Genomic DNA, 57,671 nt, shown 5'->3' on the forward strand with positions numbered 1-57,671 from the left:
CGGTCACGTTCAGGTCGTAGCCCACCTCGGTCATGCGGCTGCGGAAGGCGGGGTCTTCGCCCACGGTCTGCTGCGCCTTGACGAGCTGGTTGGTGATATCGGCAGGCATTCCCGGCGGCCCGACCAGGCCATACCAGCCGGTCAGGTCGTATTGCTTGAGGCCGGATTCCACAAGCGTGGGCACGCTGGGCAAGGCGGGGTTGCGTGTCTTCGACGTGACCGCCAGTGCGCGGACCTTGCCGCCCTGGATATGGCCGATGGCCGTGCCAGTGATGTCGAACATGAACGTCACCTTGCCGCTCATGACATCGGCCATGGCCGGCGAATTGCCCTTGTATGGCACATGCAGCATCTTCACGCCGGTCATCTGCGCGAGCAGTTCGGCGGACAAATGGTTCGATGCCCCCACGCCAGCCGAGCCGAAGCTCACGTCGCCGGGATGCTTGCGCGCGTACGACACCAGTTCCTCGACGTTCTTTGCGGGGAAATCCTTGTTGATCAGCAGGACGTTGGTGTAGTCCGTGATGAGCCCGACGTAGGTGAAGTCCTTCTCGGGCTTGAAGCTGACCGATTTCTGGATCAGCGGCGTCATCGTCATCGTGGGGCTGGCCACGAAGTAGAGCGTGTATCCGTCAGGCTTGGCGCCGACCGTCATGCCTGCGGCAATCGCACCGCTGGCGCCCGCGCGGTTGTCCACAACCACCGGCTGCTTCAGCACGCGGCCCATTTCGGCGGCGTAGATGCGCGCGGCGGTATCCACCGGGCCGCCCGGCGCGTAGCCAACCAGCAGCCGGATGGGCCGCGAGGGATAGGTTTCGGCCACGGCTGCACCGTGAGCCAGCGCCAGCAGCACGCCGGCGAGCATGATTCGCACCATGATTGTCTCCTCCTGTTCTTGTCAGGTTTTTGTCGGAGACCACTGTGCGTCACGTCCGCCAGTCAGGCAATTTGCATTTGTTTAAGGTGGGCTTCGAGGATGCAATACCTGCTGCATCCTCCCGGTTCAATACAGCTGCTCAGTCCAGTTGAATACGCGCCGTGCGGACGATTTCCGCCCATTTCGGCGTGTCGTTGCTGACCACGCTGGCCAGTTCGGTTGGCGTCGATGCCACAGGCTGCAGTCCCATGGCGCTCAGGCGCTGCGAGATATCCGGACGTTTGGCAATGCGTGCCACTTCGGCGGCCAGGCGATCGGCGACATCGCGCGGCGTGCCTGCAGGCAGGAAAAACCCGAACCAGCCGTTGGGCTCGAAACCAGTCAATCCGGCTTCCGCAAAGGTCGGCACGGCCGGCAGCGCGGTATGGCGCTGCGTACCCGTGATGCCGAGCACGCGGAACTTTCCGCTTTGGAGGTACGCATTGGCCGAGGTGACGTCGACAAATGCGGAATCGACCTGTCCGCCCAATACATCGCTGACCAGTGGCGCGGCGCCCTTGTACGGCACATGGACGAGATCGATCCCCGCGCGAATCTTGAACTGCTCGCCATGCAGGTGCGACGAGGTGCCATTGCCATACGAGCCGTAGCTCAACTTGCCGGGGCTGGCCTTGGCCAGTGCGATGAATTCCGCGAGCGTGCGCGCCGGCACACGATTCGGCACGACGAAAAGATCCGACGACCGCGCGACCAGCGAGACCGGCATGAAGTCGCGTTCCACGTTGTACGGCATCTTTCGGTAGAGGCTGGGCGACTGGATCATGGCGGTGATGGCCAGCAGCATCGTGTACCCATCGGGCGTGGCCTTCGCCACGATGTCGTTGCCGAGAATGCCACTGGCGCCGGGCTTGTTGTCCACTACGACCGGTTGCTGCCACGCCTGCGACAACTGCTGGCCGATCAACCGCGCGATGGTGTCTGCGCCGCCGCCTGCCGGATAGGGCACGACGAGCCGCAGTGGCTTGTTCGGATAGGCAGTGTCGGCGCTTGCATGCCAACTTGCGAACGCCATGCCGCCGCCGATGGCTGCTGCCTGGCCGAGCCAGCGTCTCCGTTCATGATCCATGTCTGTCTCCTTGTGATAGGTGTCAGGCTTCCGTCAGCGTTGTGACGCCTGCGTCGGCAAGTTTCTGCACCTGCGTATCGTCGTAGCCAAGCGAAGCGAGGATGTCGCGGCTCTGCTGGCCGAGTGCTTCCCCTGTGTGCCGGTACTGGGGTGGTGTGGCGGAATAGCGCACCGGATGGGCGATCTGCGGCAACGAGCCCGCCATGCCAGCCACCGGTACATCAACCACCAGTCCGCGCGCGCGCATGTGCGGATGCGTGGCCGCTTCTTCCAGCGTCAGCACGGGTTCCACGCAGCAATCCACCTTGGCGAAGACGTCGCACCACTCCGCGAATGTGCGCCTCACAAAGGCCGCGCCGATCTGCTGCTTCAGTGCGGTCATATCCGTGACGGCCAGCGTTACCCACTCGGGATGGCCCATCGCGCTGCAGAACGCTTGCAGGAACTGCGGCTCCAGGCTGCCGACCGAAAAGTGCCTGCCGTCGGATGTCGCGTAGTAGTCATAGAAGCTGCCGCCATTGAGCCGCTCCGATTCCGGACGTGGCGCGCGCGCACCAGCGAGATAGGCCGCACCGGACAGCGCATTCAGGCTGAATGCGGCATCGGTCATGCTGACGTCGATGGACTGGCCTGCGCCAGTGCGATAGCGATGTGCGACGGCCGCAAGCATCGCAAGCGCGGCATGCAGGCTGCCGCCCGCGATATCGGCCACCTGGATGCTCGACGGTGCCGGCGCGCCGCGTCCGCAGTAGCTGGCTGTGCCGGCAATCGAGAGATAGTTGATGTCATGCCCGGCGCGGTCGCGATAGGGGCCGTCCTGACCGTAGCCCGTGATCGAGCAATAGATCAGGGCGGGGTGGATCTCGCGAAGCTGTTCATAGCCAAGGCCGAGCCGTGCCATGACGCCGGGGCGGAACTGTTCCACCACGATGTCGTGCGTCGCAATCAGCTTCCTGACAATGTCGATCGATTCGGGTTGCTTGAGGTCCAGCGCCAGCGACCGCTTGTTGCGGTTGATCCACGCATGCGCCGCCGAGACCCCATGGCGTTGCGGTGACAGGCGCCTGACCGGATCTGGCCGGTTCGGCGCTTCGATGCGAATTACGTCCGCGCCCAGGTCGGCCAGCGCCAGGGTGGCGAACGGCCCCGGCAACAGCGTGGAAAAGTCGAGGATCTTCAGTCCAGCCAGCGGTCCGCTCATGCTCGTAGGGGAAAGAGTGGGGATGCCGCCGATTCTTCCATCGCGTCCGGGCACTGTCGTGGTCCGTTCGGACCAATCGCACTGCAACATGCAAATTGGTTCCTTTGGCGCACGACACGGCTCGCGCGGCTCCGTAGAGTCTGGTTCCAGAAGGCGGCCCAACATGGCGGCCCCCATATGCAAGGGCTGACGCTTGCATCACATGAAGGAGACGAGGAATGTATCTGACGCAAGGGCTGCATCGTTGCATGCAGCAGACGCCGGACAGCCGCGCCACCGTGTTTCGCGGCCGGACCCGCACGTTCCGGGAACTGCATGGACGCGTGGCGCGACTCGCTGGCGCGTTGCAGGCAATCGGTATGGCGCCGGGCGACCGGGTCAGCATGCTGGCGCTGAATTCGGATCGCTATATCGAATACATGCTAGGGGTCTGGTGGGGCGGCGGCGTGCTGAATCCGGTGAACATTCGCTGGAGCGTGCCCGAAATCGTCTATTCGCTCGACGACTGCGACACCGGCATCCTGATCGTGGACGATCAGTTCCTGCCGATGGTGCCCGGCATCCTTGCGGCCGCAAAGCGGTTGCCGCATGTGATCTATGCGGGTGAAGGGCGTGCACCCGATGGCATGCTCGATTACGAGGCCATGATCGATGCGGCCACGCCAGTGGCGGACATGTTCCGTGGCGGTCAGGATCTGGCATCGATCATGTACACGGGTGGCACCACGGGCAAGCCCAAGGGCGTGATGCAGACGCATCTGAACCTGTGGGCATCGGCGGTCTCGCGCATGGCCGAGTATCGCGAAGGACAACGCGTATTCGTATCGCTGCACGTGGCACCGCTATTCCACACTGCCGCCATGGCGCGCGCCGTCGGCCACATCGTGGCGGGCGACACGCAGGTGATCGAGCCGGGCTTCGTACCGGCCGAGGTGCTAAAGACAGTAGAGCGCGAGCAGATCGAAGAACTGCTGCTGGTGCCCACGATGCTGCAGGCACTGCTGGCGGACCCCACGTTTGGCCAGCATGACCTGTCGAGCCTGCAGCGCATCTACTACGGCGCGTCACCCATTTCCGCGGGCCTGCTGGATCGCGCGCTGGCAGCGCTGCCCGACATCGATTTCTTCCATGCGTATGGCATGACGGAAGCCTCGCCGCTTATCACGGTCAATCCGCCGGCGAATCACAGCCACGAGGCACGTGCCAGCGGTCTGTACCGCTCGGCAGGCCGCGCGAGCCTGGGCGTGACCATGCGCATCGTCGATCCGGATGGCAATGAAGTGCCGCGCAACACTGTGGGCGAGATCGTGGTGCTCGGCGCCAATATCACCAGCGGCTACTGGAACCGGCCCAAGGAAACCGCCGAAGCCTTGCGCAACGGCTGGCTGCATACCGGCGATGGTGGCTACATGGACGACGACGGCTATCTGTTCATCGTCGACCGGCTCAAGGACATGATTGTCACGGGAGGCGAGAACGTCTACTCGGCCGAAGTCGAGAGCGTGCTGTCGCTGCATCCCGAGGTGGCGACGTGCGCGGTCATCGGCATCCCCGATACCAACTGGGGCGAGGCGGTGCATGCCGTGGTGGTGCCGCATGCAGGCAAGACGCCATCCGAGACTTCGCTGCGCGAGCACTGCCGTGCGGCACTCGCCAACTACAAGTGCCCCAAGAGCTTTGAATTCCGCACGGAAATGCCGCTGTCGGCGGCGGGCAAGATCCTGAAACGCGACCTGCGCGACCAGCACTGGCAGGGCCAGACGCGCCAGGTGAGCTGATTCCCTTCCATTGATCGAGGACACGAACATGAGCAGAAGCGTATTGGTTGCCGGTGTCGGCATGATTCCGTTCACCAAGGCCGGAGCCAGCGAGGATTATCCGGTCATGGGCGCCAACGCCGCGCGGGCTGCACTGGCCGACGCCGGTGTGGACTACGCGCTGGTGGAGCAGGCGTATGTGGGTTACGTCTACGGCGACTCCACGGCAGGGCAAGCGGCCATCTATGGCGTGGGCCTGACCGGCATTCCCGTCATCAACGTCAACAATAACTGCGCCACGGGATCGACTGCCCTGTTTCTGGCACGGCAGGCCGTAGAAAGCGGCGCGGTGGAATGTGCCATCGCAGTGGGCTTCGAGCAGATGGTGCCCGGCGCGTTGAAGGGTGCTTACACCGACCGTCCGGCCCCGATGGCACGCTTTGTCGACGTGATGCGCGACATCCAGGGCATCGACGAAGCCGCGCCGCGTGCCGCGCAATTCTTCGGCGGTGCGGCGCGCGATTATCTGAAGGAATACGACATTCGTCCGGATACGTTTGGCCGCATCTCGGTCAAGGCACGACAACACGCGGCGCGCAATCCGTTTGCGGTGTTCCGCAATACGGTGTCGCTGGAAGAAGTCATGGCATCGCCCACGGTGTTCGATCCGCTGACGCGCTTGCAGTGCTGCCCGCCTACTTGCGGTGCGGCGGCTGCGATCCTGTGCTCCGAAGCGTTCGCGAAGAAATATGGACTCGATACGCGCGTTGCCATCCGTGCGCAATCGATGACCACGGACCGCAACAGCACGTTCGACGAAGGCGATATGCGCAAGGTGGTGGGCTACGACATGACGCATGCCGCCGCGCAGGCCGTGTACGAGGCCGCTGGCGTGGGACCGGAGGATATCGGCGTGGTGGAGCTGCACGACTGCTTCACCGCCAACGAGCTGATTACGTACGAAGCATTGGGTCTCACGCCGGAAGGCACTGCCGAGAAGTTCATCATCGACGGCGACAACACCTACGGCGGACGCGTGGTGACGAATCCGTCTGGCGGCCTGCTGTCGAAGGGCCATCCGTTGGGTGCCACCGGACTCGCGCAATGTGCGGAGCTGGTGTGGCAACTGCGCGGACAGGCACAGGACCGTCAGGTGCCGGGCGTGCGCATGGCGCTGCAACACAACCTCGGACTCGGCGGCGCCTGCGTGGTGACGCTGTACGAGCGCCAGTAAGCGGAGGTGCCCATGCTCGATACCCGACACATCGGCACGGTGCTGTCCCGGCATAGCGCGGAAGTGGAGGCAGGCCGCCTGCGCTTCTTCGCCAAGGCCACGGGACAGACCGATGCGCGCTATACCGACAAGGCTGCCGCCACGGCTGCGGGTTATCCCGCGCTGCCCGTGCCGCCGACTTTCCTGTTCTGCCTGGAGATGGAAGCGCCGAACCCGCGCGCCACGATCGACCTGCTGGGCATCGATATCGGCAGCATCCTGCACGGCGAGCAGAGCTTTCAATATCACCGCATGGCGTTCGCTGGGGAGCGCCTGCATTTCGAGGTGCGCATTGCGGACATCTACGAGAAGAAGGGCGGCGCGCTGGGCTTTGTGGTGCGCGAGACCAGGGTGACCGATGGCGACGGCGGTGCAGTAGCCGATCTGCGCAGCGTAATCGTGGTACGTGGCAAGGCCAGGGAGAGCAAATGAGCGCAGTTCGATTCGATCAATTGGAAGTTGGCAGCAAGCTGCCCGCCTTCGATGCCGAGCCGTTGAGCCGGCTCACGCTGGCGCTCTATGCGGGTGCCTCCGGTGACCACAATCCGATTCACGTCGATCTGGATTTTGCGAAACGTGCGGGCATGCCCGACGTGTTCGCGCACGGCATGTTGTCGATGGCCTACCTGGGGCGCTTGCTGACCAACTGGGTGCCGCAGGAAGCGATTCGCGAGTTCTCGGTGCGCTTTGCAGCCATCACGCATGTGGGCGATGTGGTGTCGTGCAGCGGCGTGGTGACGGAGAAAGATGCAGCGGCGGGGACGGTGCGCATTGCACTGTCCACGTGCAATCAGCAGGGCGAAATCAAACTGGCTGGCGAGGCGCTGATTGCGCCCGCCGCCTGAACCACACACTCGAACAAGACAGAGGGAGACACGCAATGAGCAAGCTGAATGGCAAGGTAGCGATCGTATCGGGATCGGGCCGCGGTATCGGCCGTGAAATCGCACTGAAGCTGGCGAGCGAGGGCGCCGCCGTGGTGGTCAACGACCTCGACGCGGAACCGGCGAATGCCGTGGTCAAGGAGATCCAGGCAGCAGGTGGCCGTGCCGTGGCTTGCACCGGCAGCGTGACCGATGCAGATTTCGGCCAGCGCTTTGTGCAAACCGCGCTGCAGGAGTTCGGCGGACTCGACATCATCATCAACAACGCGGGCTACACCTGGGACAACGTGATCCAGAAGATGTCCGATGAACAATGGTCGACGATCATGGACGTGCACGTGACCGCGCCGTTCCGCATCCTGCGTGCCGCTGCCGATCATTTCCGTGAAACCGCCAAGGCAGATGCCGCTGCGGGACAGGAAATTTTCCGCAAGGTGGTCAATATCTCGTCGGTATCGGGTGTGATGGGCAATGCGGGCCAAGCCAACTACTCGGCCGCCAAGGCGGCGATCAACGGCCTGACGCGTGCGCTGGCCAAGGAGTGGGGTCGCTACAAAGTCAACGTCAACAGCGTGGCATTCGGGCTGATCAAGACGCGCCTGACCGAAGCCGTAGCTGGAGACAGTGCCACCATCGACATCGCGGGCCGCGAGATCAAGGTGGGAGTCAACGCGCAGTTGATGAAGAACGTGGAAGCCATGATTCCGGTGGGTCGTGGTGGTACGCCGACAGAAGCGGCTGGCGCGGTGTACCTGATGTGCATTCCAGAGTCGAACTACATCAGCGGGCAAGTGCTGGTGGTAGGCGGCGGCCGTCCCTGATTGACCACTTCACAGGACAGGTCATGTCGAACCAGAGCCCATGGATCACCGAGGATCTTTCGATCTTCCAGGACGCTATCCGCAAGTTCATCGAGCGCGAGCTCGTGCCGAACGAGGAGCGGTGGTGGAAGCAGCAGCATGTGGACCGCGAAACGTGGCGCAAGGCGGGCGAGATGGGCATGCTCTGCGCGAGCATCCCTGAAGCCTACGGCGGTGGCGGTGGCACGTTTGCGCATGAAGCGATCATCGCCTACGAGCAGGCGCGTGCGATGGCGACGAGCCTCGGCACCGGCGTTCACAGTGCCATCGTGGCGCACTACATCCTGCGCTACGGCACCGAGGCACAGAAGCGGCACTGGCTGCCGAAGATGGCATCCGGCGAAATGGTCGCAGCTATCGCGATGTCGGAGCCGGGTGCAGGCTCCGACCTCAAGAGCGTAAAGACGCGTGCGGTGCGCGACGGTGACCACTACGTGATCAACGGCTCCAAGACGTTCATCTCGAATGGACTGCTGGCCGATCTGATCTGCGTAGTGGTCAAGACGGACCCGGACAAGGGCGTGAAGGGTGTCTCGATTGTCGTCGTGGAAACGGCGGGCCTGGAGGGCTTCCGCCGGGGCCGCGTGCTGGAGAAGATCGGCCAGAAGGGGCAGGACACGGCCGAACTGTTCTTCGACAACGTGCGCGTGCCGTGCAGCAATCTGCTGGGCGACGAGGAAGGGCGCGGCTTCTACCAGTTGATGCAGCAGTTGCCGCAGGAACGTATGACGATTGCGGTAGGCGCGCTCGGCTCGATGGAGCGCGCGATGGCCGAAACCGTTGCCTACGTGCGTGACCGGCAGGTCTTCGGCACGTCGCTGCTGGAACTGCAGAACACGCGCTTCAAGCTGGCCGAGTGCAAGACCAACGTCACCATCGCCCGCGCCTTTGTGGACGATTGCATGGCAAAGGTGCTGCGTGGCGAACTGGACGGCGAGACGGCAGCGATGGCCAAATGGTGGTGCACGCAGAAGAGCTGCGAGATCATCGACGAATGCCTGCAACTGCACGGCGGCTACGGCTATATGGTCGAGTATCCGATTGCGCGGCTGTACGTCAACGCACGGGTTGGCAAGATCTACGGCGGATCGAACGAGATCATGAAGGAACTGATCGCGCGCACGCTGTAGGAGAACGAGGACAGCGGGGCCTTCTCAGTCGAGCAGGCCCCGCTGTCTTGCGATGGCCACCACCTCCGTGCGGCTCTGCGCGCCGAGCTTGGCGCTGATGCGGCGCAGATGGGATTTCACGGTCAGCTCGGAGACAAACAGCTTCTCCGCGATGGCGCGATTGCGGTGGCCGTGCGAGAGCATGTGCAGCACATCGAGTTCTCGCGTGGTCAGGGCATCGAGACCCATGTCGCGCGTGGGTGTCGAGATGTCTGGCGCAGCGGTAGCTTCGGCAGGTTCCGCATCGGATACGCCCATGCGCGCGAGCAAATCAGGCACGAACCCAGCGGCTACGCCAGGCATCGTGCCTTGCATACGATGAGCAGCGTTCCAGCGCTGCAGCAATGCCACCAGTGGAGCGCCTTCATCGATAAAGCTGCGGCGCAAGCCTTCATGGCTGGCTATCCGCAGCGCTTCGGTCAGCGCATCGAACGCATGTTCGTGTTCTCCTGCGCTTTCCAGTGCCATCGCGTGCAGCAGGCGGAGCTTCAGGAGTCGCCAGTGGCGTTGCTGTGCGGTGGCCGTGGCAACGGCGTGAGCCAGCGCATCGCATAGCGACGCATCCGCCCCGCGCGCAATCTGCAGGCGCCAACGCGCTACGGCGGGCACATCGACTTCATTGGCATACCCTGCGTCATCGAGTGTCTCCCACGCGCCGTGTTGTCCCGCGGCATGCAAGGCCTGCGCGGCGGCATCGAGTGCACCGTCGAGTGTGGCCACGCGTGTGCGCTCCAGCCACGTGGAGCAGATTGCGCGCTCCGACGGCACCCGGCCACCGAGTTCTTCCAGTTCCAGCAGCCTGCGCTGCCACAGGTCACGGTCGCCGCGCGCCAACGCGATGCGCGCACTCAGGATATGGCAGGTGATCATCGAATCTACCGGGCCAGTCATCTTGGCGAAGGGCAGCGTGTCATTGACGAGCCGCGCGGCTTCGTCGATCTGGTCCGCTTCATAGCAGAGCAGGGCCAGGATCACGCCGGCTGCGGCGCGGCCTCCCGTCACTTCATCGGTGCGGTCATGCCACGTTTGCTGGGCACCGCGCAGGCGCGCCATCGAACGCCCCAGCCTGCCGTGGAACAGATCGATGATGCTCTCCAGGCAATCCGCCACGCTGCGCAGTAACGGCATCTGCTGGTGCCGTCCGCCTGCGCAGGCATTGGCCAGCACTTGCCGCGCCTCGTCGTGGCGTCGCACGGAAACCAGCCCATATGCCACGGAATTCGCAAGCAGCCAGTACTGGAAGGAATCGTCCGGCGGCACATGCTGGAGCAGCGGCAGGCCGATCTCGCGGCAGGCTTCGGTGCGGTCCGTCATCGCGAACAACACGCAGCGCAACGTCTCGGCCTGACGCTGCACGGATTCGTGTGCGGCGCTAGTGCGGGTATCGTCAACGATGCATTGCACGGCCTGCAACGCTTCCGCAAAGCGGCGATTGAGCAGCAGCACCCATGCCGCAGTAATGCGCACCCGTGGATCGGCTTCGGAAAGGCGGTCGCGCACGAGATCGAACCAGCGCGACAGCAGCCTGACGCGGCCGTTGTTGAGCAGCGTGTCGGCGTGAAGCGCCATCTCGGCGGTGGCCGCTTCGAGCATGCCGGCGCGCAGCAGATGGTCGATGGCAGGAATCGGTCGCCGCGCCTGCAGATACCATCGCGCGGCGGCAGCATGCAATGCGGTCTCCCGTTCGGGATTCAGGCTGCGCAGCCGATGCTGCAGGAAACTGGCGAACAGGCTGTGGTAGCGATACTCGTCCTGTTCGCCATTGAGCGGAAAGAGAAAGAGATTGTCATGCTCCAGCGCGGCCAGCATCGCGTGACTGTCGTTGCGATCGAGGATGGCATCGCAAAGCGGTGCGGAAAGATGGCTCAGTACACTGGTTTCGAGCAGGAAGCGGCGCACGGGCTCGGACTGCCGCCCGAGGATGTCCTGCGCGAGATACTCGGCCAGATCCGTATTGGTGCCCGAAAACGATGCGACAAAGCGGCTATGGTCGGGATGCTGCCGCAGTGAGAGCGTGGCCAGGTAGATGGCCGTGGCCCAGCCTTCGGTGCAGCGATGGAGCCGGGCGACATCCACATCGGACAGGGTTATCCCGCACTTCTCGCGAATAAACGCGGCGGCTTCTGGCAGCGTGAACCGCAAGGCGCCAGGCTGGAGTTCCAGCAGATGACCACGTGCCCTGACGCGGCCCAGCCCGAGCGATGGCGTGGTGCGCGATGCCACCACGAGCGTACCGTTGGGGGGGAGAGATTCCAGCAGCAACTGCACGAAGTTCAGCACCGCCTCGCTCTGGATGACTTCGAAATCGTCGAGCAGGATGGCGAACGGCTGGCTGACGGCCGCAACGGTAGCGATGACGCCCGCGCCCATGCGCTCTGCGGAGGCGGGCAGCGTTTGCCGCGAGGGGTGCAATACCTGCAATCCTGCGGCGAGGTGGCCGAGGAAACGCGGCAAGTCGTTATCGGCCGCATCGAGCCGCACCCACGCGATGGCGTCGCCTTTTGCCTGACACGCCGCTGCGTACTGCTGCATCAGCGTGGTCTTGCCGAATCCGGCTGGCGCGCGTATCAGCAGCAGTCGGGCACTGTGCGCCGCCAGCATGGCCGCGACCAGATGCGACCGTGCCAGATGCGACGCGGCACAGGCCGGCGGCACAAGCTTGGACGCAATGATCGTCGGCATGTCCTCCGAAACGCCGGGAATCGGCGTTCCGTTCGGACCGTGCGGGCTGGGCTGCATGGGCCGATGTCTCCTGGTTGGAATGTTTTGTGGAGACGATTGTTACACGGCTTGCGCGTTCGGGGAAACCGGATTGCTACGGCTTCGGCGGGGCCAAAGGCGGGGTTCGGGAATCGCAAATGCCGCTATGCCACGGCACTGCCTGCGCGCATTTGCTTTCGGTATCGCTCCACGTCTATCTTGTCGATCTGGGCGGGCTGCATATATTGCTGGGCATAGGCCAGGTAGGCGCCCGATGTCAGGAACAGTTCGAAAATCTCGGGGTCGATATGCCCATCCGCAGCGGCCCGGTACATGATGTCGATGGATTCGGACAGGGTCTTGGCGTTCTTGTAGGGGCGGTCCGCCGCAGTCAGCGCCTCGAAGATATCGGCAACCGCCATCATCCGGGAGAGTGTGCTCATGTCCTCGCGCCGCAGGCGTCGCGGATAGCCTGTGCCGTCCATCTTCTCGTGATGGTTGCCAGCCACTTCGGGCACTTGCCGAAGATGACGGGGGAACGGTAGCCGCGAGAGCATGATTTGCGTCTGCACGATGTGATCTTCGATCTTGTAGCGCTCTTCCGCGGTCAGTGTGCCCCGGCCAATCAGCAGGTTGTGCAGTTCGCCGCGATCATGGAGATACGGCGGGGCGTCGCGCCGGAAGCCCCACGGATTGTCGGGGGCGATGGTGTCATGCGGGCCACGCGGCACCCGGTGTTCCGGCTTGTCCGCGAGCAACGGCTCGCGCACGGGCAATGACGGGGCGGGGCTTGCGGACAGATGCGCCGTGGCTTCGCGGGACAGGCCGATGCGGTCGTCGAGCGTCCGGGTCCACGTGCGCGAAGCAATCTGCAGCAGCCGTGCCTTGCGGTGCGCGTCCATGGCTTCGGTCCCCTGGTTGCATGCGGCGACGAATGCGAAATCGTCGTCCAGTTCTCGCAAGGTCTGCTGGAGCCGCGTCCGCGCGTCAGCAGGATCGTCGCCCGCAGCGATGCCTTCGAGGCAGCCGATCTCGGCCTCGCGCTTCATGACCTCGAATCGCATGCGAACCTCGTGCAGGCGATCGTGGAGAGTTTCGAGCTTGGTCGCCTTGTCGATGATGTATTCAGGCGTGGTGATCTTGCCGCAGTCGTGCAGCCATGCGGCCACATGTAGCGTTTCCCACTCGGTGCCTGTCATCTGGAATGACCGGAAGGGGCCATCGGTGGCATCGCACGCGGCTTGTGCCAGCAGCTTGGCCAGCGCCGGCACGCGAGAGCAATGGCCGCCGGTGTGCGGACTCTTGGCGTCGATTGCATCGGCCAGCAGACGGATGAATGCGTCGAACAGCTTGCGCTGGGCGTCGGCCAACTCGCGGACTTCAATGGAGCCGGCATACAGCGCGGATAGCGTTTCCACATAGGCGAGCTGTGCCGCGTTCATCGGCGTGTCGCGGATCACAAGGATCACGCCACGTGCCTCCGACTTTCGATTCACCACCGGGATGGCTACCGCGCACGTGGCACCGCCATGCGTCATATCGCCCGCTGTGATCGCGGCGAGAGCCGTGCGGTCCAGGCCAGCGTTTTGCGAACGATGTTGCCGGACGGCGTCGCGCACCAGTGATGGCGCTTCATCGAGCGCATAGGATGGCTTCGTCGCTGCGGCATCGTTGCCATGACGGTCCTGGATTGCCGCGGCGCGGATGTCGTTCTCGTCGACCAGGAAGAAAATGCCGGCTGTGCCGCCAGCTTCGGCAAGTGTTTTCCCCAGCAGCACTGGCAACAAGCGCTCCAGACGATCTTCGGCGGCAACCGCCTGCACGATGGCAAGAAAACGCCGTATGGTCTGGCGCATCTGTTCGGCGGCGGCGCCGAGCGCGCCCACTTCGCGGATGGTCGATTGCACGGGCAGTGCCTTGTCGAAATCGAAGCTGCGGATGGCTTGCATGCCATCGGCCAACTGGCTGAGCGGCTTGGCGAGGCGATGGGCCACCAGCCATGTCAGCGGAATGGACAGCAGCACGATGGCGAGCGTGAACAGGATGCCCGTCCATGCCTGTTGTTTGGCGTTCGCCAACAGTTCGTATTGAGGCACGGCCATCAGCAGGTAGAGCGGCTTGCCGGTGGTGGCAGGAATCACGTCGGTGGTGGTGTACCACGTCATGCCGTCTACCGTTATCGACTTGCGCCCCGTCTGCCGGGCGCCGCCCTGGAATGCGGTGGCCATGGCCGTGAGCACCGGAATGTTGTAGTCGGCGGGCGCGGCGAGCAAGTCTGCCTGGATAGCGTCTGGCGCGGCGGACGATTCGGGCAGGCGGCTGTCGATGCCAAGCACCTTGCCGTTGCTGTCGAGCAGCGCCAGCATGGTGCCGGGCGTCGCCTTCTTCTTCGCGAGCATCGTGCCCAGCCAGTCGAGACGGAAGTCGCCGCCTACCACGGCATTGCGATGCGGTGTTCGGAATGCAAACGTGGTGCCGACTTCCTGGTCGGAGAAGAACAGATAGGGGTCCGTGCGCACGGGCGCATCGGAGCCAATTGCGGCCTGATACCAGACCCGTTTGCGCGGATCGAAGCGTTCCGCGTATTCCTGATCCCGGAGGGTGGCCACCGTGCGCAGGTCGCGATCGAGGAAATCGACTTGTCCGATCAGCGCGGGCGCCGTGCCGAGGACACTGCGCAGCACGAAGTACGCCGTGTCGGGCGCCTTGAAGATCGCGCGGTCCGCATCGGACCTCAGCGGCCTGAGATAGAGGAAGGTTCCGTCTGCGTAGCCGATGTAGACCGCCTGCAGCACTGGCGCGCTCTCCAGCGCTTCGCGCGCCAGCGATAGCCACGCATCGCGCTGGTGCGGCGTGCCATCGTTGGCGATGGCGCTGTATCGAATCAGCGTGATGGCCGTCTGTGCCGGTGCCAGCAAGTCCTCCACCTCGTCGCGCATCGTGCCGGCCATTTGCTGGCTGGCATCCGCAGTGGCGGCCTGCAGCGCGGCGCGGGTCACCCAGTAGTTGAGGCCGCTCGCCAGCAGGCCAACGAGCAGGATGATCGCGCCGAACAGCATCCACAGATGCGCGTGCAGCGGCATTCCCTTGCGTGACGACGGCATATGACCTCTCCCTTGTTCTTCTTCGACGATGCTTGCGATGGATGGCAGCGTGCAGCCTTCCAAGCTTCGGTGGGAGTGCGGGATCGGTCAAGCAAAGTATTGGGTACACGCGGGTACACGCCGGACCGTCCGTGCGGCACGGCGTGCACTTTCAGCGGCGGGCGTCGTGCTTCCCGCTCAGGGTGGCACCGGGCTCATCCATCTGCACAGTCAGAATCTCACCTGTCGTGGAGTTGGTGATGTAGAGCGTCTTGCGATCGGAGCCGCCGAAAGCGAGGTTGGTCAGCGAGTGCCCCGGCGTGCCGCGAATCACCTCCACGGGTTCGGCGCGATGGTTGAGCACCCAGACGTAGGCCAGCCCGGGGTTGGCGACGAGCAGGCGGCCGGTCTGATCCATCGCCAATCCATCGGGACCGCTGGGCCCGTAGGACGTGAAGAATTGCCCCGTCTTGGAGACGCTGCCATCGGCCTGCAATGGCATCCGCCATACGCAATTGCCCCGCGTGACGGCCACGAACAGGAAGCGTTCGTCCGGCGAGAGCACGACGCCGTTGGGACTCGGCACATTCGATAGCAGCAGGTCGAGCCGGCCCTCCGGCGAGAGTCGATACACGCGCCCCGTCGGATCGTGCAGGCCAGTCTGGCCCTGATCCGTGAAATACACATTGCCGCGCGCATCGAGCGTCAGGTCGTTCACGCCCTTGAAGCTCTCGGTGTTGCGCCGGCCCAGGTGCGGACGCACGTTGCCTGTCTTGATATCGACGAGAACCAGTCCGTTGCGATAGTCCGTGACCAGCAGTTCATCGGCAGTGAAGAACTTCATGCCGTTGGGCTGGCCGTCCCATTCGGCGATTGTCTCCCAAGCCCCATTGGTATCGATCCGGAAGATGCGACCGTTGGGGATATCCGTCACATAGAGGTTGCCTGCATCGTCCACGACCGGGCCTTCGAGGAAGGAGTCGATGGCGCGTCCGCCCTGATTGGCATCGGACCATGCGGTGTGGCGCTGTTGGCGATAGCGCTCCGGCAGGCTGCTGAACAGCGTGGCTTCGCGGACGACTGGCGGATTCAAGAGAAACATGTGGTGTCCTGACGGAGCGTGACAGATAGGGGTTGGCTACGAATTACTGCTTTTCAAAGCCAGTGCCACTGGCGACCTTACCCCAGAATGCCGTGCGCTCGCCCATTTCCTTGCGGAATGCGTTGGTGTCCCAGTAGCCGGCATCGGCGCCGATACCCTGCGCGTAGGCGCGCATATCGGGCGTGGCCATGGCTGCGGACACTTCCTTCTGCAGGCGGGCCAGCACCTCCGGCGGCGTGCCCTTGGGTGCCCAGAGACCGGTGAAGTTCGTGACGCCGAAACCGCGCACGCCCGCTTCTGCAAAAGTCGGTACGCCCGGCAACGCGGGCAGGCGCTTGTCGCCACTCACGGCCAGCACGCGCAGCTTGTTGCCTTGCACCTGGCCGATCACGCCCGAGATGGACGCCATCTGGAAATCCACGGTGCCGCCGAGCAGCGCGACGGTTGCCTCGCCCGCGCCCTTGAAGGGCACATGCATGAAGTGCGCACCGGCCGCCATCCCCAGCGCTTCGCTGGCGAAGTGGGGTGTCGATCCCGGGCCGCCCGAGCCATACGAGACCTTGTTGTCCCCGGCCTTGGCGGCGGTGAGCAGTTCGGCCAGCGTCTTGTACTTGCCGTCGGCCTTGACGACCAGTCCCATCGGCGCGAACACATACGCGCAAACCGGCTGCAAATCCTGCGCATAGTCGAACGGCAGTTTGCGGAAGATATGCGGCAGCAACGCGTAGGTGGTGTCGTTGGCCAGCAGCGTGTAGCCATCTGGCGCCGAGCGGGCAACCTGTACGGCGCCGATGGTGCCCGTGGCACCGGGCTTGTTCTCGACGAAGAAACTCTGGCCGGTCTGCTCGGTCAGGCGCTGCGCCATCTTGCGTGTGACCGCATCGACGGCGCCGCCCGGCGGATAGGGCACCACGATCTTGACGGGACGGGCGGGCCAGGTCTCCGCGTGAACGCCGATCGAGAGAAACGAGAGGGCGGCCAGGGCCCCCAATGCGAATCGCGGAAGCCACGGGGCGCTGTGTTTTGTTGCGTGCATGTCTGTCTCCAACTTATTGCTTCTTGTCGGGTCCGGCTCTTTCTTTTTCCGGACGCCGTGTTGCCTGATCTCGTATCGCTCAGTCTTTCGTGAGTGCGGGTTCGCGGCTCACGACGCCGAGTACATTGCGCGCTGCGGCAACGCCCATGTTCACGTAGGCCGCGCTGGTCACGCCGCCAATATGCGGACTCAGGATAATCCCGGGCTGGCCGTGAAAGATATGGGGCACAGCCATCGGTTCGACGGCAAAGCTGTCGAGGCCCGCACCGGCAACGTGTCCGGAGCGGATCGCGTTCAACAGCGCGGGTTCGTCGATCAGGCCGCCGCGCGCCGTGTTGACGAGGATGACGCCCGGTTTGCAGCGTGCCAGCACATCGGCATCGAGCATGTTGCGGTTGTCGTCGGTGAGCGGGCAATGCAGCGAGATCACATCGGCCTCGGACCAGATCGTTTCCAGCGGCACGGCTTTCACGTAGTCGGGCAGGTTGCGGGCGTAGGGATCGAAGCCGATCACGCGCATGTCCATGGCGTGGCACATGCGGGCGAGGCGCAGGCCAATCGTGCCGAGGCCCACCAGCCCCACGGTACGGCCGCTCAGTTCGATGCTCTTGTGCGTGGCCTTGTCCCAGTGGCCGGCGTGCATGCGCGCATCGAGCGGCACGATGGATTTTGCGCAGGCCAGCATCAGTGCCAACGCGTGCTCGGCAACGGCTGCGGCATTGGCGCCCACTGCGGCCAGTACTTCGATGCCTCGCGCCGCCGCGGCGGTCTTGTCGATGGTGTCGGTGCCACTGCCATGCTTGGCGATGACACGCAGCGATGGCGCGGCATCCATGACTTCGGCGCCTACGCTGCCATAGCGGACGATGATGCCGACCGGGTCGTGTTGTCTGGCGAGCGACACGAGGTCTGCGGTTTGCGGGGTCTTTCCCGCGAATACGATGGAGAAATCAGCGAGGACCGCGAGGGCTTCTGGCGCGAGGTCCGCACCGGTCACGATGATGGCAGGGCGCGTCGTCACAGCGTTTCTCCCTGCTTCAGCACGCCAGCGGTGACCAGCGAGGCCAGCAGCCACGGGGCAGCGGTGTTGCCTTCCTTGATCTGTGCGATGCGTTTGGCTTCGGCGGCTTCCTTGTGTTCGGCGGCAGCAAGCAGCGATTCGATCTTCTCGCGTTCCACCACGACGACGCCATCGGCATCACCGCAGACATAGTCACCGGGATGCACCGTTACGCCGCCCACGCTGACCGGATGACCGATACGCCCCGCCACTTCCTTGGTGGGTCCGTTTGGATTGGTGCCGACGGAGAAGACAGGGAACTTCATCTCTTCCAATTCGAGGCTGTCGCGCACGGCGCCGTCGATGACGACACCGGCCAGCCCGCGCTGGCGCGCTGCACTCATCATGATCGTTCCCATCAGCGCGGAGGTCTGGTCACCCTTGCCGTCGATGACGAGCACGTCGCCGGGTTGCGCCAGTGCCAGTGCGGCATGGATCATCAGGTTGTCGCCGGGGCGGACTTCCACGGTGAAGGCCGGGCCAGCCAGCTTCATGCTGGGGCGAAGTGCCTTGATACGGCCATGCAGCGCACCGCGACGACCGGCCACATCGGCCAAGATCGCCGGCTGGAACTTTGCGGCCTGGGCGACCACGGTGGCCGATACACGTTCGAAGGTTTGATTGAGGTTGGGCAGCGACATGACTTGACTCCGGAAAGGACGGATACAGGCGGAAATAGCGGGAAGGCTCGGGGAATTCGGGAAACGTTCAGGAACAGGCGGTCAATCCAGCCGGGTGCCGGATGCCTTGATGATCGAAGCCCAGCGCGTGATGTCCTGGCGGATCTGCGTGCCAAATGCCTCGGGCGTGCCGCCCAGGACCAGCGCACCCTGATCGCTCAGCTTCTTCGCCAGTTCGGGCGATTGCAGCGCCTTGTTGAATGCGGCATTGAGCTTGACGACGATGTCCTTCGGTGTGGCCGCCGGGGCGGCGAAGCCGAACCATGTGGAGGCTTCGAAGTTCGGATAGCCCGACTCGGCAATGGTGGGAACCTGCGGCAGGTCGGTCACGCGCTTGAGCGATGTCACGGCCAGCGGACGCAGCTTGCCGTTACGGATATGGGACAGCAGCGTGGGAACCGACGAGAGATAGAGATCGACTTGTCCGCCGATCAGGTCGTTGACTGCCTGCGCCACGCCTTTGTACGGCACGTGGGTCAGCTTGATGCCTGCGGTCTTCTGCAGCAGTTCGCCCGAGAGATGGGCGACAGTGCCATTGCCGGGCGAGGCGATGTTCAACGTGCCGGGCTTGGCCTTGCTGGCCTGGATGACATCGTCCAGTGTCTTGTAGGGCGACCCGACCGGCGTCACCAGTACCAGCGGTGCGCTGGCCACGAGGCTGATCGGCGCCAGATCCTTGAGCGGGTCATAGGGCAGGTGGCTGAACAGCGTGGGGTTGATCGCGAGGTTGCTGGTCTGGCCGAGAACGATCGTATAGCCATCGGCGGACGCCTTCGCCGCGGCGTCCACCCCCAGGTTGCCACCCGAACCCGGCTTGTTGTCCACGACGAAGGTCCAACCGGTTGACTTCGCCACGTTGCTGGTGACTTCGCGCGCAATGATGTCGGTGCCGCCGCCTGCCGGGAAGGGCACGATCACGCGGATCGGCTTGGAAGGATAGGCCGGGGCCGCGTTGGCGGATGGGGTGAACTGGGCGAGGCCAGCGGCGGCAAGGCCGAGGCCAAGGGTAACGGCAGTGACTGCGGTGATGGTGAGCGTGCGTGTGACGCGCATTGTCTGTCTCCGGATCTCGTTTTATATGTGGCGGTGCTGTGAGATGGATTGTTGTCGACCGTTTCATTGCCTACAATGCCGTTTCGCACGACGAAACATGTTGCACGCCATGAACCGGAAAAGTATTGAATCAGGCGCCCCGGAGGCCGACCAAGGGGCAAGCGGCGTGACTGCCGTGACGCGGGCGCTGCGGGTGCTGGAGGCATTCGGGGTCAACGATCCGCAGCTTTCGCTGGCGGAGTTGAGCCGTCGCACAGGCATCCACAAGACCACGGTGCTGCGTCTGGCGCGCACGCTGGCGGCGGACAACTACCTCGTGCAGAAAGAGGATGGAACCTGGCGGCTGGGCCGCGCCGCTGGCTGGCTGGGCGCGTGCTATCAGGCGACGTTCAACGTGCAGGAGGTGGTGGAGCCGGTGCTGCGCGAGTTGACGATCAAGACCGGGGAGAGCGCGTCGTTCTATATCCGCGAAGGGCAGCAGCGGACCTGCGTGGTGCGCGTGGAAGGGCCGCAGGCGATTCGGCACCACGTGCGGATCGGCGCGGCCCTGCCGCTCGACAGCGGTTCTCCGGGACGCGTGATCCTCGCGTTCTCAGGGGAATCGGGCGAACTCTATGAAACGATCCGGCGGCGCGGGTTTCACCTGTCGTTGGGCGAGCGCGAAGCGGAGGTGTCGAGCGTGTCAGCGCCCGTGTTCGGCCTGCACTGGCGATTGCTGGGCTCGATGTGCATTTCGGGGCCGACCGCGCGTCTCGGGGAAGAACGCCTGCTGGAACTGGCGCAGACGGTGGTGGATGCCGCCAACAAGCTCTCGTATGCGATGGCGGGCAGCCAGCGGCCCGCGATGCAGGTGGAAAGGCCCTCGACGTGGCACCCGTGAGGCGTGTGGACGATGGTCAGCGGGCAGTGTCCGCCGGAGGACGGCTGGGGATGGAAAAGCAGAATACGGCGCCGGTGGACGTGTCATTGCACACCTCGATTTCGCCGCCGTGGGCTTCCAGGATCGATTTGCAGATGGATAGCCCCATGCCCATGCCGTAGCCCTTGGTGGTGGCAAGCGAGTCGAAAAGCTGCCCCGCGATGTCCGCGGCGATACCGGGTCCGGTATCGCTGACCGACACCCAGACCATGCCGTGCTCGTCGATTTGTGTCTGGACCGAAATGGATTTTTCGCGGACCTCCACGTCGTTCATTGCTTCGAGCGCATTGGTGACAAGGTTCATGATCACTTGTTGCAGCAGCACGCGATCACCGAACACGATCTCGACGTCCGGCGCAAAGCTTGTGGAGATCCCCACGTTTCCGGCGGCGATGCGTTCCTCCAGCACGCTGAATACTTCGAGAATCGCTTCGTGGATGTCCACGGGCAGTACTTTGGGGCGAGACTCCCGCACCATGGCCCGCAGGCTTTCCATGATCTGTCTCGCCCGCTCGCCGCTGGCCGAGATTTTCTCGATGGCTGCCACGGCTTCCTTGATGTTCGGCGTATCCCGATTCAGCCACCGCACGGCGGCACGGGCGCTTGTACCCAGCGCGGTAATGGGCTGGCCGATCTCATGCACGATGAATCCCGCGAATTCCCCCAGTTCGGTCAGCCGCGCCGCGCGGGCCAGCTTGCCCTGCGTTTCCCGGACGCGGCGTTCGGCGTCCGCGCGGCGCTGGTGTTCGGCTTCCACGCTCTCGTAGAGCTTGGCGTTTTCCAGCGACACGGCCGCCTGCGACGCTAGCACCTCCAGCGTTCTCACCCGTGTGGGATTGAACACCCCGGCGATCAGCGCGTTCTCCAGGTACAGCAACCCGGTGAGTGCACCCTGCTTGACCAATGGCACGCACATGATGGACCGCGAACGGTGGGCGCGGATATAGCTGTCGAGCCCATGCTGGGGATCGTCGCGTGCATCCTCGATGACGACGGACTGCTTGCTGCGCAGCGTCAGGTAGGCAATGGATGTGGAAACCAGCTCCGGCGAAATGGGTTTCCGATCCAGGTTGATGTCCAGTTGCCCCTGTACCAGCCGTGCGTGGGCGGCACCATGCAGCGCGCCATCCTCCAGCAGGCAAAGCACGGCGCGCTCCGCGCCCGCATATTGCAGGGCATTCTGGAGGATGACCGTCATGACCTGCTGCAGCGATATTTCGCCGGACAAGGCACGGACTGCCCGCAGTACCACTTCGGTTTCAAAGCCTTGCTCGTTCCACGACAGGGGATCTTCGAGTGCGGAAAACCCAGCCTGTTTTGCCATCCGCAACGCAGGGAATGCGGTCTCCAGATGCCGCACCTTGGCGTCGGCACCCCAGTTCGCATAGGCGGTCCTGGCCTGCTCCAGATAGCCACGCTGCGCGGATCGCAATCCGCACCGGCCAGCAAACTGCGCGGCCAGTTCCGTGGCGACGCCCAGCACATGCATGTCACAGGCACGCTCGGCCAGGGAGATGGCCGTTTCGTAGAGGGGGAGGCACTGCGCGTCGTCGCCCGTCAGCGATGCATATTCCGCGCAGAGCAATCGTTCGCGGGACAGGAAATTTTCGGGGTTCGCCTGCGCCCAGCGCTGCATCTGGAGAATCCGGTCTGCGGCGTGACGAGTGTGGGTGTCGCGCGCTTCGTCCGTTGCGGATTTGGCCAGCGCGATACGCAGCAGCCCACTGTAGAAGACGAAATCGGCATTCTCCAGAAACGCGGTGGACGCCCACTCGGTATCGATGGCCCGTGCCTCGGCCTGCAACCCTTCGCGCACGTTTCCCCACAGGAATGCGGCCTGCAGGCGGTAGGTCCAGAACGCGAACGCTGCAATGTCGCGGTCGAAGTTGCCGCTGATGCAGTCAGCGAGCAATTCGACGTAATCCACGGCGCCGAGGTTGGGGTCGCGTAGCCCGATATCGAGCGGCACGCCCCTGAGTTCACGGATGAGCCACGCCTGCGCCATGAACGCATCGACCACCAGCGCGAACTCGGCGTCCCGCGCCAGCCTGAGCCCGTCCTCGGCAATGCGTTGCGCGTCGGACAGTGGCCCGCCGGTAAAAATCAGGTTGGTGACAATATGCCGGCGTGAATACACCGCGAACGTCGCGTCGCCCTGACGGTCGGTCAGTACCGTCGCTTCCTCAAGGTGCCGCCGTGCCTCGGATGCCGGCCCTGTCCACGGCAGACTGAGCGCGCCGTAGCACATCTGCACGCGGCCCGCGTACAACCTGAGCCCTCGCTCGTGCGGCAGCCGCATCGCGAGTTCGCTGAAGACGGCGGTGGTTGCATAGTCTCCGTATCGTGCGCCCGCAATAAAGCTCAGACAGACGTATGCATAGCACGAGGCATCGCAATGCCCATATTCGAGACCGAAATTGATCATCCGCAGCATGAGCACTTCCACCAGATCGGGGCTGGTGAACTGCACGGCCGGAATCAGGTCCGTCATGACATCCATCGCGTTGCGGATGCGCGCGTCAACCATCAGATCCAGTTGGATGAGTTCGTCGACGCTACGGTTGCCGTAGAGCGTCAGCAGCCGTCGATACTCCAGTTCGATGTCCCGAATGGGGTTATCCCTGGGGATTTCGATACCGGTTTCTTCCGCGAGGTAGCGGAAGCCGATTTCCACGCCTTTGTCCGGTTGATCCAGTGCCACGTACATGGCCAGGCGCAGCCGGATCCATTCCGCGCGGTCCCGGGCATCGAGGCGGTGCGCCGGCATGGCGGCCAGTCGTTCCGAAGCCGCCGCGATTCGCATCGAGGCGAATTCACACTCCCCGATTCTCAATTCGATCAGCGAGAGCAGGTCTGCGTTTTCCCCGCCATGCCTGTCGGCACCGTTTCGCAACAGCTTCCCGGCGTTGACGAGATACGATATTGCCGACTCGTATGCCGTGGCATCCCTGGCCTTGATGGCGGCCTCCAGCATGATGAGAGCAAACTGACGCCGGCGATTTTCCTCGCCAGGATGTTTTAGTGTCTCTTCACAGTAAAGCAGCCCCTTGTCCAGATGGTTGGCCACGACGAAGACGCTGACCTTGAGCGCGTCTCGTGGCCCATCGTTCCACAGGTTGCAGCCCACTTCCAGATGCTTTTCGTGCTGTTCGGATTCACTCAGCGTCTGATAAACCGCTTCCCTGAACCGGTCGTGCGCGAAGGCATATTGCTCGTCTTTCCATTCCACCAGTTGCTCTGCAACGGCTACCCGCAGTGAACGCTCCACGAGGTCTGCGGGCTGCTGCATGGCCGCCGCCAGCATCCCGATCGAAGATGGCTCTGCCAGGACCGCCAGATACTGCAACGCCAGGCGCGCGTCGTCGGACAGTAGTGCCAATCGCGTTGACAGGAGTTCCACCACGCTGGAGGTGTTCGAGCGTGCCTCGATTTCCGGCAGCGAGGCGGCCCATTCTCCATCGGCCTCGTTGAACACCATGAGGTTGTCGTCGATCAGCGACCGTACAAACTGAATGGTGTGAAGCGGATTGCCGCCCGCACCGCGAAACACCGCGCGCTCCACCACATCGATATTGCCGACCTGATACGCAAGCACAGCGCGGAGCAGTCCGCCCACTTCTGTTTCGGAAAGCGGGCCAATCGACATGCGTTGCACCCGGTTGGCCAGGATAAACGGACGCACGTGAACGCCCTGGTTTTCGGATTGGCCGTCGCGCATGGCGGCAACGAACAGCACTCGCGCGCAGAGCGGATGCCGCATGACATGGGCAACCACCTCCAGCGTCGCTTCGTCCACCCAATGCAAGTCGTCCAGACATAGCATGAGCCGCCGGTCTTGCGCGGTGAATGCACTCAAGAGTCGGGCAACGGCCTCAAGGAACCGCCGCCTTTCGGCATGCGCCGAGACCGCCGGTGTATGCGTGTGTTCGCCCAGCAGCAAGCTGAACTCCGGGAAAATCGTCGTGATCATCGACGACTCCTCGGCAAGCGCTTCCAGAAGGATTGTCTGCAAGCCGTCGAACCGCTTCGGAGAATATCCGAGTACCGTTCTCAGCAAGGCATACAGGGCGCGGGAGAGGCTGGCATAGGGGGTGGCACCATCGCCCTGTTCGCATTTGCCTTGGGCGAACTCGCAGGATTCCGGATCGATGCCCAGTCGGAAATGATCGATCAACGCAGTTTTGCCAATGCCCGCCGGACCTTCGACCAGCCACAACCTGTGTGCGTCGTCTTCGCCCTGCATTGCGCGACGAAGGCTGGCCAGTTCCACGTGACGGCCAATCAGTCTGTTGGTGCGAAATGATGCCAGCGCGGATCGTGGTGCCTGCCGCAGATTCGATGATTGCGGAGCACTGGCGAATTGCCATGTCAGCAGATCGTCAACAACATCGGCCGCCCGTTGGTAACGCTCATCGGGCTCCTTTGCAAGCAGACGGTTGAGAATGCCGACCAGATGCCCACCGACATCGCGTCCGAGATTGGCGATGACGGCTTCATCGGGCGGGCGGGCGATATGGGCATGGATCTGTTCCGAGGTGGAGAGTCCGGGGAACAGCACGTGGCCGGTCAGCATGTGAAAAAACACGCAGCCCAGGGAATACAGGTCGGAGCGTGCATCGAATGCGCGATTGACCCGGCCGGTGGCTTCCGGCGCCATGTAATGCAGGAATTCCCGGTCGATCTCCCATTCCGTTCCGCCGGAAAAGTCCGAGAGCGCGACGTTGGGATGTTGTCCCCGGAATCCTTTCAGCCGTGCGCTGGGATCGTCGCGGTAGATCAGAATATTCGAAGGCGTCAGCCCGCCATGGATGAGGCCAGCGTCGTGTACCAGTGCCAATGCCCGTGCCACGCGTAGCGCGTTGGGCACGAAAATCTCGGGTGGCATGCCGCCGTCGATGAGCGCCATCAGCGCTTCACTGCCACCGGACAGGTCTTTTGTTTCATCCATGGAATTCTTCGGCGCGCTTATTCGAAACGAATGCCCGCGATTATTGCGGATAATCCGGAAAACACCTAGAAATGTGCTTCCGAAGGAACGCCGTCGGAAGCCACGGGGTAATCAGGTTAAACTTCCGGAGCCCTCCCGATACGCGTCCGATGCACAATCCATCCCCGTTCCAGTTCCGCGAAAAATATAACGAAGCGACGCTCGTACTGTCATCGGCGGAGCGCGCCTGGTCCGGACTCCTGGCCGAAGTCCGCGACCATAGCGGGGGCATCATCACACGCAATGCCGGATTGCCGATCAACGAACTGGTGATCGATCCGCACGGCAGTACATCGGCGGTGGTAACGCGCACCGGCTACGGCATCGTGGATCGTACGCTCGCCAAGCGAGGCACGGTGTGGCTTTGCCCGGAAGGCGTGCAGGAAGACGAGGTGTCGATTTCTACGTTGTTGCCCGGCATGCTCCATCTGTACCTCGATCCCGCCTTGTTTACGGCGGAAGCCCTGGGGGACAGCGTTGCCGGCGGCGAAGCCAATACGTTCTATTTCGATCGGGGATTCGAAGACCCGCTGATCGCGCAGATCGGACTGGTCATCCTGGCCGAACTGCGCGAGGCAACGCCCGGCGGCGATCTATTGATCGAAAGCCTGGCGGGCAGTCTGGCCGTGCGGATGCTGCACCGGCGCGCGAATGTCGCCGCATTGCGCATGCGGGGACTGGAGATGGGCGTCGATCTGGCGCAACACCGCATGCGGCGTGTCGTGGACTATATCCGGGCAAATCTGGAAGGCGATATTCGACTGGAGGATCTGGCGGGTATTGCCTGCCTGAGCCGTTTCCATTTTGTCCGTGCTTTCAAGGCGGCTACGGGTAAATCGCCTTACCGGTATGTCACCGATCTTCGCATCGAACGCGCCAAGGCGCTGCTGCGGCTGGGCCAGTTATCGCTGCTGGAAATTGCGGTGGAGCTGAATTTCTCCTCGCAGGCCACGTTCACGCGCGCCTTCCGCAAGGCCACGGGCTACACGCCCGGCCAATATCCCGGCCGGGAGTAGCGTGAGCGTTCGGCTGCCACATCGACAGCAAGATCGGCATACGGATGCGCAAGGATGGCACATCCCGCCCATTTCCATCGTGGAAGAATGTCACGCGCAGAGCGTACTGGCGCGTGGAGAAGAAAACGATGGGTATGGCAACGGAATCCTCGCTGATATTGGCGCATAGCAATAGCAGGGTGCCTTTGCGTCGCGCCGACGCACTGTCCGCGAGCTTTGGCGCGAGCTACACCGGCATCATGGCGTTCATGGCCGTGGCGACGGAAGGTAGTTTTGCCAAGGCAGGCGAACGACTCGGCATCAGCCGCTCGGCCATCAGCCGCAACGTGCAGAAGCTGGAAACCCAACTGTGTACCCGGCTGCTGATTCGCACCACGCGCAACACGCATCTGACCCACGAGGGACGCCGCTTCTTCGATAACTGCCATCAAGGCATTGCACAAATGGCGGAGGCGATGAACGAAATGCTGGAACTGCGCCAGGGGCCGCCCACCGGCCTGATCAAGATCGGGACACCGGCATGTTTTGGGCGAAAGGTATTGGCACCGTTGCTGGAAAAGTTCTCGCACGAATATCCCGATATCTCCATTCATCTGGTGCTGGACGACGGACCCATGGACCACTCGGTGGACGATATCGATGTGGGCTTCCGCAGCGGACGCATCGAGGATTCCAGCATCATCGCCAGACGGCTCGGGCCGATGCGCAGGGCAGTCTGCGCGGCACCATCCTACGTAGACAGGCATGGTCTGCCACGGACGCTGGAGGAACTGGCCCGGCATCAGTGCATCAGCCATCGCTTGAACAATGGCCGTCCCCCCGAATGGGAATTCCAGATCGATGGCCGCATCCGCAAACATGCACCGAAATCCCGATTCACCGTCAACAACTCGGATATGGTGCTGCACACGGTGCTGCAGGGATGGGGCGTTGCCCAACTCGCCGATTTCCAGATTGCCGACCATCTTGCGGCCAACGAACTGGTGGTGACGCTGGCTGACGGACTACCCAACGACCTCGGTCATTACATCTGCTACCAGAGCCGCCGCCATCTTCCAGTTCGCACGCGGGTCTTCGTCGACTTCATGGTCGCGGAGTTTCCGCGATTCTCGTTTGGTGGGGTGGGGCTGGATGCTTGAGAGAACGAAGCAATAAAAAAGGCCGCTCAATAGCGAGCGGCCCCAGTTCTACCAATTCCCTACTATGCCCGACGACGCATCCGCGCCGTCGTCCGTCCCGATTACTTGTTCGGCGTAGCGGCCGGACCTGCCGGCAGGGCTTCGATGCCATCGCGCTTTACGTACGTGGCCGAGGTCACGTAGCTGACGGTCGTGAATGTCTCCACACCGTTGGCACCCTGGCGTTCGCCGGGCGTGGCGTCGGTGTGGCCGACTTCCGCCACGTAGACGCCTTTCCACGGCATGTCGAAGGTGACCAGGCCCTGTTCGTCGGCGTGCGCTTCCTTGGCCCAGCCGGATTGCGTCACCAGTGCCACCTTGGCCTTGTGCAGCGGCTTGCCCTGGTAGAACACCTTGAACTGGCCGGGCTGGCCGGCGGGCACGATGTCGAGCGCCAGTTTCGGCTGCTGCGGCGCGAAGTCCGAGATCCAGCGCGCGGCGGGGTAGTAGCGGCTGGTGACGTCCTGGTCGCCACGCTTGAAGGTGCGCAGCGGATAGCGGGCGTCCTCTGCCACCAGCGCATCGCGTGCGCCGGCCGTGAACGGCAGCGTGAAGCCCGTGGGGGTCTTCACGCCATTGCCCGTCTTCTCGCCACTGGAGGCGATCAGCGTGGCCGTGGGCGCACCGAACTTGTCGAGCAGGCCCGGCGACACTTCGCGCAGGTTCTCGCCAAACTCGCCGAAGCGGAGCACGGCGCCCTGGCCGGCAGGCTGTTCGATCCAGACCTGGTGGGCTTGCGCAGCGGAGGCCAGGCAGAGCAGGGCGCCGGTGAGCGCGGCGAACTTGACGGAAGTTTTCATGACGGTCTCAGGTTGAGTGGAATCAGAAGTCGAACTGCGCGGACAGCAGCACCGTGCGCGGTGCCGCAACGGTAGCGTACGTTCCGCTCACGAGCCAGTAGTTCGAGTTGAAAAGATTCTCGATATTCGCACGGAATACGACCGATTTCCCCATAACCTTGGTGCGATAACGGGCACCGATGTCGTAGCGCGTCCAGCTCGGCATGCTCAGCGTGTTGGCGGCATTGAAGAACAGTGACGACGTATGGATGATCCGGCCGTTCAGGCTCAGGCCCGGCACCCACGGCATATCCCAGTCCGCGCCCAGGTTGAACGTATAGTCGGGCACGCCGTTGGCATCCTTGCCATCGTTCACGCCACCGGCCGTCTTCTTGAGCTTGGCGTCGTAGAACGTGGCGCTGGCCATCAGGCGCAGGCCGCGCACGGCTTCGCCATAAGCGGACAGTTCCACGCCGCGATTGCGCTGCTCGCCGTCGAAGCTGTAGTAGTTGTTCAGCGGATTCGTCACGGCGCTCGGGCGGTCGATCTGGAACACCGACACCGTGGTGGTCATCTTGCCCCAGTCGGCCTTGACGCCGGCCTCGTACTGGTTCGATTTGTACGGCGGGAACACTTGGCCGGCATTGGACGCCGTGACCGGCGCCACGCCGCCGCGCGACAGGCCCGACGTGAAGTTGCCGTACACCGACACGTTCTGCAGCGGCTTGACGACGATGCCGGCAACCGGCGACACGGCGCTCTGGTCGTAGCTGGCCGTCTGCGCGCCCGTGGTGGTGCTGTAGTTGTCCAGCACCACGCGCTGGTGGCGGAAGCCGCCGGTCAGCAGCAGGCGATCGTCGAGCATCGACAGCGTATCGGTCAGCGTGAAGCTGGTCAGCGCCGTCTCCGATGCCTTGGTCGCGTCGATACGCGTGCCGACGACCGGCGGCAGTGGCACCGGATTGTAGATGCTGGACGTGATGGCGCCGGTGGATGACGGCACGTAGGCGTTGCCCAGTTCCTGATCCAGGCGCGCGAAGCTGGCCGTCACCAGGTGGCGAACACCGAACGTGTTGAATTTCGCACGGGCGCCCACGTCCACGGTCGACGTCTTGCTGTACGAGTCGTAGTACGAATTGGTCGCGTTGAACACGCCCTGCGCATTGGCCGGGCCAGACGGGAACGTCTGGTAGGCGGTGCCGTCGCGATAGCCGCCAGCGGCGTAGACCGTCAGGTTGTCCGAAATGTCGTACTCGAGGCGCGACATCACGGCGGTGTCATGCAGCCAGAGTTCGGTGCCGGGATAGAAGTTGCGGTGCGCGGAAGGTGCCTTGGGCAGCGAGGTCACGCTGGGCAGGAAGCCGATCTGCGAGCGGAAATTGTCGGTGCCTTCGTGCTGGGTGTACGTGTCCAGCGTCCAGCGCAGCTTCTTGCCGCGATAGTCGAGCGCCAGCGCGCCCACGCCCAGCTTCTGGCGGCCATCGTCGAGGGTGGTATCGCCGCCCTTGAACACGCCATTCACGCGCACGCCCCATTCCTTGTTCTCGCCAAAGCGGCGGCCTACGTCGGCCTGCACGCCGAACAGGGACTTGCTTTCGTAGGTGGTGGTCAGTCGCGTCAGTGGTTCGTCCTCGGCGCGCTTGGTGACCGCGTTGATTGCGCCGCCGATGCTGCCGCTCGGGCCGATGCCGTACATCAGCGTGCCCGGTCCCTTGAGCACTTCCACGCGCTCCATGATCGCGGCGGGCATGCGGCTCGACGATGCCATGCCGTACAGGCCGTTGAGGCCCACGTCGCCACTGGCCACCGTATAGCCACGGATCTGGAAATCCTCGCCAAAGCCGCCGCGCGAGGTCAGCACCCGTACCGATGAATCGTTGATGACTACATCGGCCAGCGTCTTGGCCTGCGTGTTGTCGAGGAACTCGGCCGTGTAGTTGGTGGTGCTGAACGGCTGGTCCAGCACATTGGCCGAACCCAGCACACCCAGGCCGCCGCCGCGCGCCACCTGGCCGCCGGCGTAGGCGGGCGGCAGGCCGTCGGCTGCGGCAACGACGGTCACTGCCGGCAGCATGGTGCCGTCCGCAGACCCGCTGCTGACCGGGCCATTGATCAGATAGCTGCCATTCGATTGCTGGGATAACTCCAGGCCGGTGCCGGCCAGCAGCGTATCGAGTCCGCTGCGCGGCGTGTAGGTGCCGCTCAGGCCGGCGCTCTGCTTGCCGGTGGTGATTTCGGGCTTGAAGGACAGCATGATGCCGGCATCGCGGCCGAAGCGGCTCAGCGTGTCTTCGAGCGTACCGGCGGGAATGCTGTAGTTACGCGCTGCCTGGGCATGCGCGGCCAGCGGCATCGCCACCATTGGAGCGCCAACCATGGCGCCCAGCGCAATGCGGCCCACCAGGGAGGTCAGCAGTTTGCGACGAAAAACAGGAATTGACTCACGCTTGCGCGCCTGGACCGGACCCATGGACAGACCTTTTGAATGGAAGGGATAGAAGTGCTTACCCTCCATGACCCGCGAGATCTGAAAACGGATCAGCTTTCCCGGAATTATTTTTGCAGTATCGGATTGTCAGCTTCGGCGTCCCGGCATCAGGCGGATTTCGTCCTGGCCCCAGAGCCGGGTCACGGTTTCCTTCTGCAGGAACAACGTGGAACTCAGCGTCTGCAATACCTTGTCGAGGTTGTCCAGCGGGAACGAGCCGGATACGCGTACGCCCGCAATGGACGGGTCGCACGACAGGTTCGCGCGGCTGTAGCGCCGCAGCTCGGCAATGAAATCGTCCAGTCGCATGCTGCGGGCCACGATGAACCCTTCGGCCCAGGCGATGCGCGCGGTATCGGCCGGCCCAGCCTGCTCCACGGCTTCGCGGTTGAAGACCGAGCACAGGCCGGCCTGCATGACATGCGGATGCGCGGTGTTATCGCGCGGGCGAATTTCCACGGCGCCCTGGAAGACGCAGACCTCGGTGTCGTTCTCGCGCTGGCGCACCGAGTAGCGTGTGCCGAGCGCGCGGGCCGTGCCCTGCGCGGTTTCGATGAGGAAGGGGCGCGGCGTCGGGAGCGGGTCCTTGGCCGTGGTGACGAGGATTTCCCCGGACACGAGCCGTACGCGACGTTCGACGTCAGTGAAAGCAAGATCGACCGCGGTATCGGTATTCAGCATCAACTGCGTACCGTCGGTCAGCATCACGGTGCGCCGCTCGCCTACGCCGGTGCGATAGTCGGCGGACCATTGGCGCCACGGCGTGTATTCGCGCGCCGCGGCCGTCAACCCCGTGGCGAAGGCCAGCGTGGCGAGTGTCTTCAATGCATGCCGGCGTGCCGTGCGACGCTGGGCTTCCGAACGCGGTGACGGCACGGTCGGCGCGGTCGGCCCGTGCGTCAGCGCACTGCGGGCGATATCCGCTGTGCCGGGCGATGCCAGGGGCTGCAGCCGGCTACGGACGGATTCGATACGCTGCCAGGCCCGCTCATGGTCAGGATGTTCGGCACGCCAGCGATGCCATGCTTCGGTGACGTGCGATGCGCCATCCGCATCCTGCAACGCCACCACCCATTCGACCGCACGCTCGGCCACGCTTGCGGGAATCGTGGCCGCATCGGCCGTGGCGCGATACCAGGAAGATGTAGGCATGGCGCCTCAGCCTACGAAGGACAGGTCGGCGAAGTAGCACTGCTGCAGTCCCTTGACCACATAGCGCTTGACCGTGGGAATCGAAATGCCAAGGGTCTCCGCTACCTGCGCGTGCGTTTGTCCGTCGAGTTGCGTCAGCAGGAAGGCCTCTCGCACGGCAGGCGCCAGACCGTCGAGCAACTGGTCCAGTTCGAACAGCGTTTCCAGCAGGATCGCGCGATCTTCCGGAGAGAGTTCGACTTGATAGGGCGCCTGCGCCAGTGCATCGAGGTAAGCCCGTTCGAGTTGCTCGCGCCGCCATTGATTCGACATCAGGTTCCTGGCCACGGTGGTCAGGTAGGCGCGCGGTTCGTCGAGCTGGGCTGGCACCCGCTCGCTATTGAGCAGGCGCACGAACGTGTCCTGTGCGAGATCCGCAGCTTGATCGGCGCTGCCCACGCGGCGGTGCAGCCAACCCTTGAGCCATGCGTGGTGGTCGCAATACAGGGATTCGATCGTGGAAGGCAAGGAAGGCAGCGTAGCGCCCGGCGTACTCATGGTCTGACCCGTCATCGGTTACTACATGCTGTCCCGTGAGCGGATGCCCGGCTAGCCTTGCAGTGACACGCAATACAAATGCGAATGGTTATTAATAACAGGGCAGGTGCCGACTGTCAATTTCTCGAAATCCGACTAAAGGCAGGACGTTGTAGCGGGAACACAGTTTTTCCTTCGTTTTCAATGTGATCCATTGCGCATTCCATGATGAGTATCGAATAGTTATCTTCCTTAATTCGTGGTTTTCCCGTATCTCCATTTTGATTCTGACAAACTTGTAATCAAATTAATCTAGAGAAAACCCTGAAGGGGGTTATTTTCGACAAAACTTCCGCTATAAATACGGCACGTGTTGCGAACTGGTGTCACGCTCCACGCCTCTGCCCGCTTGTGCTAGCCTGCGGGCTTTTTTTTGTCCTGGATTTGTGAATTCATAATCCATTATTTCAAAATGGAATCGACGTGCTGTCATTGATTCATCTTCCGAATCAATCCTAATGAGGTGGATGGTGAAAACCCTGCTGTGCATTTATCTTGACTCTTCTGGTATATCACATACCTTATATCCATCCCGGCGCAGCATTACGCGAACATTACGGGACGTGACACGTTGAAGATTACAAATCTGTCATTCATTCAGCGGATTTAATAATAGGAGGATTTTCAGATGGATTCAGAATAAGACAAGTTCCCCCCGTTTGACGGCAGGTCCCATGCCTGCTTGTTCCTCGCCAGGTCGTCCGCATGCCATCATGGCTGCGGCGCATGGATATCACGTGAAGTCAGAATCCACAAAACATAATAAGAAAGACACAGGAGACACGAGAATGCTTGCGACCATTTTCAGGAGTGGATGCCGGTTACCAATGCGTCGACGCACACCCCACCAAAATCCCCATCAATCGAACAAAGGGAGCGTGCAATGACGTACGCATCGACGGGGGCTGCGAGCCCCAAGCCGCAAATTTCCGAGAGCACCCGCTGGAAACAGCTGCTGGTTGGCGTGATCTGCATGATCGCCACGGCGAATATCCAGTACGCGTGGACGCTCTTCGTACCGGAAATCCAGGACGAATTTGGATGGTCGCGAGCCAATATCCAGATTGCCTTTACCATTTTCGTGCTGGTGCAAACCTGGCTGGCGCCTATCGAGGGCTACTTCATCGATAAATTCGGGCCACGGCTGATGGTGGCGTTCGGCGCGTTGTTCATCGGTGCCGCCTGGGTCATCAATTCGCAGGCGACGACGCTGATGGGCTTCTACTTCGGCGCAGTTATCGGCGGGCTGGGCGTAGGGTCGATTTATGCCACCTGTATCAACAATGCGATCAAGTGGTTCCCGGACCGGCGCGGCCTGGCAGTGGGCCTGACGGCTGGCGGCTACGGCGCGGGTTCGGCGGCCACCATCCTGCCGATCGCGGCGATGATCGAGTCGCAAGGCTTCCAGCACACGTTCCTGTTCTTCGGCCTGCTGCAAGGTTCGCTGGCATTCGTGGCAGCCTGGTTCCTGCGCGCACCGCAGAACGTGGAGGTCAAGCTGTCGACCAAGATCTATCAGTCGACGCGCGACTTCACGCTCAAGGAAGCGCTTTGCACCCGTCTGTTCTGGCTGATGCTGGTGATGTTCGTGCTGGTGGTGACCGGCGGCATGATGGCCGTGGCACAGCTGGGCGTGATCGCCAAGGACCTCGGCGTCAAGGACTTCAAGGTTGACCTGCACTTCTTCGTGATGGCTGCGCTGCCGCTGGCGCTGATGCTCGACCGCGTCATGAACGGCATCTCGCGACCGCTGTTCGGCTGGATCTCGGACCACATCGGCCGCGAGAAGACCATGGTGATCGCGTTCTCGCTGGAAGGGATCGGGATTATCGCGCTCGGCTACTTCGGCAGTAACCCCTACGCGTTCCTGCTGCTGTCCGGGCTGGTGTTCCTGGCATGGGGCGAGGTCTACTCGCTGTTCTCCGCACTGGCCGGCGATGCGTTTGGTACCAAGCACATCGGCAAGATCTACGGCGTGCTGTACACGGCAAAGGGGATTGGCGCGCTCTTTGTACCGATCGGCAACCTGATCATGGAAGCGACCGGCACGTGGTCCACGGTGCTCTACACGGTGGCCACCATGGACCTGATTGCGGCCTTCCTGGCATTCACGGTGCTCAGGCCAGTGTTTGCCGGACACGTGGCGGCGTCCAAACGGCAGTTCGTGGAAGAGCAGGGCGGGCGAACGCAGGTGCCGGCTTAACCTCGAATCCGCTTGAAGCAGGCCCCCCTCTCCCGCTGCGCGGGAGAGGGGCGCAAACCGGCTGGGAGACAACAGATTTCCCTACCACCAGCCTTCGATATCGCCCCAGCGCCCACAGCGGAAAATACGCTGTATAACCGTGATACTTCAAATGGAAGATTCGCGGGAAACCCGGCGCATTATGGAAGGGGTGCATCCAGAACCCGTCGGCCTGCTGCGTGCGAATCAGATATTCGACGCCACGGCGTACCGAATCCGATTTTTGCTCGCCCAGCGCCAGTTGCCCCAGTAATCCCCACGCGGTCTGGTCGGCCATGCTGCCGAAGACATGCGTGCCGGCGAGCGCGGGATCGATATAGCTGTCGTTGGTTTCGCCCCAGCCGCCATCATGGTGCTGCTTGGCGCGCAGCCACTCCACGGCGCGGCGCACCATCGGTTGCTGGCGGTCCACGCCGGACAGCGCCAGGCCGGCCAACACGCTCCACGTCCCATAGATATAGTTGGTACCCCAGCGGCCCCACCAGCTGCCGTCGCGTTGTTGCGTCTGGCGCAGATAGTCGATGCAGCGTTCGCGCACCGATTTGTCCTGCGGACGGTTGGTGACGCCCAGCGCCAGCAGCACGCGACCCGAGACATCCTCGGTCGGCGGATCGAGCAGCGCGCCATGATCGGCAAACGGAATCGCATTGAGATAGCTGCGGTCGCAATTGGCGTCGAACGCGCCGAAGCCGCCGTTTTTCGACTGCAACCCAATCGACCAGTCCATCGCGCGATCTACGTGCGGCTTGAAGCGGGCTTCCTGATTCGTGCGCCGTGCGTGGGCGTGGATCATGGCGAGCACTACGGCAGTGTCGTCCACGTCGGGGTAATACGGGTTGGCGTACTGGAATGCCCAGCCACCCGGCCTGGTGCCCGGCGTGGCGTTCTGGTCCCAGTCGCCGGACTGGTCGAGCACCTGACGTTCCGTGAGCCAGTCGTAGGCCCGGGTAATGGCCGCGGCACTTCGCTCGCTGGCGGGTGCCTGTTCCAGCGCCATCAGGCTCCATGCCGTATCCCACACGGGCGAGAGGCAAGGCTGGCAGTAGGCGCTGCCATCGTCGCGATGCACGATCAGCTTCTTCAAGGCGTCACGGCAATCGCGGCGCATCGGATGGTCTTCGGGATAGTCCATCAGCACCATCATCTCGTAGCTGTAGACCATCGGCGGGAAAATGCCGCCGAAGCCGTCCTCGCCGTTCATCCGCTCCTCGCTCCACTTCACCGCGCGGGCGATGGCGCGGCGGCGCACGACGCGCGGGATCAGCGGTTCGAGGGGGCGCACCACGCGGTCGAGCTTCAGGAACGCGCCCTGGAGCCCGCGCTTGCGCGGGAAATACTCGCGCTCCAGCTCAGGGGGTGTGACGAACAGTTCCTGGATATGGATGCCGAGGGGATTGCGAGCCTGTGCGCGCATGGCGCAGAGCACCAGCAGCGGCACCATCGTCGTGCGGGCCCAGTAAGCCACCTTGTCCAGATGGATCGGTGCCCAGCGCGGAAACAGCATGAACTCCACAGGCATGAACGGCGTGGCGCGCCAGGGCACCTCACCGAACGTGGCCAGCAGAATCCGCGTGAAGACGTTCGATTTCGCCGCGCCGCCGCGTGCCAGGATGACTTCGCGGGCGCGCACCATGTGCGGAGCGTCGGGCGAATCGCCAGCCGCCTTCAGCGCAAAGTACGCCTTGACGCTGCATGAGATGTCCACGTCGCCGCCGAGGTAGAGATCCCAGGCGCCATGGCCTTCCAGGCGCTGCGTGGCGCGCAGGTAGCGGGCCATGCGCGCCTGCAGATCGGTGTCGATCTCGTCGACGAAATGCATCATCAGGACGTATTCGGCCGTGATGGTGGCATCGGATTCGAGTTCGAAACACCAGTGGCCGTCGGGGTGTTGCTGCGCCAGCAGCGCATCGCGCGCGCGGACGAGGGCGGCGTCAAGATCGGCCGCCGGAATGGCTTGTGAGGTCATGCTTGCTCTGGACGTGCGCCTGCGGGTCGGCATCGCCATTGCATCTTCAACTGCGGCTGCTCGGGACGTCGCTGGCCTTCACTCATGGCGGCGCACGATACCATCCAGACCAATTGTTTGCAACGCGTGTGGCGGAACAGACTGTTCTTGAAGTTATGCGCGGGCCACTCTCAGTCCGGCAATCACGTTCGCGAGCCGTGCGATGCCGGCCTCGGAGAGATCGTTGGCAGGCACCGTCACTCGCTCGCCCCACGCGTGGAAATGCGTGCGCTGGGAGCGCACATACGACGGGTCATAGTGTTTGAGCGCCAGTTCGGTGAATAGCGCGGGCAGGTTGTGCGCATGCGCCAGCGCCTGCCACTCGGCAATGGTCTTGCGCCCATGCAGCGGCGCCAGGCGCTCCACCTGTGCGGCGAGCCAGTCGGGCCGGTCGCCGAGGTAGGCGTAGTCCTGCAGCAGGTAATCGAGCCGTGCCGGCCATGCCGCCTGGATTTCGATGCAAGGACTGGCGCGCATCCGGCTCACAAGCGGCACAGGCAGGTTCAGTTGCCCGATCCGCGCGCCTTCGCCTTCCACATAGACCGCACGCGTGAAGTCGATCTGTTCGATCACGTTGCCCAGCGCCGTCTCGAAACCGGTCTGCGAAGGTTGCGCGATATCGGGCAGGGCGCCCAGCAGCGATCCCTTGTGCCGCGCCATGCCTTCGAGGTCGAGCACCTGCTCGCCGCGTGCGGCCAGGGCGTGCAGCAGCCGGGTCTTGGCGCTGCCCGTGGCGCCGCAGATCACTACCAGCGGTAGAAGCGGCGCCTGGGCATCGATCATGCCGATCACATGGCGTCGCCAGGACTTGTATCCACCGGCCATTTGCTGGGCATCCCATCCGACCATGCGTAACCACGTGGTCATCGATCCGCTGCGCAGCCCGCCACGCCAGCAATAGATCAGTGGTTTCCAGTTGGCGGGACGATCCGCAAAGGCGCCGCGCAAATGCCGCGCGAGGTTGGCCGCCACCATCGCACCGCCCACGCGTCGGGCCTCGAACGGGCCTGCCTGCTTGTAGAGCGTGCCGACGATGTGGCGTTCCTCGTTATCGAGCACGGGGCAGTTGATGGCACCCGGAATATGGTCGATCTCGAACTCGGCGGGCGTCCGTGCATCAACGATCGTGTCAAAGGCGTGGCGATCTTCCACGCGTGCAAACGGCTTCATGCAGTAACGGTCAGTCCCGGTTCGCCAGCTTCCATGCGGCCCACCACGGCAGCCTGCGCAAAGCCTTCCTTTTGGAAGATCGCCAGCACCTGCTCCACGGCATGTGGTGCGCAACTGACCAGCAGCCCGCCGCTGGTCTGCGGATCGGTAACGATGGCCTGCGCGATATCGGGCAGGCCGGTTTCTATGGTGGCATCCGCGCCGTAGCCTTCCCAATTGCGGCGTGACGCACCGGTGATATGGCCCTGTGCGGCCAGTGTGGCAATGCCGTCGAGCAGTGGCAGGCGAGACCATTCGAGCACGGCGCGCAGCCCGGCGCCGCGCGCCAGTTCCAGCGTATGGCCGGCCACGCCAAAGCCGGTGACATCGGTCAGCGCGTGCACGCCGTCGAGTTCGGCCAGCGCAATGCCTGGCGTATTGAGCCGCGTGGTGGTGTCGATCAATTGCGCGTAACCGGCATCGCCAAGCGCTCCCTTCTTGAGCGCGGCGGACATGACGCCCACACCAAGCGGCTTGCCGAGCACGAGAACGTCGCCAGCGCGTGCATCGCGGTTACGACGGATGCGCGACGGATGCGCGAGGCCCATCACCACCAGCCCGTAGATCGGTTCGACGGAATCGATCGTATGGCCACCCGCAATCGGGATGCCTGCGGCGCGGCACACGGCCTGGCCGCCTTCGAGCACGCGGCCGATCACGTCGATGGGCAACTGGTTCACGGGCATGGCCACGAGCGCCAGCGCCATGATCGGACGTCCGCCCATGGCATAGACATCGCTGATGGCATTGGTGGCGGCAATGCGGCCGAAGTCAAACGGATCGTCGACGATCGGCATGAAGAAATCGGTCGTCGCGATCAGGGCCTGCTCGTCGTTGAGCTGGTAGACCGCCGCATCGTCGGACGTCTCGATACCGACCAGCAGTTCCTTCGGTATCGGCATGCCAGTGCTGCCACGCAGGATTTCCGACAACACACCGGGCGCGATCTTGCAGCCGCAGCCGCCACCATGGGAAAAACTGGTGAGTCGCACGGGCGATGCCGCGTCCGCGTTCGGAGTCAGGTTGCTCATGATCTTGGGAGGCCCGGTCGGGCTGTCAGCGAATAGGCGCCTACTTTACCTCGTTCGCCGCTGACTCTGCTTCCAACGGCACAAAGCGCACGCGTTCGTCCGCCAGCTTGCCGTGAAACATCTCGGCAGGACGCACCCAGCCGCCCGTCTCGTGCGGCCAGAGGTGGACGTAAACCGTCAACACATCGCCGGTTTCGCTGTGCTTCGATTCGAAGAGCCGCCGATAGAGACCGCCCTTGTAGTGGCGGTGCGTGGCGAGTTGCAGGGCCTGGGCTTCAGAGGTGACCTTGTATTGCGGGTCGGTTTGCTGGGTGAAGGTGGAGACGAGGTCGAAGGCGTCGCGGAGGGTGGTGAGGGTGGGGTTTTGCATGGGGTGTCCTTGGCGGAATGCGAAGGACGGGATTCTACTGCCGGTTTGCTCCCCTCTCCCGCGAGCGGGAGAGGGGCGGGGTGTAGTGGTCCAATAAACCTGGACACCTCAAAAGGTAGACTTCGAGTCAACTGGAGAGGTGAAAAAATGGCACGCAAGGGCTTTACGGAAGAGTTCAAGGCTGACGCCGTGAATCTGGTACTGGAGCAAGGCTATTCGGTTACGCAGGCGGCCAAGGCGCTCGGCGTGGGTGAGACGGCGCTGAGACGCTGGCTTGGCGACCGGCAGCCGAAGGCAGCGCCGGTGGTTGTTGGACCGACGAACATGTCGCCAGACCAAGCGCGTATCCGCGAGCTGGAGAAGCAAGTGGCACGACTCGAACGGGAGCGTGACATCCTAAAAAAGTCCACGACCTTCTTCGTCAAGGAACTCGATCGCAATACGAAGTGATCGAGCAGGCGGAGAAGGTCTGGCCGGTGGCGGTCGTGTGCAAGGCGCTTGGCGCGCCGCGCAGTAGCTACTATGCGTGGAAGGCTCGGCGAGCCAGGCCCAACATGCAGAGCGAGGCGCTCGTGGATAAAGTCAGGCAGATACACGAGGAATGCGGTCAAAGCTATGGGACGCGCCGCATGTCTAAAGAGCTTCGCCGCGCGGGGCACAAGGTGGGGCGGCATCGGGCCAGGAGCTTGATGCAGCAAGCGCAGGTGGCGGTGCAGCGCAAACGGCACCACTACTACTCGAAAGGCGGCAAATCCTCGGCAATCGCGCCGAATCGGCTGAACCGGCAGTTCATGGTGTCGCTACCCAATCGGGTGTGGGCGGGCGATATCACGTTCGTGTGGACGCAGCAGGGATGGATGTACTTCGCTGTGGTGATCGATCTGTTCTCGCGTCGAGTGGTCGGCTGGGCCTTCTCGGCGTGCGCCGACACCAGCCTGGTCACACGGGCACTGAACGTAGCCCTCGGCAACCGAAGGCCAACGGATGGATTGCTGTTCCATTCGGATCAGGGCAGTCAGGGCGGATTCAACCGGTCGTCGCAACACCTTTCACCAAGGAGGTGTTTATGGGACGACCAGCGGGATGGATGCAGAAGCTGACAGGCCGAGGAGTGATGCGGTCGCCAGGTGCACCATCGCATCGGCGTGAGACCGAGCGGCGATTTTGGGAGCAAATCGCGACAGGGGTTACCAGTGAGAAGGCTGCAGAGGCGGTTGGCGTGTCGCAGGCAGTAGGCACGCGATGGTTCCGGCATAGTGGCGGCATGCCACTATTTATGTCGATCCCCATATCCGGTAGGTACTTGTCGTTCCAGGAGCGAGAAGAGATTGGGTTACTTTCGCTGCAAGGCATTGGAATACGCGAGATCGCGCGCCGGATCGGACGTAGCCCGTCAACGGTCTCGCGGGAACTGAAGCGTAACGCCGCGACTCGTGGCGGCAAGCTCGAGTATCGGGCGTCGGTTGCACAGTGGAAGGCGGAACTGGTTGCCAAAAGACCCAAGCCGTCGAAACTGGTAGCCAACCCGCAGCTGCGCCGCTATGTGCAAGAGCGTTTGGAGGGCAAGGTACGTGCTTCGGATGGGGGCGAGATCTCTGGGCCTCGGCCATCGCAGTTCAAAGGGAGAAACAAACCGCATCGAGGTGACCGTAAATGGGTCCATGGCTGGTCGCCCGAACAGATTTCCAACCGGCTGCAGATTGACTTCCCGGATGAGGAATCCATGCGCATCTCTCACGAAGCCATTTACCAAGCTCTCTATATCCAAGGCCGAGGCGCTCTCAAGCGCGAACTGGTCAGTTGCCTGCGCACCGGGCGGGCATTGCGCGTACCGAGAGGCCGGGCACAAGCCAAGACCTGGGCGCACGTTAGCGAGGATGTGATGATCTCCAGCCGTCCTGCAGAAGCGGAGGATCGTGCTGTGCCGGGGCATTGGGAAGGTGACCTGATCATCGGCCTGAACCGCTCCGCAATCGGGACGCTGGTCGAACGATCAAGCCGATTCACTATGCTTGTTCACCTGCCTCGAGAGGAGGGTTACGGACTAATCCCCAGGACGAAGAATGGCCCTGCGCTGGCCGGCTACGGAGCTGTCACGATGGCAAATGCACTGAAGAGGACTGTAGTGGACTTGCCTCGCCAGTTGTGGCGATCATTGACTTGGGATCGTGGCAAGGAACTCTCCGATCATGCTCGCTTTACCGTTGAATCCGGAGTGCAGGTATTCTTCGCCGACCCGCACAGTCCATGGCAGCGTGGCACGAACGAGAACACGAACGGGCTCCTGCGACAGTACTTCCCGAAAGGCACCGACCTATCACGGTGGAGCGCTCGAGATATCCAAGCCGTTGCCAATGCACTGAATACTAGGCCGCGCAAGACGCTTGGTTGGAAGACACCCGCAGAAGCCCTGGAAGAGTATCTAAAATCTGCTCAACAATCTGGTGTTGCGACGACCGGTTGAATCCGCCCAGTACTCAAGCCTGTCGTTCCAGGCCAAACTGCAGAAAGAAGGCATTACGCCAAGCATGAGCCGGGCGGGGAATTGCTGGGATAACGCGGTGGTGGAGCGATTCTTCTGTGCACTCAAGGGCGAGCGCATCAGGGACCGTGCCTACCGCAATCACGCGGAGGCGAAGGCGGACATCACGGACTACGCGTTGTTCTTCTATAACCATCGCAGGCTTCACTCGGCGACGCAAGACATGCCGCCGGCCGAGTACGAGGCTTTAAAGAGTAGGTCTGCCTGAAAAAGTGTCCAAGATTACTTGACCACTACAGGGGAGAGGGCAAGCGGTGCAAATTGCGATGAGGTCGGCAAGCAGAGCCTCTTGCCCTCTCCCCCAACCCCTCTCCCGCAGTGCGGGAGAGGGGAGACAACTACCCCGCAATCACCCGTCTCGCAAACCTCTCCAGATAGTCCATCAACTGATCCGCCCCTTTGGCCGCGTCAGCTTCATTTCCGGTAGCAATCGCCTGCGCCATCGCCTGATGGGCCTGCGCGCCTTCGGCGATTTCGCCTTCGTGCTGGTAGGCGTACCAGAAGCGGCGGCATTGCACGATCAGCGGGACCACGGCCTTCACGGCGGAGCGGTTGCGGCAGGCCGCGTGGTTGACGTGATCGAGCGCCTGGTCGGCGGCCATGTATTCGTCGAGGTTGCCGCGCTGGGCGGCCTTGACCATTTTCTGGGCGCTGGCGAGCAGCGCCTTGCGTTGCACGTCTGTGGCGCGGCGTGCCGCGTGGGTGGCGATCAGTCGTTCCAGCACACGGCGGGTGGCGATGACGTCAAGGTGGTCCATGACGTCGATGGTCGAGACCATCAGGCCACGGCGGGGTTGCTGCACCACCAGTCCGATCGACACCATGCGCATCAGCGCCTCGCGCACCGGCGTGCGGCCAAGGTCGGTCAGTTCGGCCAGTTCGGCTTCCACCACGGGGCTGCCGGGGGCGATCTCCAGCTTCGAAATCAGCGTTTCGATGCGGTCGTAGGCAACGTCTGCGGCGCGGCGCTTGCCGTTGTCGACGGCGGGCGCGCCTGAAGTGGTGGTTTTTGGCGTAGGCATCTCGTGCAGGAAAGCCGCGTGGCGCACGCGAGCGGGCGTGCGCACCGCCTTCCGGGGCGGTGCGCCATTATGCCGTACGCGTGGCGCCCGACGCGGAGGCTCAGAGCGTGGCGCCGATCTTGCGCAGTTCGGGGATCGCAGGGGCCTTGGCCACCCACAACGCATCGAACTTCTGGATGGCAGGCTGCGGGTCGTAGTTCGACGCGCTCTTGAAGGTCACCGACGACTGCTTGAGCTTCTCGATCAGGCCCGCCTCTGTGGTCACGATATCGTTGATCTGGTTGTTCAGCGCCTGCGTGACCAGGCCGCGCACCAGATCCTTGTCCTTGGCGTCGAGGCTGGCCCAGATGCGGCCCGAGACCAGCGGTGCAAAGGGCATGAACAGTGCGTTCATCGGCAGCAGCGACTTCGAGATCTTGTCGTAGCGCTGGTTCCAGGACAGTTCGATATCGGCCTCCAGCCCGTCTACCTGCCCGTTGGTCATCGCATCGAACACGGCGGGCGTGGGAATTGGCGTGGGCGCGGCGCCCAGCATCGAGTAGAAATCGCGATAGACCGGCGTCGGGTTGATCCGCAGCTTCATGCCCTTGAGATCGTCCGGCGAGTTGATGTCCTTGGTGGCGAACACCACGCGCATGCCGGTAATGCCCCATCCCAGGCCGATGGTGCCCGTTTCACGCGGCAGGGCGTCGAGCAGTTTCAACGCAGCGGGCGTGCGTACCAGCTTGGCCACGCTGCCGGTGGAGCGCACCAGATACGGCGCGTTGATGGCGGCCACGCTGGAGACACGCGAGCCCAGTTCGGCAGCCTGAATCCATCCCATGTCCAGTGCGCCGGATTGCAGTTGCTGCATCATCGCGGATTCGTTGCCGAGCTGGCCCGAGTGGAACACCGTGACGCTGAGGCGGCCATTGGTTTCCTTCTTGAGCGATTCGCCAAACGCCACGGCGGCACGATTCCACGAGTGACCCGCGGGCGTGATCAGACCCAGGCGGAATTCTTTCTGCGTGGCGGCGCGCGTGGTGGAGGTGATCACCAGCGGCGCCGCGGCGGTGGCAACGGCGGCGGTCTGGATAAAGCGACGACGGGTAAAGAGGGCGGTCATGGCAGGCTCCTGGCTTTCGTATCAACGGGTTCGATGGGGAAGCGGACTCAGTTCAGCAGTCCGATGGAAAGGCTGGGGAACAGCGAAAGCAGTACCAGGCCGACGCACGAGATCAGGAAGAACGGCAACGTGATCATGAACATCTTGCCGGGCTTGGCGCCGGTGACTGCCGAGGCGACGAAGAAACTGAGTCCCACGGGCGGCGACATCAGCCCGAGCACAAGGTTGATAACGATCACCACCCCGAAATGGCGCGGATCGATGTGATAGACCTCGGTGGCCACCGGCAGCAGGATGGGCACCGTCATGATCAGGCCCGGGATGCCGTCGATCACCGTGCCGATGATCAGCAGAATGACGTTGGCCAGCAGCAGGAACTGGATGGGGTTGTGCGCCACCGTCTGGATCCACGTTGCCACCATCTGCGGAATCTTTCCGTAGATCAGCAGCCACGAGAACACGGCAGCAGCGGCCACCAGGAACAGCACGATGGCGGAGTAGATCGCCGAGCGCAGCAGGATGGCCGGCATCGTGCGGAGATCGAATTCCTTGGTCACGTAGCGGCCCACGAGGGCTGCGGCCACTGCACCCACGGCAGCGGCTTCGGTGGGATTGGCCACGCCGCCGAGAATCGAGCCGACGATCACGATCGGAATCAGCAGCGTGGGGCTGGCCGTCAGCACCGTCATCGCGCGCTCGCGCAAGGTCTTGCGGGCGCTGCGCGGGTAGTTGTAGAAGAACCCCATGATCGCGATGATCACGAAGAACAGCAGCGTGAGCAGCACGCCCGGCAGGATGCCCGCGATCAGCATGTCGCCGACGGCTACCTGCGCCAGCACGCTGTAGACCACGAACATCACCGAGGGCGGAATGATGGGCCCCAGCATGCCGCCGTAGACGGTGAGGCCGGCTGCAAACGTTTTGTCGTAGCCCTGTTTTTCCATCTCGGGCACCATGACCTGCGCCATGATCGCCACCTGTGCCGTGGCCGAGCCGATGATCGATGACACCAGCATGTTGGCCAGGATGTTCACGTAGGCCAGCCCGCCCTTGACCGAGCCGACGAACGCCATCGACAGATCGACAAGCCGGCGCGTAATGCCGCCGCTGTTCATGATCTCCCCGATCAGGATGAACAACGGGATGGCGATCAGGCCGTAGCTGTCCACGCCCGCGAACATCTGCGTGGGGAACGATTGCAACAGCACGGTATCGCCCGTGGCGAAGATGAACGCGAGTCCGGACAGGCACAGGCAGATGCCGATGGGCACGCCGGCCAGCAGCACGGCGCAGAAGAATAGGGTGGTCACCATGTCAGTTCACCGATTCGGAGTTGCCTACCTGGAATTCGGGGAACGTGCGGCGCGGCGCCAGCTCCAGGTCTTCCAGCAGATTGGCCAGTGCATGCAGGCTGATGGTGATGGCGCACAGCGGCATGATCAGTTGCAGCACCCACATCGGCCATTCCAGCGTCTGCGTGTGTTCGGTGTAGAGGAAGTTGAACGTCTCGGCGGCGAATTCCTTCGCGTCGAAGTGGTAGCTGACGATGCCGACTGGGTCCATCCAGAGCCAGCACATCCACACCAGCGCGAGGCCGAACACGAGCACGCCGCCCGTGGACACCACCTTGGCAACCTTGGCCGCTTTCGGGCCGAAGTGATCGGTGAGCAGACCCACCGCAAAGTCCAGCCGCAGTCGCGTCATGACCGATGCGCCCACGAACGTGAGCCACACCACGGCATAGACCGATGCCTCGTCCACCCAGTACAGCGGCAGTCCCGCATAGCGTGTCACCACGTTGAGCAGAATCAGCACCACGAGCAGCGTCATGAGGCCGCCGAGCACATAGCGCTCGGTGGCAAGCACCGCGTCGGACAGCGCAAGCACCCAGCGTACGGGTCGGGCCACGGGCGCGCTGACGGGGGCATCGACGTCCGCTGTGAGGGAGGGGTCGGGCATTGCGGAAGGCTCCATGTCGAGGGGTCCTGCGTTCCGCCGTCGCCGCGCGCTGGTGCATGATGCGCAGCCGCGGGGCGCTGGCGGATATTTCAAATATATTTGCAGCGGATGCAGCAAGTTGGATGCCAGTGGCTGGCATCCCTACCGGACAGGAGGAAGCCTCAGGCCACCGACTGGTACTGCGTGGGACGCGTTTCCAGCGCCTGGCGCACCACGCGCTCGACAAAGGCCCGTTCTTCTCCGATCAGCGGCAGGCGGGGGCGGCGCATATGCTCGGAGCCGACGCCGACGAGCACGTCGATCAGCTTCAGGTTTTGCACGAGCTTGTTGGAAACGTCGAGGTGGAGCATCGGCGTCATCCACTGGTAGAGCTTGAGCGCCTCCGCAAACTTGCCGGCCTTCATCAGATCGAAGAGCGCCACGGTCTCACGCGGGAACGCGCAGCCCACACCGGCCAGCAGGCCGTCGCAACCGAGCGCGAGTCCTTCGTAGGCCAGGTCATCCACGCCCATGAAGATCTGGTAGCGGTCACCCACGGTATTGCGCAGGTCCGTCACGCGGCGGATGTCGCCGGTGCTTTCCTTCACGGCGGCGATCCACTTGCAATCGGCCAGCTCGGCCATGTGCTCGGGCTTCAGGTCCACGCGGTAGGCAACCGGGTTGTTGTAGACCATCACCGGCTTCTGCGCGGCCTCGGCCATGGTGCGCACGTTCTGCATGGCTTCGCGGGCATCGGCCACGTAGATCACCGAGGGCATCAGCATGAAGCCGGCCACGCCGAGCTTGTTGGCGCCATCGATATAGCGCAGCGCGTCGCGTGTGCTGGTCTCCGACACGTTGGCCAGCACAGGAATGCGGCCGTCTGCGGCTTCCAGCGCAATGCGCGCCACGTCGAGCTTCTCTTCGAGCGACAACGTGCTGGCTTCACCCAGCGATCCGCACGTGACCAGACCATGGATGCCATTGCGGATCTGGAAGTCGATATGGCGGATCGTGCCTTCGGCATCGATGCGTTCGTCGGCGTGGAACTTGGTGGTGACGGCCGGGAAGATGCCGGTCCAGCGGGGATTGCTCATGAAAACTCCTCGGTTGGGAACACAGGGGAATGCGTCTTAAATATCCTGTAAATATATTTAGGATATCTTCCGGGAAAGATCTAGCAAGAGCAATGCCAGTGGAATCCCTGATTGAAAGGGGTGTGGGATGGGTGTTGAAGGGGGCGATGCGCGATGGTTGGGCGCGGCGTGCACCGTGGCGATTCACGGCGCACCGGCTTGAGGAGGAGGGGGCGTCTTGGGCGAGTCAGGCCCGTTTGCGGCTGGCGTTTTCCAGCATGGGCAGCACGCAACCCAGCAATACGTCGAAGGCCGGGCCGATCTCTTCCTCGGGCACGCAGGCGTAGCCGAGCAGCAGGCCACGCTGCACGGCTGCGCCGGAGAAGTACCGTGACAGTGGCCGTACGAGAATGCCGCGATCCCGGGCGAGATTGGCCAGCGCCACATCGTCCACGTGGTCGGGCAGGCGCAGCACGAGGTGCAGGCCGGCGTTGCTGGCGTGCTCGTGCAGGGCGTCGGGGCCAAGGTAACGTTCGATCAGGCCGGACAGCACGGCACGCCGGCGGGCATAGAGCGGTCGCATCCGGCGGATGTGCGCGGCGTAGTCGCCGGCCTGGATGAACTCGGCCACCGTGGCCTGCGTAATCAGGTGCCCCGCGCGATAGAGATCGGCGTGGGCGGTCTTCATGGCAGCGGCCAGGGCCTTCGGCAAGACGATGTAACCCATGCGCAGGCCGGGATAGAGCGTCTTGCTGAATGTGCCGATATAGATCACCGGCGCATCGGGCTCCATGCCTTGCAGCGATGGGATCGGCTGACCCGCATAGCGGAACTCGCTGTCGTAGTCGTCTTCGACGATCCAGCTGCCATGGCGGCGCGCCACTTCCAGCAGCGCGCGGCGCCGCCGCAGGCTCATCACCGCGCCAAGCGGATATTGGTGCGAGGGCGTGACGAATATGAAGCGGGGCGGCGGCGTGGGGGACGCATCGGAATCGTCGAAGGCAGGCAGCGTCATGCCTTCTGCATCCACGGGCATGGGTGTCATGCCGATATCGCTCAGTTGCAGCACGCCCCGGATGCCCCAGTAGCCGGGTTCTTCCACCCACGCCTGATCCCCCGGCGAACCGAGCATGCGCGCCACGAGGTCGATGGCCTGGTGGATACCTTCCGTAATCAGTATCTGGTCCGCGTCGCAACGGGTGGAGCGGGCCACGCGAAGATGCGCCGCCACCGCTTCGCGCAGCGCAGGCAGGCCGCCGCCGTGGCTGTAACTGAGCCACTCCGGCTGCGGCTGCCGCCAGAGCCGCGCGGCGATCTGCGCATAGCGCCGATGCGGAAAGCGGCGCAGGTCCGGCACACCCGGCATGAAGGCGCCCCATTGCACGGGCGAGGCCGATGCGCTCGACAACAGCCGCTGCCCCCGGGGCGACAGGCCCGGCATCTCGGGCGGGGCCTGCGCAGGCAATTCGGCAGCGGTCGCATTCAGGAAGCGTTCCGGCGCGGTGTCCGCCACGAAGGTGCCGCTGCCGGTGCGGGCGCGCAGATATCCCTCCGCCAGCAGTTGCTCGTACGCGTACGTCACTGTATTGCGGGACAAGCCCAGTTCGGCAGCGAGATCGCGTTGCGGCGGCAGGCGGGTGCCGCTGGCCAGCGCGCCGTCGAGGATCGCGCCCCGGATGCACGCATAGAGCCCGCGATTGAGCGGGCGGGCCAGCGCCGCCGTCCCATCGGGGCCGAGCCGCTGAAGTAGCAGGTCACCGCAGATCGATTTCAATTGGCACCATCTGATTTGTGAAAGTGGCGCTAGATTGTAGGGCCAAAACAGATTGCAATGGGGCCGTTCCTTTTTCGATCCCGTCGATCCCGTCGATCCCCTTCGATCCTGCCCCCATCATGAAGAATCAAGAACTGAACCAGTCCCGAGCCCAGCACACGCCGCGTGGCGTGGGCGTGATGTGCGATTTCCATGCCGACCGCGCCGAGAACGCCACGCTGTGGGATGTGGAAGGCCGCCAGTTCACCGACTTTGCGGCCGGTATCGCGGTGCTGAACACCGGTCACCGCCATCCGCGCGTGATGCAGGCGATTGCCGCGCAACTGGAGCGATTCACGCATACCGCCTATCAGGTGGTGCCTTACGCGGGCTACATCACGCTGGCCCAGCGGTTGAACGAAATCGTCCCCATAGGCGGGTCCAACGGCGGACCGAACAAGACCGCGCTGTTCACCACGGGCGCCGAGGCGGTGGAGAACGCCGTCAAGATCGCGCGAGCCCATACCGGTCGCGCTGGCGTGATCGCCTTCTCGGGCGCCTTCCACGGTCGCACGCTGCTGGGCATGGCGCTGACCGGCAAGGTGACGCCGTACAAGGTGGGCTTCGGGCCATTCCCGTCGGACATCTATCACGCACCGTTCCCGAACGCGCTGCATGGCGTCAGCACCGCCCAGGCGTTGCAGGCGCTGGAAAGTCTGTTCAAGACCGACATCGATCCGAATCGCGTGGCGGCCATCATCATCGAGCCGGTGCAGGGCGAGGGCGGCTTCCAACCGGCACCGGCCGATTTCATGCGCGGCCTGCGTGCGGTGTGCGACCGTCACGGCATCGTGCTGATTGCCGATGAAGTGCAGACCGGGTTCGGGCGCACCGGCAAGCTGTTCGCGATGGAGCATTTCGATGTGCAGCCGGACCTGATCACGATGGCCAAGAGCCTCGGCGGTGGCATGCCGCTGTCGGCGGTGAGTGGCCGCGCCGAGATCATGGATGCGCCGCTGCCCGGTGGACTCGGTGGCACCTATGCCGGCAATCCGCTGGCTGTGGCGGCCGCGCATGCAGTGATCGACGTGATTGCCGAGGAACGCTTGTGCGAACGCGCCGCAGCACTGGGGCAACAGTTGCAGGCGCACCTGAACGCGCAGCGCGCAACGTGCCCCGCGCTGGCCGAGGTGCGCGGCCTGGGCTCGATGGTAGCGGCCGAGTTCTGCGATCCGGCAACGGGTGCCCCGAACGCCGAGGCCGCGCTGCGCGTGCAGAAGCGCGCGCTCGAAGCAGGGCTGGTGCTGTTGACGTGCGGCACGTACGGCAACGTGATCCGCTTCCTCTATCCGCTGACGATTCCGCAGGATCAGTTCGATGCAGCGCTGGCCGTGCTGACGCAGGCGCTGGCCGCATAGCGTTGGATGGGATGGCTCAGGGCGCCCCTGCTTGGTGCCCTGACCCTTGCCTCGCAACATCTTGTGGCATGCCGCAGCCTCAACGCGGTGCACGCCTTCCGCAAACTTCCCTCACCGGAAGGGTGCGGAAAACACGCATCCCGACACAGGCAATTTTTCAGTGGTACGCATTTTGCGCAAGACAGGTCACCACGCAACGGATCGCCGGCACGTGGCACTTGTTCGATTCAAAGAGGGTACAGACATGCGTTTCAACCGTTCCACATCACGCCGGACGTTCTTGTCCACCACGCTGCTAGCAGTATCGTCGATGGCTTTGTCGACTGTCCCATCGCTGGCCTCGGCACAAGCCGCACGCGACTGGCCGACCCAGCCCATCCGCATCGTCGTGCCATTCCAGGCAGGCTCCGCCACCGATCTCATCACCCGTCAGCTTGGCGTGGGACTGGGCAAGGAATACGGCCAGACCTTCGTGGTCGAGAACCGCCCGGGCGCTGCCGCGATGATCGGTAGCGAAGCCGCGGCGCGCGCGCCCGGCGATGGCTATACGTTGCTGATGTCCGGTCCTGCATCGATGGTGACGAACCGCTTCCTCTACAAGAAGCTCAGCTACGACCCCGATGCGTTCGAGAAAGTGGCCGTCGTTGCCATCACGCCGAATCTGCTGATGTCGAATCCGTCGCTGCCGTTCCGCACGCTGCCCGAGATGGTGGCGTATGCCAAGGCCAATCCCGGCAAGCTGACGTATGCCTCGTTTGGCTCGGGCACGACCTCGCACATCGCGGGCGAGATGCTGAAGGCCGTGGCGGGCATCGATATCGTCCACGTGCCATACAAGGGTGCAGGCGAGGCCATTCCCGCGCTGCTGGCGGGACAGGTGTCGATGTACTTCGACACCATCATGACGGGCTTGCCGTTCGTGAAGTCGGGCAAGCTGCGCGCACTCGGCATGTCCACTGCGAAGCGCTCGCCGCAAGCGCCCGAGATCCCCACGATTGCCGAACAGGGCTATGCAGGCTTCGACATTGCGCCGTGGTACGGCATCGTCGCGCCCAAGGGCACACCGGCCGAGGTGGTCACCAAGCTCAACGTGTCGATCAACAAGCTGCTGGCCACGCCGGATTTCCGTGAGAAGCTGGCCGTCACCGGCGCCGAGCCGCGCGGCGGCAGCGTGGCCGATTTCACGGCGATGGTCAACGCGGAGATTCCCCGCACCGAGAAGCTCGTGAAGCAGGCCGGCGTCACGCTACAGTAAGCGTTCGTCGATCTACCGTGGCGCTCAGGCAGCGCCACGCCCCCATCCTTACAGACATACCGAACAAGATTCCCATGCTGCCTTTCGACTGGTCCTTCCCCTATCCCTCGCAGAAAATGCCGCTGCTGGCCGCCAACGCGGTAAGCACCAGCCAGCCGCTGGCGGCCCAGGCGGGCCTGCGCATGCTGTATGCCGGTGGCAATGCCATCGACAGTGCCATTGCCACCGCCATTACGCTGACGGTAGTGGAGCCAGTCATGAACGGTATTGGCGGCGACATGTTTGCGCTGGTCTGGCATGAGGGGCGTCTGCATGGCATCAATTCGAGTGGCCGCGCCCCCGCTGCATGGACGCTCGATCATTTCGCGGGCCGCGACAAGATGCCGTCGGTGGGGTGGGACACCGTGACGGTGCCGGGTCAGGTAGCGGGATGGAAGGCGTTGTCCAAGCGCTTCGGCAAGCTGCCTTTCGCCAAATTGTTCGAGCCGGCTATCGAATACGCGGAGCACGGCTTCCTGGTCTCACCGCAGATCGCGCGCCAATGGGCGGCACAGGTGCCGGTGCTGCGCGAGCAACCGGGCTTTGCCCAGGCATTCCTGCGCGATGGCCGTGCACCGCAGGCTGGCGAGCGCTGGCGCTTTCCGGAACAGGCCGCCACGCTGCGCAAGATTGCCGAAAGCGACGGAGCCAGCTTCTACAAGGGCGAACTGGCTGCGAAGATCGTCGAGTTTGCCGAGACCACCGGCGGCGCCATCCGTGGCGACGACCTTGCCGCCCATGAAGCCACGTGGGTAGAGCCGATCTCGCAGGACTTCCGTGGCTATACGCTGCACGAGATTCCGCCGAACGGGCAGGGCATTGCGGCGCTGATCGGACTGGGCATTCTTGACCGCTTCGATATCGAGTCGATGGGCGTGGACAGCGCGGATTTCTACCACGTTGGTGTTGAAGCCATGAAACTGGCTTTCGCGGACCTGCACCGGCACGTATCGGACCCCGCCACGATGCAGCATCCGCCCGCCGCCTTCCTCGACCCGGCCTATCTGGCCGAGCGCGCGGCAACCATCGACATGCGCCGCGCGGGCAAGCCCTCGGCGGGCATGCCGAAGACCGGCGGCACCGTGTACCTGGCATCGGCGGATGCGCAAGGTTCGATGGTGTCGTTCATCCAGTCGAACTACCGTGGCTTCGGCTCCGGGGTGGTGGTGCCCGGCACTGGCATCTCCCTGCACAACCGTGGCGAGGGCTTCAACCTGAAGCCGGGTCACGCCAACTGCGTGGCGCCGGGCAAGCAGCCCATGCACACGATCATCCCCGGCTTTGTCACGCGTCACGGCGCGCCGGTCATGGCGTTCGGCGTGATGGGTGGCTCGATGCAGGCGCAGGGGCACGTGCAGATGATGGCGCGCCTTGCCGCCTTCGGACAGAACCCCCAGGCGATGAGCGATGCACCGCGCTTCCGTGTGGAACACGGCCCGGTGGTCAACGTGGAGGCCCACCTGCCGGCCGATGTGGTGGCCGTGCTGCGCGAACGTGGTCACCACGTGGAAGTGGCGCCGCGCGACAGCCTGGAATTCGGCTCGGCGCAACTGATCTACAAGGCGCAAGACGGCTACATAGCCGCGTCGGATTCGCGACGCGATGGGCAGGCCGTGGGGTATTGATCCGCGCGCCAGCAGGCGGCCGGGTGTTAACGCCCGGCCCAGAATCGCTGTTGCAACGCAGCGATCTCGGCTTCCATCTCCGGCACCGGCCCGATCAGTTCCACCGGTTTCTGGCAATGGTCGAACACATAGCGCGACGGCACGCTCATGGTCGGATTTTCGGTATGGCTGCCGGTGGCCTGCAGCAGCGCGTGCTCGGTCATGCCGAACACCACGCGGCCGATGTTGGCCCAGTACGCGGTGCCCGCGCACATGCAGCAGGGTTCAACGTTGGTGTAGAGCGTACAACTCCACAGGTACTCCGGCGTGAAGTTGGTCGCGGCCACGCGGGCCAATGTGGATTCGGCATGATTGACCGTGTCGATGTTGCATTGCTCCAGCAACACGGTTTCCTGATCGGGGCCAACCAGGATGGCGCCGAACGGATGATGGCCGAGGCCAATCGCGCGTTCTGCTACGGCTTGCGTGCGGCGCAGGTGGCGACGGATCTGGTCCGGCGTGGGGGAGAGGCCCTGGGCGGGAAACGTAGTGGTCGTCATCGATGATTCCTGATTGCTGGATGTAAGAGGCAGGGGCTGGAGATAGCAGGCATCGTGCCAGCCCCGGCAACTATGCGGCAAGCCGCAACGTACGCGTCAACAAGTCCTGAAGTTCGTCCACCGCCTTGGCGCCACGCGACGCACGGCTACGGTACACCGCCACTTCCATCGGACCCAATGGGCCGAGACCCTGCTCGCTGCCGAGAATCTTCAGATGCGGCGGCGCGCTGCACTGCGTGAGCACGGCTACGGCCAACCCGCTTTCGATGGCCGCGATCTGCCCGGCCAGACTGGAGCTGTGATAGACCACCTTGTAGCGCCGTCCCTGCTGGGCCAGCGAATGGATGGCCACCTGACGCGCCAGGCTCGCATCCTCGTAGACGGCGATGGGCAGCGGATCGCGCCGCCAGGTTTCGAACTCGGGCGAGCCTACCCAGACCATCGGCTCATGAAACAGCAGCGTGCCACGGCGTGCGTGGTCGCGCGAGATCAATGCGAGGTCAAGGTCGCCGCTGGCCACGCGTGGAATCAGCGACGTGGATTGCTCGCACACCAGTTCGATTTCCACGCCGCTGTGCCGGGGCGCGAAGCGCTTCAGCACTGGCGTGAGGTACTTCTCGGCGTAGTCATCCGGTACGCCTAGCCGTACGCGGCCGGTCAGTTCCTCGCCCGTCAGCGCGCCTTGCGCCTCGGTGTGCAGATCCAGAATCCGCCGTGCATAGCCCAGCAGTGTCTGTCCTTCCGGCGTCAGGCTCAGATTGCGCGCGCTACGCTCCAGCAAGCGCTGCCCGAGTGCTTCCTCCAGCTTCTTGATCTGCATGCTTACGGCAGACTGGGAGCGATGGATTTCCCCAGCGGCACTCGCCAGCGACCCGGCATCGACCACAGCCACAAAGCATTTGAGCCAGTCCATCTGCAGGTCACGGGGTGTTGTCATCGCCGCCTCTCTACATTCGATTATCGAAAGCATGCATCGCGCATTATGCGCTTTTCATGATCGATGCGACGCGCCAGACTGGTGCCATGAAATCAGATCAGACACTTCACGGCGGCTTGCCCGCACACCAGGGCAGGGGATCGATTCTCAGTGGGAGCGGCGCGCTGCCATTCCTGCTCGGCAACGTATTGCTAGGCACCATCGGCATCTTTGTGTTCGCGGCCAACGCGCATCCGCTCACGGCCGCATGGTCGCGCTGCGCCTTTGGATGGGTCGGCCTCTCGGTGTGGCTGCTGTGCAGACGCGAGATGCGCCATGTCTGGCTCACACGCGATACCGCGCCGTGGGTGCTGATTGCCGCCTCGCTGATGGTGGCAAGCTGGGGCCTGTTCTTCGACGCGATAGGGCGCACCTCGGCAGGCATGGCCGTGGTGCTGTTTCATGTGCAGCCGCTGTTCGTGCTGGGGCTTGGCGGATTGTGGCTGGGCGAACCCGTTGGCCGTGCCCGCCTTGGCTTTGTGATGGTCGCGATGGTCGGACTATTGCTGGCAACGGGACTGCTGGAGCAGGCGGAGAGTGTGCGAGGCACGGGCTACTGGATCGGTGTAGGTGCCTGTCTGCTGGGCGCCCTGTGTACGGCGGGCGCGACGTTGATTGCACGCCGATTGGGAAATCTTCGCGCCGGCGTGCTGGCATGGTGGCAATGCGCGATTGGCACGACAGTGCTGCTGGCCTGGCCGCTGCAGCACGGCTGGCCGCCGTTCGGCGCGTCGTGGGCGTGGCTGGCCGGGATCGGGCTGGTGCACACGGCGCTGGCCTATACCTTGATCTATGCGGGCATGGCAAGGCTGCGCACCGCGCGCATCGCGGTGTTCCAGTTCGTCTATCCCGCCACGGCAGTGCTGATGGACTGGCTCGTGCTGGGACGTGGTCTCAGTGCCCTCCAGATTGCAGGCATCGGCGTGATGGCGGCGGCGATCTTGATGGCGGAGCGGAAGCACGGACAGGTCGAGTATTGAACCGCGTGCCCTCACCCCCAACCCCTCTCCCACTGCATGGGAGAGGGGAGCGCATAGCGCAGGACGTGGGCTTCCAAACGTGCCCCAGACTTGCTCCCCTCGCCCGCAAGCGGGAGAGGGACTGGGGGTGAGGGCTGGCGGGTCCTGACGTGTGGCATCATTCGCCAGCCCAATTCCGAACCCCACCGCCATGACAACTGCCCTGATCGTGATCGATGTCCAGCAAGGACTATGTGAAGGTGAGTACGCCGGTGTCGGCTGGGAAGGGATGGTCGAGCGGATCAACGGCATTGCTCGCCGTGTACGAGAGGCGGGCTTGCCGGTGATTTTTGTCCAGCACGAATCCGCTTCGGATTTCCTGAAGTTCGGATCACCGAGGTGGCAGCTTGCTCCGGGTCTGGATGTACATGCCTCGGACCTGCAGGTCCGCAAGACCACGCCGGACTCATTCCACAACACCGATCTCGCGGCGGTATTGCAGACGCATGGCGTCAAGGAACTGATCATCTGCGGCATGCAGAGTCAGTATTGCGTGGATACCACCACGCGCCGTGCGCTGGCACTGGGTTATCCGGTGACGCTGGTGAGCGATGGGCACACAACCGTAGCCAGCGGGGAACTGAGCGCCGCGCAGATCGCGCGCCACCACAACCAGACACTGGCCGGCATCATCAGCTTTGGCCCACGGGTCACGCTGCAGGCGGCCGCCGACGTACTGCGCGGCGGCGCCTGAACGGCGTTATTCCGCCTTGATTCCCGCCCGCTGCGCCACGGCGCGCATCTTCGGCAGTTCCGATTCGATTTGCGCCTGCGCTTGTGCAGGGGTGCCATAGCGCGGCTCGAAGCCGCTTTCCACCAGCAGCTTGCGCGTGACCGGGTCCGCCAGCGTATCGGCGAGCGCCTTGGTCAGCTTCTGGCGCACGTCGTCAGGCAGGCCGCGCGGGGCGGCGAGGATCGACCATGCATCGATGTCCACGCCCTGGATGCCGGCCTCGGCAGCAGTCGGCACGTCCGGCAACTGGGCCGAACGGCGTGCCGTGGTCACGGCCAGCGCCTGAATTTTCCCCGCCTTGATCTGCGGTGCCACGGCTGTAACGGTGTCGATGGCCAGCGGAATCTGGCCGCCGATCAGGTCGTTCATGGCTGGTGCACTGCCTTTGTATGGGACATGAACCAGTTTCACACCGGCGCTGTTCCACAGCAATTCGCCGGCAAAGTGTGCGGTGCTGCCTTGTCCGAACGAGCCATAGCTGTACTTGCCCGGCTCCGCCTTGGCCTTGGCCACGAGGTCGCGCAAGGTGTGAATACCAGCCTTGGGATTGGCCACCAGCACCAGCGGCAGCCGCGTGGCAAAGCCGATGGGCTCGAAGCTGCGGATCGGATCGTAGGGCAGGTTCGGCTGCAACGCCGGGTTGATCGTGAAGGTCGTGGTGCCCGCAGTCAGCAGCAATGTGTAGCCGTCCGGCGCAGCCTTGGCCACGTAGCTGGCGCCAATCACGGTGCCGGCGCCCGCGCGGTTTTCGACCACCACCGGCTGGCCCAACCGTTCGCCAAGCTGCTTGCCCAGCAGACGCGCCAGTACATCGGTCG

Annotated in this window: 47 protein-coding genes (2 of these 47 cut by a window edge); 19 read left to right on the top strand and 28 right to left on the bottom strand. The window is 63.5% G+C overall.

The window, feature by feature from the left end:
- From GA566_RS18900 to GA566_RS18910, 3 genes are all read right to left on the bottom strand, one after another.
- Positions 1-877: the 5' portion of a tripartite tricarboxylate transporter substrate binding protein gene (locus GA566_RS18900; RefSeq protein WP_137927069.1), read on the bottom strand. The gene continues 86 nt to the left of window position 1, outside the view; only the first 877 of its 963 coding nucleotides appear in the window; it begins with the start codon at positions 875-877; the stop codon falls past the left edge of the window.
- A gap of 139 nt (positions 878-1,016) precedes the next feature.
- A complete protein-coding gene (locus GA566_RS18905) occupies positions 1,017-2,003 on the bottom strand; it encodes a tripartite tricarboxylate transporter substrate binding protein (protein WP_160473668.1) in 987 nt (328 codons plus the stop codon).
- Between the two features lie 22 nt (positions 2,004-2,025).
- A complete protein-coding gene (locus tag GA566_RS18910; protein ID WP_202126838.1) occupies positions 2,026-3,294 on the bottom strand; it encodes a CaiB/BaiF CoA-transferase family protein in 1,269 nt (422 codons plus the stop codon).
- 128 nt (positions 3,295-3,422) lie between these two features.
- Between GA566_RS18910 and GA566_RS18915 the strand changes: the two genes are divergently transcribed.
- The 6 genes from GA566_RS18915 to GA566_RS18940 are packed head-to-tail and all read left to right on the top strand — an operon-like array spanning position 3,423 to position 9,108.
- Complete coding sequence (locus GA566_RS18915; protein ID WP_160473669.1) at positions 3,423-4,982, top strand: long-chain-fatty-acid--CoA ligase; 1,560 nt, start codon at positions 3,423-3,425, stop codon at positions 4,980-4,982.
- Between the two features lie 28 nt (positions 4,983-5,010).
- Positions 5,011-6,195, top strand: a complete 1,185-nt coding sequence (locus GA566_RS18920) for a lipid-transfer protein (protein ID WP_160473670.1) — start codon at positions 5,011-5,013, stop codon at positions 6,193-6,195.
- Positions 6,196-6,207: 12 nt separating this feature from the next.
- Positions 6,208-6,666 carry a MaoC family dehydratase N-terminal domain-containing protein gene (locus GA566_RS18925; RefSeq protein ID WP_137927074.1) on the top strand — a complete coding sequence of 153 codons (459 nt, stop codon included), beginning with the start codon at positions 6,208-6,210 and terminating at the stop codon, positions 6,664-6,666.
- Complete coding sequence (locus GA566_RS18930) at positions 6,663-7,079, top strand: MaoC family dehydratase (RefSeq protein ID WP_137927075.1); 417 nt, start codon at positions 6,663-6,665, stop codon at positions 7,077-7,079. Before GA566_RS18925 ends, GA566_RS18930 begins: the two co-directional genes overlap by 4 nt.
- Before the next feature lie 35 nt (positions 7,080-7,114).
- Positions 7,115-7,939, top strand: coding sequence for an SDR family NAD(P)-dependent oxidoreductase (locus GA566_RS18935; protein ID WP_160473671.1), 825 nt, complete (start codon positions 7,115-7,117; stop codon positions 7,937-7,939).
- Between the two features lie 23 nt (positions 7,940-7,962).
- On the top strand, positions 7,963-9,108 hold the full coding sequence (locus tag GA566_RS18940) for an acyl-CoA dehydrogenase family protein (protein WP_160473672.1): 1,146 nt from the start codon (positions 7,963-7,965) through the stop codon (positions 9,106-9,108).
- Positions 9,109-9,132: 24 nt separating this feature from the next.
- Here GA566_RS18940 and GA566_RS18945 read toward each other — a convergent pair whose 3' ends face one another.
- The 7 genes from GA566_RS18945 to GA566_RS18975 all read right to left on the bottom strand — a co-directional run bounded on the left by GA566_RS18945 (position 9,133) and on the right by GA566_RS18975 (position 19,861).
- On the bottom strand, positions 9,133-11,886 hold the full coding sequence (locus GA566_RS18945) for a LuxR C-terminal-related transcriptional regulator (protein WP_160473673.1): 2,754 nt from the start codon (positions 11,884-11,886) through the stop codon (positions 9,133-9,135).
- Positions 11,887-12,011: 125 nt separating this feature from the next.
- Positions 12,012-14,951, bottom strand: coding sequence for an HD domain-containing phosphohydrolase (locus tag GA566_RS18950; RefSeq protein ID WP_160473674.1), 2,940 nt, complete (start codon positions 14,949-14,951; stop codon positions 12,012-12,014).
- 151 nt (positions 14,952-15,102) lie between these two features.
- Positions 15,103-16,032: an SMP-30/gluconolactonase/LRE family protein gene (locus GA566_RS18955; protein WP_160473675.1), complete on the bottom strand. Its 930-nt coding sequence runs from the start codon at positions 16,030-16,032 to the stop codon at positions 15,103-15,105.
- 43 nt (positions 16,033-16,075) lie between these two features.
- Complete coding sequence (locus GA566_RS18960) at positions 16,076-17,068, bottom strand: tripartite tricarboxylate transporter substrate binding protein (protein WP_160473676.1); 993 nt, start codon at positions 17,066-17,068, stop codon at positions 16,076-16,078.
- Positions 17,069-17,147: 79 nt separating this feature from the next.
- A complete protein-coding gene (locus tag GA566_RS18965; protein WP_160473677.1) occupies positions 17,148-18,089 on the bottom strand; it encodes an NAD(P)-dependent oxidoreductase in 942 nt (313 codons plus the stop codon).
- Positions 18,086-18,769: an RraA family protein gene (locus GA566_RS18970; RefSeq protein ID WP_160473678.1), complete on the bottom strand. Its 684-nt coding sequence runs from the start codon at positions 18,767-18,769 to the stop codon at positions 18,086-18,088. Before GA566_RS18970 ends, GA566_RS18965 begins: the two co-directional genes overlap by 4 nt.
- A gap of 81 nt (positions 18,770-18,850) precedes the next feature.
- Positions 18,851-19,861 carry a tripartite tricarboxylate transporter substrate binding protein gene (locus GA566_RS18975; RefSeq protein ID WP_160473679.1) on the bottom strand — a complete coding sequence of 337 codons (1,011 nt, stop codon included), beginning with the start codon at positions 19,859-19,861 and terminating at the stop codon, positions 18,851-18,853.
- A gap of 109 nt (positions 19,862-19,970) precedes the next feature.
- Between GA566_RS18975 and GA566_RS18980 the strand changes: the two genes are divergently transcribed.
- A complete protein-coding gene (locus tag GA566_RS18980) occupies positions 19,971-20,741 on the top strand; it encodes an IclR family transcriptional regulator (RefSeq protein WP_160473680.1) in 771 nt (256 codons plus the stop codon).
- Between the two features lie 16 nt (positions 20,742-20,757).
- Here the strand turns inward: GA566_RS18980 and GA566_RS18985 are convergent, their stop codons facing one another.
- On the bottom strand, positions 20,758-25,728 hold the full coding sequence (locus GA566_RS18985; protein WP_160473681.1) for an ATP-binding sensor histidine kinase: 4,971 nt from the start codon (positions 25,726-25,728) through the stop codon (positions 20,758-20,760).
- A gap of 149 nt (positions 25,729-25,877) precedes the next feature.
- On the opposite strand from GA566_RS18985, the gene GA566_RS18990 reads away from it, so the two are divergent.
- Positions 25,878-26,783, top strand: a complete 906-nt coding sequence (locus GA566_RS18990) for an AraC family transcriptional regulator (protein ID WP_160473682.1) — start codon at positions 25,878-25,880, stop codon at positions 26,781-26,783.
- 134 nt (positions 26,784-26,917) lie between these two features.
- Positions 26,918-27,922 carry a LysR family transcriptional regulator gene (locus tag GA566_RS18995; RefSeq protein WP_160474660.1) on the top strand — a complete coding sequence of 335 codons (1,005 nt, stop codon included), beginning with the start codon at positions 26,918-26,920 and terminating at the stop codon, positions 27,920-27,922.
- A gap of 101 nt (positions 27,923-28,023) precedes the next feature.
- On the opposite strand, the gene GA566_RS19000 is transcribed toward GA566_RS18995, so the two are convergent.
- The 4 genes from GA566_RS19000 to GA566_RS19015 all read right to left on the bottom strand — a co-directional run bounded on the left by GA566_RS19000 (position 28,024) and on the right by GA566_RS19015 (position 32,917).
- Positions 28,024-28,761, bottom strand: coding sequence for a DUF4198 domain-containing protein (locus GA566_RS19000; protein ID WP_160473683.1), 738 nt, complete (start codon positions 28,759-28,761; stop codon positions 28,024-28,026).
- 22 nt (positions 28,762-28,783) lie between these two features.
- On the bottom strand, positions 28,784-31,210 hold the full coding sequence (locus GA566_RS19005) for a TonB-dependent receptor (RefSeq protein ID WP_160473684.1): 2,427 nt from the start codon (positions 31,208-31,210) through the stop codon (positions 28,784-28,786).
- Positions 31,211-31,315: 105 nt separating this feature from the next.
- Positions 31,316-32,380, bottom strand: coding sequence for a FecR domain-containing protein (locus GA566_RS19010; RefSeq protein WP_160473685.1), 1,065 nt, complete (start codon positions 32,378-32,380; stop codon positions 31,316-31,318).
- Between the two features lie 6 nt (positions 32,381-32,386).
- Positions 32,387-32,917, bottom strand: a complete 531-nt coding sequence (locus GA566_RS19015) for a sigma-70 family RNA polymerase sigma factor (protein WP_137927097.1) — start codon at positions 32,915-32,917, stop codon at positions 32,387-32,389.
- Positions 32,918-33,839: 922 nt separating this feature from the next.
- Between GA566_RS19015 and oxlT the strand changes: the two genes are divergently transcribed.
- The gene (oxlT, locus tag GA566_RS19020) at positions 33,840-35,159 is read left to right on the top strand and encodes an oxalate/formate MFS antiporter (protein WP_160473686.1); all 1,320 of its coding nucleotides are present in this window, start codon (positions 33,840-33,842) and stop codon (positions 35,157-35,159) included.
- On the opposite strand, the gene shc is transcribed toward oxlT, so the two are convergent.
- The 4 genes from shc to GA566_RS19040 all read right to left on the bottom strand — a co-directional run bounded on the left by shc (position 35,074) and on the right by GA566_RS19040 (position 39,708).
- Positions 35,074-37,164, bottom strand: a complete 2,091-nt coding sequence (shc, locus tag GA566_RS19025) for a squalene--hopene cyclase (RefSeq protein ID WP_160473687.1) — start codon at positions 37,162-37,164, stop codon at positions 35,074-35,076. The genes oxlT and shc overlap by 86 nt on opposite strands.
- Before the next feature lie 153 nt (positions 37,165-37,317).
- On the bottom strand, positions 37,318-38,373 hold the full coding sequence (gene mnmH / locus GA566_RS19030; RefSeq protein ID WP_160473688.1) for a tRNA 2-selenouridine(34) synthase MnmH: 1,056 nt from the start codon (positions 38,371-38,373) through the stop codon (positions 37,318-37,320).
- Entirely contained in the window at positions 38,370-39,443 is a 1,074-nt protein-coding gene (selD, locus tag GA566_RS19035; protein WP_160473689.1) for a selenide, water dikinase SelD, read from the bottom strand. Before selD ends, mnmH begins: the two co-directional genes overlap by 4 nt.
- Positions 39,444-39,483: 40 nt before the next feature.
- Positions 39,484-39,708 carry a DUF1653 domain-containing protein gene (locus GA566_RS19040; RefSeq protein WP_237380761.1) on the bottom strand — a complete coding sequence of 75 codons (225 nt, stop codon included), beginning with the start codon at positions 39,706-39,708 and terminating at the stop codon, positions 39,484-39,486.
- 252 nt (positions 39,709-39,960) lie between these two features.
- Between GA566_RS19040 and GA566_RS19045 the strand changes: the two genes are divergently transcribed.
- The 4 genes from GA566_RS19045 to GA566_RS19060 are packed head-to-tail and all read left to right on the top strand — an operon-like array spanning position 39,961 to position 42,563.
- Positions 39,961-40,263, top strand: a complete 303-nt coding sequence (locus tag GA566_RS19045) for a transposase (RefSeq protein WP_160472833.1) — start codon at positions 39,961-39,963, stop codon at positions 40,261-40,263.
- Positions 40,260-40,913, top strand: coding sequence for an IS3 family transposase (locus GA566_RS19050; protein WP_370459326.1), 654 nt, complete (start codon positions 40,260-40,262; stop codon positions 40,911-40,913). Before GA566_RS19045 ends, GA566_RS19050 begins: the two co-directional genes overlap by 4 nt.
- Positions 40,901-42,277: an IS30 family transposase gene (locus tag GA566_RS19055; protein WP_160472234.1), complete on the top strand. Its 1,377-nt coding sequence runs from the start codon at positions 40,901-40,903 to the stop codon at positions 42,275-42,277. Before GA566_RS19050 ends, GA566_RS19055 begins: the two co-directional genes overlap by 13 nt.
- Positions 42,261-42,563 (top strand): integrase core domain-containing protein, encoded by a 303-nt coding sequence (locus GA566_RS19060; protein WP_160472438.1) that lies wholly within the window; start codon positions 42,261-42,263, stop codon positions 42,561-42,563. Before GA566_RS19055 ends, GA566_RS19060 begins: the two co-directional genes overlap by 17 nt.
- Positions 42,564-42,693: 130 nt before the next feature.
- Here GA566_RS19060 and GA566_RS19065 read toward each other — a convergent pair whose 3' ends face one another.
- The 6 genes from GA566_RS19065 to GA566_RS19090 all read right to left on the bottom strand — a co-directional run bounded on the left by GA566_RS19065 (position 42,694) and on the right by GA566_RS19090 (position 49,270).
- Complete coding sequence (locus tag GA566_RS19065) at positions 42,694-43,377, bottom strand: GntR family transcriptional regulator (RefSeq protein WP_160474661.1); 684 nt, start codon at positions 43,375-43,377, stop codon at positions 42,694-42,696.
- Between the two features lie 100 nt (positions 43,378-43,477).
- A complete protein-coding gene (locus tag GA566_RS19070; RefSeq protein WP_137928048.1) occupies positions 43,478-44,482 on the bottom strand; it encodes a TRAP transporter substrate-binding protein in 1,005 nt (334 codons plus the stop codon).
- Between the two features lie 47 nt (positions 44,483-44,529).
- Positions 44,530-45,795, bottom strand: coding sequence for a TRAP transporter large permease (locus GA566_RS19075; protein WP_160473691.1), 1,266 nt, complete (start codon positions 45,793-45,795; stop codon positions 44,530-44,532).
- A gap of 1 nt (position 45,796) precedes the next feature.
- Positions 45,797-46,441, bottom strand: coding sequence for a TRAP transporter small permease (locus tag GA566_RS19080; RefSeq protein ID WP_160473692.1), 645 nt, complete (start codon positions 46,439-46,441; stop codon positions 45,797-45,799).
- Between the two features lie 161 nt (positions 46,442-46,602).
- Positions 46,603-47,517, bottom strand: coding sequence for a dihydrodipicolinate synthase family protein (locus tag GA566_RS19085; RefSeq protein WP_160473693.1), 915 nt, complete (start codon positions 47,515-47,517; stop codon positions 46,603-46,605).
- A 226-nt stretch (positions 47,518-47,743) separates the two neighbouring features.
- Positions 47,744-49,270, bottom strand: coding sequence for a PLP-dependent aminotransferase family protein (locus GA566_RS19090; RefSeq protein WP_160473694.1), 1,527 nt, complete (start codon positions 49,268-49,270; stop codon positions 47,744-47,746).
- A gap of 119 nt (positions 49,271-49,389) precedes the next feature.
- On the opposite strand from GA566_RS19090, the gene GA566_RS19095 reads away from it, so the two are divergent.
- The 3 genes from GA566_RS19095 (at position 49,390) to GA566_RS19105 (ending at position 53,586) form a co-directional block, all read left to right on the top strand.
- Entirely contained in the window at positions 49,390-50,667 is a 1,278-nt protein-coding gene (locus GA566_RS19095; RefSeq protein ID WP_137928043.1) for a 4-aminobutyrate--2-oxoglutarate transaminase, read from the top strand.
- A gap of 310 nt (positions 50,668-50,977) precedes the next feature.
- Complete coding sequence (locus GA566_RS19100; RefSeq protein ID WP_237380479.1) at positions 50,978-51,922, top strand: tripartite tricarboxylate transporter substrate binding protein; 945 nt, start codon at positions 50,978-50,980, stop codon at positions 51,920-51,922.
- 74 nt (positions 51,923-51,996) lie between these two features.
- Entirely contained in the window at positions 51,997-53,586 is a 1,590-nt protein-coding gene (locus GA566_RS19105) for a gamma-glutamyltransferase family protein (RefSeq protein ID WP_160473695.1), read from the top strand.
- Positions 53,587-53,612: 26 nt separating this feature from the next.
- Here the strand turns inward: GA566_RS19105 and GA566_RS19110 are convergent, their stop codons facing one another.
- On the bottom strand, positions 53,613-54,125 hold the full coding sequence (locus GA566_RS19110) for a nucleoside deaminase (protein ID WP_137928040.1): 513 nt from the start codon (positions 54,123-54,125) through the stop codon (positions 53,613-53,615).
- A 70-nt stretch (positions 54,126-54,195) separates the two neighbouring features.
- Positions 54,196-55,062, bottom strand: a complete 867-nt coding sequence (locus tag GA566_RS19115) for a LysR family transcriptional regulator (RefSeq protein WP_160473696.1) — start codon at positions 55,060-55,062, stop codon at positions 54,196-54,198.
- Between the two features lie 86 nt (positions 55,063-55,148).
- Between GA566_RS19115 and GA566_RS19120 the strand changes: the two genes are divergently transcribed.
- On the top strand, positions 55,149-56,081 hold the full coding sequence (locus tag GA566_RS19120) for a DMT family transporter (protein ID WP_160473697.1): 933 nt from the start codon (positions 55,149-55,151) through the stop codon (positions 56,079-56,081).
- Between the two features lie 190 nt (positions 56,082-56,271).
- Positions 56,272-56,814, top strand: coding sequence for a cysteine hydrolase family protein (locus GA566_RS19125; RefSeq protein WP_160473698.1), 543 nt, complete (start codon positions 56,272-56,274; stop codon positions 56,812-56,814).
- A 6-nt stretch (positions 56,815-56,820) separates the two neighbouring features.
- On the opposite strand, the gene GA566_RS19130 is transcribed toward GA566_RS19125, so the two are convergent.
- A protein-coding gene (locus tag GA566_RS19130) for a tripartite tricarboxylate transporter substrate binding protein (RefSeq protein ID WP_160473699.1) crosses the window boundary here: on the bottom strand, positions 56,821-57,671 show its 3' portion. Its footprint extends 133 nt past the window's final position; the window shows 851 of its 984 coding nt (coding positions 134-984); the start codon falls outside the window, past its right edge; the stop codon is at positions 56,821-56,823.

It is taken from the genome of Cupriavidus sp. SW-Y-13 (genome assembly GCF_009793345.1).
Lineage (GTDB): Bacteria > Pseudomonadota > Gammaproteobacteria > Burkholderiales > Burkholderiaceae > Cupriavidus.

Excerpts from the sequence above, each read along its gene's own strand:
- GA566_RS18905 (WP_160473668.1), bottom strand. The coding sequence starts at position 2,003 with ATGGATCATGAACGGAGACGCTGGCTCGGCCAGGCAGCAGCCATCGGC.
- GA566_RS18910 (WP_202126838.1), bottom strand. The coding sequence starts at position 3,294 with ATGTTGCAGTGCGATTGGTCCGAACGGACCACGACAGTGCCCGGACGC.
- GA566_RS18915 (WP_160473669.1), top strand. The coding sequence starts at position 3,423 with ATGTATCTGACGCAAGGGCTGCATCGTTGCATGCAGCAGACGCCGGAC.
- GA566_RS18920 (WP_160473670.1), top strand. The coding sequence starts at position 5,011 with ATGAGCAGAAGCGTATTGGTTGCCGGTGTCGGCATGATTCCGTTCACC.
- GA566_RS18925 (WP_137927074.1), top strand. The coding sequence starts at position 6,208 with ATGCTCGATACCCGACACATCGGCACGGTGCTGTCCCGGCATAGCGCG.
- GA566_RS18930 (WP_137927075.1), top strand. The coding sequence starts at position 6,663 with ATGAGCGCAGTTCGATTCGATCAATTGGAAGTTGGCAGCAAGCTGCCC.
- GA566_RS18935 (WP_160473671.1), top strand. The coding sequence starts at position 7,115 with ATGAGCAAGCTGAATGGCAAGGTAGCGATCGTATCGGGATCGGGCCGC.
- GA566_RS18940 (WP_160473672.1), top strand. The coding sequence starts at position 7,963 with ATGTCGAACCAGAGCCCATGGATCACCGAGGATCTTTCGATCTTCCAG.
- GA566_RS18945 (WP_160473673.1), bottom strand. The coding sequence starts at position 11,886 with ATGCAGCCCAGCCCGCACGGTCCGAACGGAACGCCGATTCCCGGCGTT.
- GA566_RS18950 (WP_160473674.1), bottom strand. The coding sequence starts at position 14,951 with ATGCCGTCGTCACGCAAGGGAATGCCGCTGCACGCGCATCTGTGGATG.
- GA566_RS18955 (WP_160473675.1), bottom strand. The coding sequence starts at position 16,032 with ATGTTTCTCTTGAATCCGCCAGTCGTCCGCGAAGCCACGCTGTTCAGC.
- GA566_RS18960 (WP_160473676.1), bottom strand. The coding sequence starts at position 17,068 with ATGCACGCAACAAAACACAGCGCCCCGTGGCTTCCGCGATTCGCATTG.
- GA566_RS18970 (WP_160473678.1), bottom strand. The coding sequence starts at position 18,769 with ATGTCGCTGCCCAACCTCAATCAAACCTTCGAACGTGTATCGGCCACC.
- GA566_RS18975 (WP_160473679.1), bottom strand. The coding sequence starts at position 19,861 with ATGCGCGTCACACGCACGCTCACCATCACCGCAGTCACTGCCGTTACC.
- GA566_RS18980 (WP_160473680.1), top strand. The coding sequence starts at position 19,971 with ATGAACCGGAAAAGTATTGAATCAGGCGCCCCGGAGGCCGACCAAGGG.
- GA566_RS18985 (WP_160473681.1), bottom strand. The coding sequence starts at position 25,728 with ATGGATGAAACAAAAGACCTGTCCGGTGGCAGTGAAGCGCTGATGGCG.
- GA566_RS18990 (WP_160473682.1), top strand. The coding sequence starts at position 25,878 with ATGCACAATCCATCCCCGTTCCAGTTCCGCGAAAAATATAACGAAGCG.
- GA566_RS18995 (WP_160474660.1), top strand. The coding sequence starts at position 26,918 with ATGGCAACGGAATCCTCGCTGATATTGGCGCATAGCAATAGCAGGGTG.
- GA566_RS19000 (WP_160473683.1), bottom strand. The coding sequence starts at position 28,761 with ATGAAAACTTCCGTCAAGTTCGCCGCGCTCACCGGCGCCCTGCTCTGC.
- GA566_RS19005 (WP_160473684.1), bottom strand. The coding sequence starts at position 31,210 with ATGGGTCCGGTCCAGGCGCGCAAGCGTGAGTCAATTCCTGTTTTTCGT.
- GA566_RS19010 (WP_160473685.1), bottom strand. The coding sequence starts at position 32,380 with ATGCCTACATCTTCCTGGTATCGCGCCACGGCCGATGCGGCCACGATT.
- GA566_RS19015 (WP_137927097.1), bottom strand. The coding sequence starts at position 32,917 with ATGAGTACGCCGGGCGCTACGCTGCCTTCCTTGCCTTCCACGATCGAA.
- oxlT (WP_160473686.1), top strand. The coding sequence starts at position 33,840 with ATGACGTACGCATCGACGGGGGCTGCGAGCCCCAAGCCGCAAATTTCC.
- shc (WP_160473687.1), bottom strand. The coding sequence starts at position 37,164 with ATGACCTCACAAGCCATTCCGGCGGCCGATCTTGACGCCGCCCTCGTC.
- mnmH (WP_160473688.1), bottom strand. The coding sequence starts at position 38,373 with ATGAAGCCGTTTGCACGCGTGGAAGATCGCCACGCCTTTGACACGATC.
- selD (WP_160473689.1), bottom strand. The coding sequence starts at position 39,443 with ATGAGCAACCTGACTCCGAACGCGGACGCGGCATCGCCCGTGCGACTC.
- GA566_RS19045 (WP_160472833.1), top strand. The coding sequence starts at position 39,961 with ATGGCACGCAAGGGCTTTACGGAAGAGTTCAAGGCTGACGCCGTGAAT.
- GA566_RS19055 (WP_160472234.1), top strand. The coding sequence starts at position 40,901 with ATGCAGAAGCTGACAGGCCGAGGAGTGATGCGGTCGCCAGGTGCACCA.
- GA566_RS19065 (WP_160474661.1), bottom strand. The coding sequence starts at position 43,377 with ATGCCTACGCCAAAAACCACCACTTCAGGCGCGCCCGCCGTCGACAAC.
- GA566_RS19070 (WP_137928048.1), bottom strand. The coding sequence starts at position 44,482 with ATGACCGCCCTCTTTACCCGTCGTCGCTTTATCCAGACCGCCGCCGTT.
- GA566_RS19075 (WP_160473691.1), bottom strand. The coding sequence starts at position 45,795 with ATGGTGACCACCCTATTCTTCTGCGCCGTGCTGCTGGCCGGCGTGCCC.
- GA566_RS19080 (WP_160473692.1), bottom strand. The coding sequence starts at position 46,441 with ATGCCCGACCCCTCCCTCACAGCGGACGTCGATGCCCCCGTCAGCGCG.
- GA566_RS19085 (WP_160473693.1), bottom strand. The coding sequence starts at position 47,517 with ATGAGCAATCCCCGCTGGACCGGCATCTTCCCGGCCGTCACCACCAAG.
- GA566_RS19095 (WP_137928043.1), top strand. The coding sequence starts at position 49,390 with ATGAAGAATCAAGAACTGAACCAGTCCCGAGCCCAGCACACGCCGCGT.
- GA566_RS19100 (WP_237380479.1), top strand. The coding sequence starts at position 50,978 with ATGGCTTTGTCGACTGTCCCATCGCTGGCCTCGGCACAAGCCGCACGC.
- GA566_RS19105 (WP_160473695.1), top strand. The coding sequence starts at position 51,997 with ATGCTGCCTTTCGACTGGTCCTTCCCCTATCCCTCGCAGAAAATGCCG.
- GA566_RS19110 (WP_137928040.1), bottom strand. The coding sequence starts at position 54,125 with ATGACGACCACTACGTTTCCCGCCCAGGGCCTCTCCCCCACGCCGGAC.
- GA566_RS19115 (WP_160473696.1), bottom strand. The coding sequence starts at position 55,062 with ATGACAACACCCCGTGACCTGCAGATGGACTGGCTCAAATGCTTTGTG.
- GA566_RS19120 (WP_160473697.1), top strand. The coding sequence starts at position 55,149 with ATGAAATCAGATCAGACACTTCACGGCGGCTTGCCCGCACACCAGGGC.
- GA566_RS19125 (WP_160473698.1), top strand. The coding sequence starts at position 56,272 with ATGACAACTGCCCTGATCGTGATCGATGTCCAGCAAGGACTATGTGAA.